Below are 52,184 nucleotides of genomic sequence, written 5' to 3'. Positions count from 1 at the left end.
GCTCGACCGGCGCTCGGCGGTCGGCGACCGCCTGCCCCACGATCCGCACGCGCTCGTCGGTGAACGTGTCGAGCGTCGCCCGCCAGCCGTCCGTGCCGAAGGAGATCTCGTCCATGCGGGCCAAGTCGGCGGCCGGGACAATAAGGCCCGGTGCCGGTCGCGAACCTTGCGGGGGCGTCGGGCGTCACTCGCCGCGCTTTTGCGCTCGGCCCGCGAAGCGGGACCGTGACACGAATCGTCGCGATCTCCGGCAGCCGGAGCGCGGACAGCACCACGCGGGCCGCGCTGTCGGTCGCGCTCGACGCCGCGAGCGACGTCGGCGCGGAGACGGACACGATCGATGTCGGCGCGGTCGACCTCCCGCTGTACCACCCCGACGAGGACGCGCAGGGCGACAGCGAGGCGCTGACGCGGCGGGTGCGCGAGGCCGACGGCGTGCTCGCCGGGACCCCCGTCTACCGCGGCTCCTACTCCTCGACGTTCAAGAACTTCCACGACTTCTGCGGCTCGACTGAGTACGAGGACACCGCCGTCGGCCTGCTGGCGACCGCCGGCGGGGGCTCCTACGGCGGGACGCTCGAACACCTCCGGTCGACGTTCCGGAACGTCCACGCCTGGACCGTCCCCCACGAGGTCGGGATCAGCGGCGCGTCGGGCGTCGTCGACGAGACCGGGATCGCGGACGACGACGTCCGGGAGCGGACCGAGCGGCTCGGCCGGGTCGTCGTCGAGCACGCGGAGCGGCTCCGGCGGTAGCGGCGGCGGCGCGGTGGATCGTGCGGGCCGCGCCGACCCGCCGCCCTTTTGACCGCCTCGCGCCTACGGCGTCCATGACCGAACCGGGTGACGACGACCGTGTCCGCTAACCGGAAGGGGGACCGCCGCGAGCGCGAGCTGGTGAACGCCCTCGACGAGGCCGGGTTCGCCGTGATGCGCGCGCCGGCCAGCGGCGCCGCGACAGAGCGGGAGCTCCCCGACGTGCTCGCCGGCGACGGCGAGACGTTCTACGCCATCGAGGCGAAGTCGAGCGCGGGCGACCCCATCTACCTCACCGGCGAGGAGGTGGAGGCGCTCCTGTTCTTCGCGCGGAACTTCGGCGCGAAGGCGCGGATCGCGGTGCGGTTCGACCGCGAGGACTGGTACTTCTTCCACCCGGGCGACCTGTACACCACCGACGCCGGGTCGTATCGCGTCAAGAAGGAGAAAGCGCTCGCCGACGGCACCGACTTCCCCGAGTTCGTCGGCGAGACGGAGAAGGTGACGCTCGGCGAGGTGGGCGGCGACGACGGCGACGAGGGGGTCGACCCCGAGCTCGAAGAGCGGCGCGAGATCCTGACGGCGGTCCGAGACGGTCACATGCCGGTCGAGGACGCGCTCGACGTGCTGTGACCGGTCGGCGGGCGGAGCGCTCGCGGCTCGGGACCCCCTCGCTTATCCCTCGCGGCGCCGAACTCCCACGCGAATGAGCGAGGAGTTCGTCCTGTTAGAGCCCGACGAGCAGCCCGGCGACGAGTGGGAGCAGCTGGACGTCTCCGACACGGAGGCGGACCGGATCGCCCTCCGACAGGACCGGGAGTTCGACGAGTTCCGCAAGCGGATCAAGGACACCGAGCAGTTCAAGCTCCAGGAGTCGGTGTTCGACGACGCGACGCTGGCGGCCATCTACAAGCTCGTGCAGGACGGCTACGTCGACGCCTTCGGCGGGCCGGTGTCGACCGGGAAGGAGGCGAGCGTCTTCGAGGCGCTCGGCGGGCAGGCGGGCGAGCGACCGGAGCCCGGCTCCGCGGCCGCGGGCGGCGGTCCGGAGGGCGTCACGCCGGAGCGCGAGGTCGCCGTGAAGGTGTACCGGATCAACTCCTCGAACTTCCGGCAGATGCGCGACTACCTCGAGGGCGACCCGCGGTTCGAGGGGATCGCGAGCGACAAGAAGGCGGTCGTGCTGGCGTGGACCCGCAAGGAGTTCGCGAACCTCGAGCGCGCGCGGAAGGCCGGCGTGCGCGTCCCCGAACCGATCGCGGTTCAGCGGAACGTCCTCGTGATGGAGCTGGTCGGCCACGCCGAGGACCGCGCCCGGCGGCTGAACGAGGTCGACGTGGAGAACCCCGAGACCGCCTACGAGGTCGTCCGCGAATACATGCGCCGGCTCTACCGGGCCGGACTGATCCACGGCGACCTCTCGGAGTACAACATGATCATCCACGACGGCGAGCTGGTGATCATCGACCTCGGGCAGGCGGTGACCGTCCACCACCCGAACGCGGGCGAGTTCCTCCAGCGGGACTGCGAGAACGTGGCGACGTTCTTCACCCGGCAGGGGATCGACGTCGACCCCGACGACCTCCGGTCGTACGTGACGGAACCGGAGGCCGACCCGAGCGGGGAGTCGGGCGAGTGAATCGCGACGGTATCGGTCTCAAGCGGCCGAAGACCCCGTCACGCGACCGCACACCCGGAGCCGGCGGACACGCTTAAAAGGCTTCGCCGGGTATTCCGACGTATGCAACACGTGACGGTTCCGCAGGACCGTATCGGCGTCGTCATCGGCGCCGGCGGCGAGACGATGCGGGAGATCGAAGAGCGGGCGAACGTGCGGCTGGACGTCGACTCGGAGTCGGGCAGCGTCGCCATCGAGGAGCGCGACGACCCCGTCGCCGCGATGGTCGCGCCGGACGTGATCAAGGCGATCGGACGGGGGTTCACGCCGGAGACGGCGCTGTCGATCCTCGACCACGACCTCCGGACGCTCGACCTGATCGACCTCTCCGAGCACACTCGCAACGATAACGACCTCCAGCGCAAGAAGGGCCGGATCATCGGCGAGAACGGTCGCACGCGCGAGTTGCTGGAGGAGCTATCGGGCGCGAACGTCGTCGTCTACGGCTCGACCGTGGGCGCCGTCGGCCAGCCCGAGGAGCTGGAAGTGGTTCGCCGGGCGGTCGGGATGCTGTTGGACGGGGCCCCGCACGGCGCGGTGTACTCGTACTTAGAGCGGATGTCGAACGAGCTCGACGACGACGTGAGCTTCAACGCGCCGCAATAACTGTGAGTTAGCCCCGGCGTTGTCGGCTCAGTCGTTCGCTTATCGGAGACTGTTTCTGCGTCAGCAGCGACCGCCGCCAAAGCCCCCGCCTCCCTCGCACCGACGGGTCGCGGCCCGACAGGCCGCTCACCGGAACGCGCCACCGCAGTCCGTGTATACACGATCGCGCCCCGACGCTCGATCTGTCGTTCTATATAAACACCCGTGATAACGAGCCACATGCCGGAGGAATACCGCCCACCGTGTTGCGGTTTCGCACGACCTGAACGAAGGGTTTATATAGAATCACAAACAATCAAAGGTTGTAATGTCACAGCGCCAGCGGATGGGCAATCAGCCCATGATCGTACTTTCTGAGGAGTCGCAGCGAACTTCCGGAAAGGACGCGCAGAACATGAATATCACGGCCGGCAAGGCGGTCGCGGAGTCCGTCCGCACCACGCTCGGCCCGAAAGGGATGGACAAGATGCTCGTCGACTCCGGCGGGTCCGTCGTCGTCACGAACGACGGCGTCACCATCCTGAAGGAGATGGACATCGACCACCCGGCGGCCAACATGATCGTCGAGGTCTCCGAGACGCAGGAGGAGGAGGTCGGCGACGGCACCACCTCCGCGGTCGTGGTCGCCGGTGAGCTCCTCGATCAGGCCGAGGAGCTGCTCGACCAGGACATCCACGCGACGACCCTCGCGCAGGGGTACCGTCAGGCCGCCGAGAAGGCCAAGGAGATCCTCGAGGAGGACGCCATCGAAGTCTCCGAGGACGACTACGACACGCTCGTCGAGATCGCCGAGACGGCGATGACGGGCAAGGGCGCGGAGAACTCCAAGGACCTCCTCGCCGAGCTCGTCGTCGACTCCGTCCTCGCGGTCAAGGACGACGACGGCATCGACACGGAGAACGTCTCCGTCGAGAAGGTCGTCGGCAGCTCGATCGACCAGTCCGAGCTCGTCGAGGGCGTCATCGTCGACAAGGAGCGCGTCGACGAGAACATGCCCTTCGCCGTCGAGGACGCGGACGTGGCGCTGTTCGACGGCGCCATCGAAGTGAAGGAGACGGAGATCGACGCCGAGGTCAACGTCACCGACCCCGACCAGCTCCAGCAGTTCCTCGACCAGGAGGAAGAGCAGCTCCGCGAGATGGTCGACCACTTCGTCGACATCGGCGCCGACGTCGTCTTCGTCGGTGACGGCATCGACGACATGGCCCAACACTACCTCGCGCAGGAGGGCATCCTCGCCGTCCGCCGCGCGAAGTCCGGCGACCTGAATCGCCTCGCCCGCGCGACCGGCGGCCGCGTCGTCTCCAACCTCGAGGACATCGAGTCGGACGACCTCGGCTTCGCCGGCTCCGTCGCCCAGAAGGACATCGGCGGCGACGAGCGCATCTTCGTCGAGGACGTCGAAGAGGCGAAGTCCGTCACGCTCATCCTCCGCGGCGGCACCGAACACGTCGTCGACGAGGTCGAGCGCGCCATCGAGGACTCGCTCGGCGTCGTCCGCACGACGCTGCTCGACGGGCAGGTCCTGCCCGGCGGCGGCGCCCCCGAGGCCGAGCTCGCGCTGCAGCTCCGCGACTTCGCCGACTCCGTCGGCGGCCGCGAGCAGCTCGCCGTCGAGGCGTTCGCCGACGCGCTGGAAGTCGTCCCGCGCACGCTCGCCGAGAACGCTGGTCTCGACCCCATCGACTCGCTCGTCGACCTCCGCTCCCGGCACGACGCCGGCGAGTTCGGCGCCGGTCTCGACGCCTACACGGGCGACGTGATCGACATGGAGGCCGAGGGCGTCGTGGAGCCGCTCCGCGTCAAGACCCAGGCCATCGAGTCCGCCACCGAGGCGGCCGTCATGATCCTGCGCATCGACGACGTCATCGCGGCCGGCGACCTCAAGGGCGGCGGCACCGACGACGGCGGCGACGAGGGCGGCCCCGGCGGCGCGCCCGGCGGCATGGGGGGCGGCATGGGCGGCATGGGCGGCATGGGCGGCGCGATGTAAGCGAGGTTCTGAAAGAACCTCGATACCGAGCGGGGAGCGAGCGAGGTCGACCGCAGGGAGACCTCGAAGCGAACGGGGCGCGTCGCCCCGTAAGCGCACGCGACCCGCGAGGTGTGAAGTTCGGCGAGAACTCACGCGCCCCATCCGTTCCGACCTGACGCCGACGCCGTATCGCCCCCCGACCGACCGTCGCGCGCCCTCGCGGGCCTCGACGACGCGCGTTTTTTATCGAGACGACCGAGCGCCGAGCCGGTAGCTCGCCGTTCGCGGCGTCGGCCGGTCGCACCGCCGAGCGCTCCGCGCAGTCGCTCTGCCGAGCGCCCCGAGCGGTCACCCCACCGACACGACGATAACACCGGTGTCACCCCCCGACACGAGGGTTCGCGAGCCGTTAAGTGTCGGCCGCGCCTCGGGTGGAATACGAGACGGACCCGGCCGCTCTCGACGTGGACTCGGCCACGGAGCGGCGCACCGCGGTCCCGATTCGCGTTCACTTCACCATGCCACAACAGAAAGCCGACTACGCAGACGACACGGCGATCGACGACGCGCTCGACCGACTCCCCGACGACGAGACCGTCGAAGCGGCGGTGGCGAACCTCGAGGCCAACGGGTTCGAGGTCGTCGTCGTCGACTCGGCGGACGAGGCGCTGGAGGCGGTCGAAGCGCGGATCCCCGCGGGCGCGTCGGTGATGAACGGTCACTCGACGACGCTGGAGGAGATCGGCTTCGACGAGCTCCTGAGCGACGGCGATCACGACTGGGAGAGCCTCCCGGACGAAATCCGGGGCATCGACGACGACGCCGAACGACAGGCCGCGCGCCGGACGGCCCAGACCGCGGACTACTTCCTCGGCGGGATCAACGCGATCGCGGAGACGGGCGAACTCGTCGCCGCCGACCTCTCCGGCAGCCGGATCGGCGCGTACCCGTTCGCCGCCGGCAACGTCGTCATCGTCAGCGGCGCGAACAAGATCGTCCCCGCGCTCGACGACGCCCTCGACCGGCTGGAGTCGGTCGCGTACCCGCTGGAGAACGAGCGCGCGCAGGAGGCGTACGGCGTCGAGTCGTCGATCGCGAAACAGCTCATCTACCGGCAGGAGCCCGAGGAGGACCGGACGACGGTCGTCCTCGTGCGCGAGCGGCTCGGGTACTGAACCGGGTAACGCCGACGATACCGACACACGCTCTGTTTTCCCTTTCGACGCCAGCGAGCGGCGCCGTCGCTCGCCATATTGCTCGCGGCGGTACAGCGGGCCGGGAGGGATTCGAACCCCACTCGCACGGTCGTCTCGCTCTGCTCGGCGCTGCGTGCTCCCTGGTTCGAACCCTCCCTCGTCGACGGCCTCGCGGCTCGCGAAGTGCTCGCCGCGAGAAGCACGGGCCGGGAGGGATTCGAACCCCCGACCGTCCGGTTAAAAGCCGGACGCTCTCCCTAACTGAGCTACCGGCCCAGACACGGATCGGTAGGGACAGACCACGGATAAACGTTTAGAAACCACCCGCGGCGGGCCCGCCGAAACGCCGTCGTCCGCCGGATCCGAAACGGTTTCACGGGCGCCGCCGTCGCCGCGAACATGGACTTCGACATGCGCGGGTTCGCCGCCGACCTCTGTGGGTTCGCCTCCACCGCCGGCGAGGAGGCGGCCGCGGCCGACTTCGTCGAGGAGCGGCTCGGCGACCTCGGCTTCGAGACGTACGCGTGGGACGCCGACGCCGACCTCCTCGCGGGGCACCCCTCCTTCCCGGACGACCTCGACGAGGCGGACGTGACGGGACGCCGGAGCGTCGGGGGCGTGCTCGAACTCGGCGGGGCGAGCGAGAATGGCGTCGACGGCGATCCCACCCCCACGGTCGTGCTGAACGGCCACATCGACGTGGTCCCGGCCGAGCCCGCGGAGTGGTCGAGCGACCCCTTCGAACCGGAGTGGGGCGGTGGCGGTGATGGAGGTGGTGCCGACGGCGGCGACGGCGGCGACGAGACCCTCACCGCTCGCGGCGCGGCGGACATGAAATCGGGGGTCGCGGCCTGTGTGGGCGCGGCGCTCGACGTCCGGGAGTCGGTCGCGGCCGGAGAAGTCGACCTCCCGGAGAGCGGGCTCCGCGTCGTCGTCGAGGCGGTCGCGGGCGAGGAGGACGGCGGGTACGGCGCGGCGACCGCGGCGCTCGCGAACCCGTACCCCTTCGAGCGCGACGCGGCGATCGTCGCGGAGCCGACCGAGCTGCGCCCCGTGATCGCCACCGAGGGGTCGCTGATGGCGCGGCTGGAGCTGAGCGGCCGGAGCGCGCACGCGGCCACGCGCTGGCGCGGCGAGGACGTCCTCCCGCGGTTCGAGGCGATCCGGGAGGCGTTCATGGACCTCGAAACGGAGCGCGGCGAGTCGGTGACCCACCCCCTGTACGCGGAGTTCCCGGTGCCGTGGCCGGTGGTCTGCGGGCGGGTCGAGGCCGGGTCGTGGGCGTCGACGGTGCCGGCGACGCTCGCCGCCGAGTTCCGGATCGGGGTCGCGCCGGGCGAGACGGTCGACGAGGTGGAGGCGGCGTTCCGCGCGCGGTTGGACGAGGTCGTCGCCGAGGACCCGTGGCTGCGCGAGCGTCCGCCGACGTTCGAGCGGTTCTCGGTGCAGTTCGAGGCGAGCGAGGTCGCCGTCGACGAGCCGGTCGTCGAGGCCGCACGGGCGGGGTTCGTCGACGCCGGCCTCCCGGACCCCGAGCCGACCGGCGCGACGTACGGCGCCGACTCCAGACACTACGTCGCGGCGGGGATCCCGACCGTGTTGCTGGGGCCGGGGACGGTCGCGGAGGCGCACTACCCGGACGAGACGATCGCGTGGGAGGAGGTCGAGCGCGGGCGGGAAGCGATCGCGGCCGCCGTCGGCCGGTTCGCGGAAGGCTACTCGGACGCGCCGGCGAAGTAGCCGTCGAGCGCTTCGGCGACGAGCGCCCCGGGTTCGAGGTTGCGGTTCGAGGCGCGGCGCCGGAGATCCACGTACGTGTCGAGGGGCAAGCGGACGCCGAGAGAGCCGAGTTCGAACCCGGCCTCGCGGACCGCGGCCTCGACGTCGGACCCGTCGTTGACGGCGGAGGCGATCGAGCGCACCTCGCGGACCGTGAGCCCGCCGTCGATGGTCGCCCACGCGAGGAGGTAGCGGTCGGTGCCGCCCAGGCGCGCGACGTGTTTGGCCGCGCTCGGGGCTATCCGACCGCCGGCGACCTGGCGGCGGATCGCCTGCGGGAGGTCGTGGACGCGGGCCCACTTCCGGATGAACGCCACGGAGACGCCGTCGCCCCCGCGCGCTCGGCCGCCGCTTGTACGAGCCGACGCCGCGGAGAGCGCCCGCGCAACGCGGCCGCCCCCACGCAGCATCCAGGACTTGTCCTCGTCGCCGACCGTCCGCCGGCCGCCGAAGCGGGCCACCGTCTCGGCCGCCTCGGCCACGCGTCCGGGGTCGCGGTCGAAGCCGACCGCCTCCGCGGCCCGCTCGCCCCTCACTCGGGTGGCCCGGACGACGGGCTCGCCGACGGGAGAGCGGCCGGTCTGCGCGAGAGTCTCGTTCATTACCACATTCTTCGACGTACGCAACATAAGCGACCGGCACCGGGGCAGGATTCGCTCCGCGACGGGAGGGCCGCGAGGAACCGTGGGACGGTCCGGCGACGACCCGGACGAGTGAAAGCCGAAGACGGCGCGACGCAATATATAAGTGGGCGAAGGCGTCACCGTAATTTATAAACGAGCGGGTGGCGCGTGCCGACGAGCGCCCACCGGGCCGAGTGCACCGCGAGGGAGTCTGGTCGCCCGGAGCGAAGCGATGGGCGACCGACGAGCTGGGGAGGGTGAGGTCCGGTGGGACCCAAAGGGGCACCGGGAGGTCGGGCGCAGGCGACGAAAAGCATCCCCAGCGAGGGAGCGACAGCGACCGAGTGAGGAGCGCACCGAGGTGCGCCCGCCTCCCGGCTGGGGCTTTGGAGTTGTTCGCCGCCTCAGAGACGATATACAGCCGAGCGGCTGAGGCTTTGAAATTGTTCGCCGCGGACTGGTCACTTATTTATAAATAACCGACTGCGGCATCTAGAGGGCCCACCGCGTCGTCGACGCCGACTACGTAGCCGTTCGGTCGGCGACGCAACCCTTACGCGTCGTGACCGTCAAACTGCGGCATATGACCGACGAACGCGACGACGACCGCCACGAGTTCTCCGCGGGGCAGGGCGTCGACGCCGACTACGAGGAGTTCACCCTCGACCCCGAGGAGATCGACGCCGACCCGAACACGGTCGACCCCGTCGACTCCCGCGTCCTCACCGACATCCTCGACAGGCGAAACGTCGAGAGCGACGCCATCGACGTCGAGCGACTCATGGACGTCGGCCTCTCGTACATGGGGATCAACCGCTTCGAGGAGGCGACGGAGACGTTCGAGCGCGCCGCCCACTTCGCCGAGGAGGACTCGCTGGAGGCCCAGGAGGCGTGGGTGAACAAGGGCGCGGCCCACGCCGAACTGGAGGAGTACGACGAGGCGATCGGCGCCTACGAGGAGGCGCTGCGGATCGACGACTCGTCGGAGCACGCCGCGACCGCCGAGACCAACCTCGCGTACGCGCTCTGGGAGTTCGGCCGCAGCGAGCAGGCGCTCGAACACGCCGAGCGCGCCGTCGAGACCGACCCGCGCTTCGCCGAGGCGTGGTACAACCGCGGCTTCATGCTGGTCGAGCGCGGGCTCGCCGAGGACGCCGTCACCTGTTTCGACAACGCGATCCGCCTCGGCTACCGGAGCGCGGGCGTCCTCGAGGAGAAGGCGCGCGCCCTCGAAGAGGCCGGCGAACACGAACAGGCCGAGGAGGTCGCCGAGCGCGCCGACGAGATCCGCCGCGAGGCGGAAGGGCAGATGGTCGAGGAACAGACCGGACAGGCCGCCCGACGGACGGTCGCGCGGGCGGGGCGGCGGGGCGGTCGGCGGCAGGCGGCGGCGAGCGGCCGCGGCGTCAAACGGGAGCGCGGCGAGACCGACCGAGGCCCCGCACGGAGCTCCAAGGGCGAGGGGCCCGAGGGCTTCTGAGATGGGCGACGCGGGCTCCGAGATGCTCCTCCGCGAGCGCGAGACCGCGGAGGGGACGCTCGTCTCCGTCTGCGACGCGGACTGCCTCGGCGAGACGTACGCGGACGGCGACGTGACCCTCGCCGTCACCGAGGAGTTCTACGGGGGCGACGACGCCGTCGAGGCGAGCGCCGAGGAGGTCGTCGCCGGGCTCGGCCGCGCGCAGGTCGCGAACATCGTCGGGAGCGAGGCCGTCGGCGTCGCGGTCGAGGCCGGACTCGTCGACGAGGAGACGGTGCTGGAGGTCGGAGAGACCCGACACGCACAACTGCTCTGGCTGTGAGTCGGGTCGTATGAAGCGACTCGGACGGGAGGAGCTCGCGGCGCTGCTGGAACCGCAGCCGCCGTCGGACGCGCTCTGGAACCGCGCTATCGACGCCGAGCGCGCCGTTATCGGCGTCTCGCCGGAGGCCGTGGACGGCGAGAGCGAGGGCGAGGCGGGCGAGCGGGAGCGCCGGAACCGTCGGCGGCGCGGCGAGTCAGGACCGGACGGCCCACTCTCGACGGGCGACATCGTCGACGTCGGCGACGACTCGGTCGTCGTCGTCGCGGTCGAGGAGACGGCGGCCGGCGGGCGGCGCTACCGGATCGACTTGATCGAGCCGCGGGCGGACGGGTGACCCCCGTAACGCAGAGACCGAGGCGACCGCCTACAGGTCCGCGACGTCTTCGATGGCGTCGGTGAGTTCTGTCACGCTCTCGACGGTGTGCTCGCCCATGTGACCGATGCGGAACGTCTCCTCGGCGATGTCGCCGTACCCGTTCGAGAAGGCCATGTCGTACTCCTCGCTCACCGCCTCGATCGTCGCGGCGACGTCGATTCCTTGCGTGTTCTCGATGCAGGCGACCGTCTGCGACTCGTACCCCGCCTCGGGGAACATCGCGAAGTGCTCGTCGGCCCAGTCGTGGACGTACGCCATCATCTCGCGGTGGCGCTCGTCGCGGGCGCGGTGGCCCTCGCCGAGCATGCGCTTCATCTGCTTGCGGTACGCTAACATGATCGGGATGGCGGGCGTCGAGTGGGTCTGGCCCTTGCGGTCGTAGTAGTCGATGGCGCGCCGGAAGCCGCCGTACCACGAGGAGTCCCCCTTCTCGACCTCGCGGTCGTAGGCGTCGTCGCTGACGACGCAGACCGCGAGCCCCGGCGGCATCGCGAACGCCTTCTGGGTGGACGCGAAGATGACGTCGATGTCGTGCTCCTCGATGTCGACGTAGTCGCCGCCGAGCGACGAGACGGCGTCGACGGCGAAGTAGGTGTCCGGGTACTCGCCGATGACGTCGCCCATCTCCTCGATGGGGTTGCGGACGCCGGTCGACGACTCGTTCATCACGCCCGCGACCATGTCGTACCCCTCGTCGCTGGCTTCGAGGGCGTCGCGAACGTCCTCGGGCTTGACCGCGTCGCCCCACTCGTACTCCAGCCGGGTGACGTCCTTGCCGAGCCGCTCGGCGACGTTGGCGTAGCGCTCGCTGAAGCTCCCGCAGGTCGGCACCAGGACGCGCTCGTCGACGAGGTCCAGCGTCGACGCCTCCCAGAACTCCGTCCCGGAGGCGGTGAGGATGATCACGTCGTTGTCGGTGCCGAGGAACTCCTTCGTGTCCTCGACGATGGTCGTGTACAGGTCGGTCATCCGGCCCATCCGGTGCCCGAACGTCGACTCCGTCATCGCCTCGATGACGTCGTCGCGGACCTCCGTCGGCCCGGGGATGTACAGCGTCTTGTCGTCGTAGTCGTCTCGGTATTCGCGTTTCTTCGTCACGGGATCCACCTGTCGAATGGTACCGGGTCGCGAGACGGTATGGTCCTTATGATCCGCTCAAAACGAGGGCGTCGATCGGAGGTCAGACGCGTCACGTGCCGGCGATCGGATGCCTCTGATGCCGGCGATCGGACGCGTCTCGTGCCGGCGATCGGACGCGTCTCGTGCCGGCGATCGGACGCGTCTCGTACTGAGTGCCGAAAGGCGATCCGAGCCCGAGTCGACGGACCGGCACCGGTGAGGGTGCGGGCCGGCGAACTCGTCGTCGTGCGAAATTCTTTGTGCCGTCTGGCAGTAGTTCGAGTATGGGACACCGCCTCGATGAGATAGACAAGCGCGTCCTCTACTACTTCGCGGTGAACGCGCGGAACACGGCGACGTCGGACATCGCCGAGGAGATGGGGGTGACGCCGGCGACGATCCGGAACCGGATCGACCAACTCGAGGACCGGGGAATTCTCCGAAGCTACCTGGCCGACATCGACTACAAGTCGATCGACGGGTACATCACCTACCTGTTCAGGTGCACGGCGCCGATTCCGGACCGGACGCAGGTCGCCCAGTCGGCGTTGGACGTCTCGGGAGTCGTCACCGTCCAAGAGCTGATGTCCGGTTCGGGCAACCTCCTCGTGACCGTCGTCGGCGCCGACACGGACGACATCAACCACGTCGCCGGGGAGCTCTCCGACCTCGGGCTACGGATCGAAGACGAGAGCGTGATGCAGGGGGAGTACCACAGACCGTACGATCCGTTCGGTCCCGAGACCGTCTCGAAAGGGCCGTCGCTGACCGACTTCATGAGCCTCGCGGGCGACGCCGAAGTCGCCGAGTTCTCCGTCTCGGAGGACGCCGAAATCGCGGGCAAAACCATCGAGCAAGCGGTCGACGAGGGACATCTCTCCCCCGACACGCACGTCGTCGGCATCGAACGCGAGGGCGACATGCTCACGCCGAAGGGGCAGACTACCTTCCGAGCCGGCGACATCGTCTCCCTGCTCTCGAAGGCCCCGTTCGAGCAGGGCTCGCTGGGGGCGTTCGGCACGCCGCGGAAGTGAGTTCGGACCGGTCGCCGGCGGCGGAGCCTCCGCGCCAGTGCCAGAAGTCGTTCCCGTCCTCCTCGACGGGGTCGGTCCGCTCGCGGAGGTCGACGACGTCCCCCTCGGTGGGTTCGTGGTCGTCCGGGAGCGACTCCATGCAGTCGAAACAGAGGAAGAACTCGGCGCCGTCCGTCAGTTCGAGGGTCATCCCCTGCGTCGACTCGAACGCGAAGTTCCACAGGTCGCCGATCCCGCCGGCGATCCTGACGGACCGCTCGCAGACGTCGCACGACTCCGAGGCCATACGCCGGGTAGGGGTCCGGGGCGCTAATGCGTGTCGCCGCGATGCGCGGTCGACGTGAGCCGCGGCGGCGAGGGGGCCCGCCCGCAGGGACGCGTTATCGCGGTTCCGGTGTCCGGCTCGTCGAAACCGCCTCCGAGCTCATCGAGGGCCGTCTGTAAGTCATCAAGGGCTGTCCGCGGGCCATCGAAGGCCGTCCGCGGGAGACGAGTACGGAGCGTCGTATGACGGAGCCCGGGGTCGGATAATAACAGTCCTTATCTAAAGGCCCGACAGAGTAGTATTGTGAAAGATATGCAAAATAGCTCGGTAGGGAGGAGCGGATCGCTCACTCGGCTCCAGTGGGTTGCAATCGCGTTGGCCGCCATCACTGGCGTTCTTCACGTGTACGCTGGCGTCGTCGAAGGGCGGGCACCGGTGGCGCTTGTGGGGGTCGGCTACGCCGGTTCGATTGCGCTGTTTTCGCTCGACTATCGGCGTCGCCTGCTCTATCTCATCGGGATTCCGTACACCGCCGTGCAGTTCCCCCTCTGGATCGTGGCCAAGTCGGAATATGGGGCGATCGACTACGTCGACAAGGCGGTCCAAGTCGTCCTGATCCTCACGTTGATCTATCTCTATCTGAACGCACCGTCCGAGTCGGCCGGGAACGCGGCGACGGCGGCGGATTGAGCGGGCGATTTCACGGGCGTATCCCGGGCTCAGTCGTCTCGAATCACCATCACTTTCACTCGGTTCACGCCGTCGAAGTCACGGAGCCGATACGTTAATTCCCGGACGCGTTCGCCGGTCCCCTGACAGAACAGGGACTCGAGACACCACTCCCCCTGGTGCGTGTGACTCGTGTTGCGGATCACGTCCTGATAGTCGTGTTGGACGCCGTGGAGCTCGCCGATCACCTCGTGGTGGCGGTAGTCGAAGGCGACGAGCGCGATGACGTCCTCGCTGAGGTCCTCGAGTCGGGAGTGCGACTCGATGTACTCCTGTATGGCCTCGCGAACCGCTCGTGACCGATTGTCCAGTCCCTCGTCGCGCCAGACCTGATCGAACTCGTCGACGACCGCGTCCGGGATGTTCAAACTCGTTCGCATCGGGCGTCGTTCGGGGCGCTCGTACAAGAGTTCCGAGTACGCGGTCTCCGTGCGGCGAACGCGGCGGCGGCTACCCCTCGATCGGCGCTTCCCAGAGCAGGATACCGGTCGAGCTGACGATGAGGACGACGCCGGCCGCGGCGAGCGCGAACAGCGGGGAGACGGCGTCGGAGATGACGCCGCTCCCGAGCTGGAAGGGCACGACCGCGAGTCCGCTGACCATCGCCATCGCGCTGAGCACGGTCGCACGGCCCGCCGTCTCGGTGCGGTCGTTGATGTACTGGCCGGCGAACGACCGCGTCACGTCGGAGAGCCCGCGGATCAGCAGGAACGTCGGGAGCGCGAGCACCGGAACGAAGTACATGCCCACCAGCGCGCCGCCCACGACGAAGGGCAGCCACAGGAACCACGTCCGGAGCCCCAGACGGGCGCGGATCGCTCCGGTGTAGTAGCTCAGTCCGGCGCCGACGAGACTGTACGCCGAGTAGAACCACCCGAGCAGCGACCGCACCGCCGACTGCGAGACGCCGAAGTCGAGAACGATCGTCTCGAAGATCGGCTGGAGGAAGACGAACACGAGGTACGTCACCGCCGCGTAGACGACGTAGTAATACAGCACGAACGCCCGGACGTTCCGCTCCGAGACCGTTCGCCGGATGATCGACAGCGTGCGGCGAAAGCTCAGTGTCGCGGTGTCGGCCCGTTCGTAGGTCTCGGGCTCGTCTATCGTCAGGAGAACGACCACGCCGAGCGCCGTCACTCCCGCGGCGACGAACCACGGATACGACAGGTCGATGCTGCCGAGATACCCCCCGACGACGGCCGCACCGGCGCCGATCGCCAGCGCGACCGACTCCCCGCGTCCGCGGACGTGCGCGAACCCGTCTTCGGAGAGGTCGTCGGTGAGCGTGTCGTACAGCCAGGCGTCTTCGCTTCCCGAGCGGAAGTTGTAGCCCATCGACCAACAGACGTACAGCGCCACGAGCGCCCGGAACGAACCGGAGAGTCCGATTCCGAGCAGCGTGAGCGAGATGAGAGCGGTTCCGGTCAGGAGACTGTTGCGCCGACCGAGGCGGTCGCCGACGTAGCCCGTCGGAATTTCACCCAGCAGCGTCGTCAGGTTGTATACCGCTTCGAGGACCGCGATCTGCGTGAAATCGAGTCCCTGTGCGAGGAAGAAGAGATACATAATCGGGCGGTAGAATTCGACGGCCTTGGTCGACTTGTAGAGGTAATACTTCAGGACGCTCCGCGGAGGGAGAGCGGCGGAACGCCGGAACGGAACGGCCATACTTCGGATGGCGATTCCGCCGAGATGGTTGTTGTGTTATGATCGGACCGCGAATTCGTAATACGAGCGCATCGGGCGAGTAGAGCCGGGGTCGGGTGTCGGCCGTTCGGCGGCTCGAAGTACCGAACGGCCGGTGTGCCGACGAGCGGTCTGCGCGGTTCACGGCGGCGTGAGGCCGGTAGACTGCGTATCGGTCGCGACGGTCGGACGCTCGCCGCAGCCGCTGTCCCGAGAGAGTTACTTGCGAAAGCGGGTGGGAGTTCCTCGCAGGATGCGGCCCCGTATGTAGTATCGCCCCGTCGAACGGCGCGGCGGCCGTCGGTAGGGGGGTGACCGATGCGGGGGATGGAGTCGGCACGAGGGTTCCGTCGGGTTCCTCGGATACATCCCGAATTGGCCGATAGCAGACGCCTGGGAGTTGCGTATGAGAGGTTCCGCCAGTTCGGAGGGGAACGCCGAGACTCGTGCGGGGCGACTCGCAGAGACGAGAAGTCGGTCGGTTTCCCGGACCGGGGTCGTCGCTCGTTTGACGACGCGGAGACCGGTCTCAGGGGTGACACGCCGCGACCGTTTCAGTTGACGGCCTTCGAGAGTTCGGCACCCGTCTTGAACTCGACCACGTTCTTCGCCGCGATCTGGATCTCTTTCCCGGTCTGAGGGTTTCGCCCGGTCCGGGCGGACCGCTTCGAGATGCTGAACGTGCCGAACACCTCGCTCTCGTCCGCTCCCCCGTCCACCGACAGCCGATCGCCTTTCTTCAGGGCCTCCGTCGCCACGCTGACGAACGCCTCGATCGCCCGCTCCGCGTCGCTCGCCGATACCCCCTCGCGCGATTCGCGTCCCGTTTCGATCGCGATGTACTCCGCGTCGATCACCACGTCGGCGTCGCGGCACCTGGCGCTGGCCTCGTCGCCCTTACCGGGGTTGAGATCGAGGGCGGCCGCGAACTCCGGGCAGGCGGCGAACGTCACCGGCGACTCGTCCGCGGGCCCGTTTCGGGACCTCGGATTTCGCCCCGTCCGGGCGGAGCGCTTCGAGATACTGAACGATCCGAATCCGATCAGTACGGCGCTGTCACCCTTCTGCAAGGCGTTCGTCGTCGCACTGGTGAACGCGTCGAGCGCCCGCTTCGCGTCCGACTTGCTCAGTCCGGCGTGGCTCGCCATCGCCTCGATCAGTTCCGCTTTGTTCATCGCCGCGGCCTGACCGGTCGTCGCTACCGCGCCCAGTCCGAGGGACGCCGAGAGGATAGCGCTCCTCCGCAGTACGGTTCGCCGCGAGAGCTCGTCTTGGGACATGATACCTTTACTCACAACCCTCTCACGCTCTGAGACTATATAAAATATCTGAAAATTCATCTGAGCGTTACTGTGTCGTGTCCAACGCTGGTCTGACTGCGGTTTGAGGGCCCGGACCTGACTACGTCCCGCCCGTTGCGCCCCAGCTCGCACTGGCCTCGACGGCGTTCTCGAACGTGAGTTCGGCGACCTCAGGCGGGTTGTCGTCACTCCCTTCGGGGAGGAACTGAAAGCGGAGGCGCTCTCCGGTCTCGCCGAGGAGCGCTTCGAGGGTGACGATATCGCCCTCTCGGGCGCTGACGAACTCCCGACGGACGATCGTCTCTCCACCGGCGACGGCGGTGTCGAGCGAGGCGTCGTACGTGTCGAGTTTCGTACGTACCGCGACCGGCACGGCGTCATCGCCGGTGTTCGTTACGATTAGCGTCCCGCCCGGGTATTCGGGGTCCCGGTCGCCGCTCGAGAGGGCGCCCGCACAGCCGGCGAGCGAGACAGCGGCGAGACACCCGCCGGCCCCGCGTAGGAGTTGTCTTCTCTGCATGGCAACGCTTCCCGGGCCGGCAGTGAAATGTCTTCGTATTGAATGAAACGGCGTATCGAACGTCCTCTCGTCCCGATCGCTCCGAATCTCTCGGGGCGGGCACCGAACCGACGACCGATACGCGCGTCGTCCGCGGCGTGACCGCGATGAGTTATCGGCCGCGAGCGATTCCGACGGGGCCGGTTCCCCGCGATCGATCGGCCGGCGGGGGACGGGCGCCCGCCGCGTCGTCGACGATTTATGTTCGAGCGCGACCGATCCCACTCCGATCATGCGAGCCTTCTTCGCCGTCGACCTTCCCGACGACCTCGCGGAGCCACTCGCCGACGCGCAGGCCGCGTTCGAAGGCGCCGACGGGCTGCGGTTCGTCGACCCCGACCGGGCGCACGTGACGCTGAAGTTCCTCGGCGAGATCGGCGAGGCGGACGCCGCCGACCGGAGCGCCGAGGACGAAGAGGTGCCGCCGCTCGACGACGTGATCGCGGCCGGCGAGCGCGCGGTCGCCGACGCCGGCGTCGGTCCCTTCGAGTGCGCGATCGAGGGGTTCGGCGTCTTCCCGAGCCTCGACTACGTCTCGGTCGTCTGGGCGGGGGTCGGCGCGGGGAGCGCGGCGCTGACCGCGCTCCACGAGTCGCTGGAGGCGGAGACGACCGCGATCGGCGTCGACCCGGAGGAGCACGCGTTCACCCCGCACGTCACGCTCGCCCGGATGAACGACGCCCGCGGGAAGGAACTGGTTCGGGAGGTCGTCCGCGAGCGCGACCCCGAGATCGGACGGTTCGAGGCCGACGCGGTCCGCCTCGTGAAGTCGACGCTGACGAGCGACGGACCCGTGTACGACACCGTCGCGTCGTTCGAACTCTGACGAGGGCCTCCCGACGCCCCCGTCACTCCGCGTTCCTCGGGTCGTCGGCGTCGCCCTCGGAGCCGCCGTCGCCCTCATCATTGAGCTCCCCCTCCCCGTTCGCCGCCGCCCTCGCTCCCGGGTGCTCGACTCGGACCCGCGTCACCCGCGTCGGGGTCGCCCCGGTGACGGTGAGCGACACGTCCCCGAGGACGACGCGGTCGCCCTCGGCCGCGACCCGGCCCATTCGCTGGGTGATCAGCCCCGCGACCGTGTCGACGCCGCCGCCGACCGGGAGGTCTACCCCGAGCGTCTCGTTGAGGTGCGCGACGGTGGTCCACCCGCGGACGACCGCGGGGTCGGGCGCGACCACGTCGACGTGATCGACCTCCCATCGGCCCACGAGCTCGCCGACGATCTCTTCGACGACGTCCGCCAGCGTGACGATCCCGACGACCGCGCCGAACTCGTCGACGACGATCGCCATCCGCCGGCCGGTCGACCGCAGCTCGTCGAACAGCTCGTCGACGGGCTGGGTCTCGGGGACGAACGTCGGCTCGCGGAGCGCGCTCGCGAGGGGCTCGCCCCGCTCGTGGGCGCCGATGGCGTCGCGCACGTCGACGGTCCCGACCACGTCGTCGCGGTTCTCGCCGTAGACGGGCATCCGGGTGACGCCCTCGCGCCCGGCGGTCGAGAGCGCGTCGGCCGGGGTCGCGGTGTCCGGGATCGCCACCATGTCCGTGCGCGGGACCATCACCGCGGAGACGCGCGTCGACTCCAGGTCGAGGACGCCGCGTATCATCGCGCCCTCCTCGGGGTCGATCGCGCCCGCCGCCTGCCCCGAGAGCACGAGCGTCTCGATCTCCTCGCGGGTGAGGTACGACTCGATGTCGGGCTCGCCGCCGGTGAACCGGTTGACGACGCCGGAGAGCGCCTCGAAGACGTAGAGCACGGGCCGGATGACCCGTTGGATCGCGACGACGGGGCGGGAGACGCGGAGCGCGTGCTTCTCGGCGTTCGCGACCGCGTACGACTTCGGCGCGATCTCGCCGAAGACGATGACGAAGACGCTCGTGACGAGCGTCGACCCGGTCGCGGCCTGCCCCCCGGAGAAGCCGAACCGGACGAACACCGCGGTCGCGACCGAGGCGGCCGCGATGTTGGCGACGTTGTTGCTCACGAGGGCCGTGACGAGGAAGCGGTGCGAGTCCTCGCGAAGCGCCGAGAGCGCCCGCGCGCCGGGCACGTCGGCGGCCAGCAGCGAGTCGACCCGGTGGGTCGGCACCGAGAAGACGGCCAGCTCCGAGCTGGAGAAGAAGGCGCTGACCCCCGTCAGCACGAGGATCGCGGCCACCCCGGCGAACGCGATCGTGATGTCCATGTGTGCCCGTGCGGCCGGATATAAAAGGCAGTACCGCCGCGCCCGCGGTCCGACCGGGGACCGCGGCGGTTCACTCGACCGCGATCGGGTAGGCACGAACGAGGATTTTCCACCGGAAACGAGGGGGTTAGATGCGCACGATCGCGGATCATATCGGACGGCAAAACGGCGCGATGAGGAAAGCGTTAACCTCGCGCCGCCGGTGGATACGGACATGAAGGTACTCGTGACCGACCCCATCGCGGACGCGGGGTTGGACCGACTCCGAGACGCCGGCCACGAGGTCGAAACGGACTACGACGTCGAGGGGGAAGCCCTCCTCGACGCCGTGAGCGACGCCAACGCGCTCATCGTCCGCTCGGGAACCGAAGTCACCGAGACCGTCTTCGAGGCCGCCCCCGAGCTCGTCATCGTCGGTCGCGCCGGGATCGGGGTCGACAACATCGACATCGAGGCCGCCACGGACCACGGGGTTATCGTCGCCAACGCGCCCGACGGGAACGTCCGGGCCGCGGCCGAGCACACCGTCGCGATGACGTTCGCCGTCGCGCGCTCGATCCCGCAGGCGCACGGCCGCCTCCTCGGCGGCGAGTGGGCCAAAGGCGAGTTCCTCGGCACCGAGGTGAACAACAAGACGCTCACCATCGTCGGGCTCGGTCGCGTCGGCCAAGAGGTCGCCAAGCGGCTCGACTCGCTTGGGATGGACCTGGTCGTCTACGACCCGTACATCTCCGAGGAGCGCGCCGACCGGCTCGGCGCCGAGCTCGTCGAGGACCTCCACGAGGCGCTCGCGCGCGGCGACTTCGCGACGGTTCACACCCCGCTCCTCCCCGAGACCGAGGGGATGATCGGCGAGGACGAGCTGGCGCAGCTGGAGGGCGGCTACCTCATCAACTGCGCCCGCGGCGGGATCGTCGACGAGGACGCGCTCGCCGAGGCGGTCGACGACGGCGTCCTCGCGGGCGCCGCGCTCGACTCATTCGCCGAGGAGCCGCTGTCGCAGGACTCGCCGCTGCTCGACGTCGAGGAGATCGTCGTCACGCCGCACCTCGGCGCCTCGACCGAGGCGGCCCAGGAGAACGTCGCCGTCGACACCGCGGAGGCCGTCCTCGCGGCGTTCGACGACGAGCCGGTACTCACCGCGCTCAACGCGCCCTCCGTCGACGAGACGGCCTTCCCGCGGATCAAGCCGTACATCGACGTCGCCGAGACCGCCGGCAAGGTCGCCGCCCAACTGCTCGACGGTCGCATCACGAGCGTTGAGGCGACCTACGAGGGCGACATCGCCGAGGAGGACGTCGAGCTCGTCACCGCGAGCGCGCTGAAGGGCGTGTTCGAGCCGCTGGAGTGGCAGGTGAACGCGGTGAACGCGCCGCGCCTCGCCGAGGAGCGCGGCATCGACGTGACCGAGTCGAAGACCCGCCAGACGGAGGACTTCCAGAGCCTCGTGCGCGTCACCGTCTACAACGGGGACGACTCCATCGCGGTCGAGGGCACCCTGTTCGCCGGCGATGACCCGCGGATCGTCCGGATCGACGGCTTCCGCGTCGACGCGGTCCCGTACGGCCACATGCTGGTCGCGCGCAACACTGACGAGCCCGGCGTCATCGGCCTCATCGGCACCGTCCTCGGCGACCACGACGTCAACATCGCCGGGATGTACAACGCCCGCGAGACGCTGGGCGGCGAGGCGCTCACCGTCTACAACCTCGACCACGACGTTCCCGGACCCGTGATCGAGACGCTGCTCGACGACGACCGGATCGTCGAAGTCACCGAGATCACGCTGGACGACGCCGACGAGCGACAGGCCGAGTGACGGCCCGGTAGCGGCTCGGTAGGGCGGCGCCGTCGCAGTTACCGAAGAGTCGCGCGGCGCGACCGCGACCCCCGAGAAGTCACGCCCCGCAACGAGCGCGCGAAGCGGATCCGGACCGCTGTTCGCCGACTGCAGACGGCTGAAGTACCGAATTCCGGCCTCGCGATGGGTCGATGTGTCCCCGAGCGTACCAGTCGCGATACCAAAACTACCGAATCAGCGACAAGCTTATTTCAATCAGTTGGTGACAGGAGGGCAGTGACAGAGTCGTATCAATCGCTCAATGAACACCTCACCGAATCGTCGTCGATCCTCCTCCTCGCTCCGTCAGACGACTCTCCGGACGATCGCGCCTGTGTCGATCTGTTGACTCGGGAGCCACCCGACGAGACCAACGTACTGAGCGTGACGCTCTCGGCGTCCCCCTCCGACCGGCTCTCGATCTGGCGGCGCGAGTCGGGCGAGGAGTTCCCGGCCCGGACGACGATCTTCGACGGGAGGCGGGGGGAGACTGACGGCGAGTCGGGGGCGGCGCCCGAATCGGAGTCGATGTCCGTACGGCGCTTTCCCGAACACGCGGACCTACACGATATCGGTCTCGCTATCGCCGAGCAGATCGGCGCCTGGCGGGACACCGACGAGGCGACGGTCATGTGTTTCCACTCGCTGACAACGTTGTTCGCCGCCTACGACGCCGATCGGGTGGTCAGTCTGATCACCTCGCTTAACGACCTCTGTGATAGCCGCGACGTGATCGCTCACCACCACGTCGACCCGAAAGAGTTCGACGCCGAGACGGTGACGACCCTTCGCCCGCTGTACGACGCGGTGCTCGAGTACACGCCGGAAGTCGGCTGGATCCCGACGGAGCGCGAGGAAGCGGCTCCCGCGCCGTCGTTCGATTCGACGACGCCGCCGCCGGGCGGGCGAGCGAAGACGGATCCCGACCGCCCCGAGACGGTGCCGATGCGGCACTCCTTCGACACCCTCTTGGACCTGCTGTCGTCCCCGCGCCGGCGGACGCTGCTGTACTACCTGAAGAACCGGTCGGAAGACCAGATCCCGCTCGACGAGCTCGTCGAGGACGTCCGCGACATCGAGCGGGCGCTGCCGGTCCGGGACTCGGCTCCGCGCGAGAAGGTCCGGACCGAGCTCCGACACACCCACCTGCCGAAGCTACGAGAGGTCGGGATCGTCCGGTACGACGCCGGCTCCCAGACGGTCCACTACACGGAGAATCAAGGGCTCGAGTCCTATCTCGACTACGTCGAGACGGTCGAGTTGGGCTGATCGGCGGCCGCGACGCGGCCCGTTCCGCGGCCGATCGTCACCGTGGGGGAGCGCGGCGGTTCAGGCGTGCAGGTGATCGAGCACCGCGTCCACGTCGTTCGGGACGGGCTCGGGGTCGCCGCCGGCCTCGTACGCGGCCTCGGGGTCCTTCAGGAGGTGCCCGGTCGTCAGGCAGACCACGCGCTCGTCGTCGTCGACGACGCCGGAGCGCCGGAGCTTCTTCAGCCCGGCGAGGCTCGCCGCGGAGGCGGGCTCGACCCCGACGCCCTCGGCGGCGAGGTGGCGCTGCGCGGCGGTGATCTCGTTGTCGCTCACCGCGACGGCGGTGCCGCCGGTGTTGCGGATCCCCGGGATCGCCTTCGGCGCGTTGACCGGGTTGCCGATGCGGATGGCGGTCGCGCGCGTCTCGACCTCCTCCCACCGGCGGATCTCGTCGTTCCCCTCCTCGATCGCCTCGACCATCGGCGCGGCGCCCTCGGCCTGCACGCCGGTGAGCTTCGGGACCTCGTCGACGTCGAGCGCGCCGGCCTGAACGAGCTCGCGGAATCCCTTGTACAGCGCGGAGGTGTTTCCCGCGTTGCCGACGGGGAGGACGATCCGGTCCGGGAACGACCCGTAATCGGCGTAGAACTCCTCTAAGATCTCGAAGCCGATCGTCTTCTGGCCCTCCAGGCGGAACGGGTTCAGGGAGTTGAGCAGGTACGCCTCGCCGCGCGCGGCCAGCTCCTGCACGATGTCGAGACAGGCGTCGAAGTTGCCGTCGACCTCCAGGATGCGGGCGCCGTGGAGGCTCGCCTGCGCGACCTTCCCCGCGGCGACCTTCCCAGCTGGGAGGAGCACGAGCGTCTGCATGTCGCCGCGCCCGCCGTAGGCGGCGAGCGCGGCCGAAGTGTTGCCGGTGGAGGCGCACGCGAGCGCGCCGACGCCGAGCTCCTTCGCGACGCGGACGCCGACGGTCATCCCGCGGTCCTTGAACGAGCCGGTGGGGTTCATCCCCTCGTGTTTGATCCGGAGCGCGTCGACCCCCACCGCCTCCTCGATCCGCGGGACGCGGTGGAGCGGGGTGCCGCCCTCGGGAAGCGTGACGCCCAGGTCGAAGGGGAGCGCCTCGCGGTAGCGCCAGACGCCGCGGTCGGGGCCGTCGGTCGACGCGCCCGAGCCGAACTCGTCGAACGTCGGCGGGTCGGCGTAGCGGACCTCCAGCAGGCCGTCGCACTCGTCGCAAGTGTACCGGACGTCCTCGAAGGGGGCGAACGTCTCGTCGCACTCGATGCAGGCGAGCCACGTCCCGTCGGCGGCGCAGTCGGGCGCCGCCGGGGTCGGGGCGTCGATGGCGAGATCCATTACGTCGTGGTGCGTGCCGCCGCGGCTTAAGACGGGCGGTCGGGACGGACGTTGCCGTCCGCTCTCTCCGAGGCGAACCGGTTCGGCGACGGCCCGTTCCCGTCGCGCGGCCCCACGGCGACGGCCCGCTCGCGGGCGGTCGCGCGGCTCAGTCGACGATGATCTCGGAGCTCTCGTCCGACTCGTCGGGACCGGACCCGAGCCGGTCCTGATAGCGCTGGATCCAGTCGGCGAAGCAGTCGGGGCAGAGCCGCTGCGTGTCGATGTTCGCCCGGTCGACGCTCAGCCGGACGGTCCGCGCGAGCGCGTCGGTCGTCGGCTCGCCGCAGGCGTCGCACGGCTCGGTCGTCGGCGCGTCGCTCATACCGATCGGTCGCGGGGACGGCTCTTAAAAGTACGTCGGCGGCGCCTGAGCGGACGGCCGCGAGGGCGCCGGCCGTCGTCGCTCGGGTCAGACCGTCCGGAACGCGCGGTCGCCCGCGTCGCCGAGCCCGGGGACGATGAACCCGTCGTCGTCGAGGTAGTCGTCGATGGCGACGGTCAGCAGCTTCGCCTCGGGCACCTGCTCGCTCACGCGGACGAGCCCGTCCGGCGCGGAGACCGCCGAGAGGACGAACAGGTCCTCGAACTCGTCGGCGTCCCCGAGGACGTGATCGAGCACCGCGCACATCGTCGAGCCGGTCGCGAGCATCGGGTCGGCGACGATAACGGTGTCGTCGGGACCGATCTCGGGCAGCTTCACGTAGTCGATGGTGATCGGGAACTCCCCGTCCGTCATCCCCGCCTCCTCGTCGCGGCCGGCGGAGATGACGCCCTGTTTCGCGCGGGGGAACGCCTTCAGGAGCCCCTCGACGAACGGGGTCGCGGCCCGGAGGACGTTGATGATCACCACGTCGTCGAGCCCCTTCACGCGCTCGCCGGTGGTCTCTTGTAGCGGCGTCGTCACCGGGACGTACTCCGTCGCCATCGCCCCGTCGATGATCTCGTAGCCGCAGATGCGGCCGAGCTTCACGAGCCCCTTCCGGAACGCGACCTGCTCCGTCTCGGCGTCTCGGAGCCGCGAGAGGGTGTCCTTCGCCAGCGCGTGCGTGATGAGGTACGCGTCGTCGCGGTCTTCGATCGTCATTGTCGGGAGAGGGGTCGCGTTCGGCTTAAAACGTGGCGACCCGCCGCGAGCGCGCCGTCCGGGGCCGCCGGCGCCTCGGACTCACCGCATCACCACGAGGTACGTCGCGGCGAAGATGACCAGCGCGAGAAGCCCGACGTTCGCCGCGGTGAGCGTCGCCATCCCGGCCCTGTCGAGTCCCCAGAGGACGGTCCACGCGAACCCACCGGACAGGACCGCGTTCAACAGGAGGATCAGCCGCGGGTCGCCCTCCGACTCCTCTATCCCCTCGCGGATTCCCTTCTCCTCCTCGCTCATGGCAAACATCCCGGGAGACCGGCACTTAGCTCTTTGTCCGTGGGACCCGTACGCATCCCATGGACACGGAGGTACACGTTCACAATCGCCACGGTGACCGGGTGGACCCCGTCCCGTTCCTCGTCACCGCCGGGCTCGCGTTCGCGTTCGCGCTCTCGTTCGGTCCGATCTACGGCCTCTCGTACGGCCTCACGCTGGCGACGTCGCTGGCGGCCTCGACGCTCGCGTTCGCGGTCGCCGCCGCGGCCGCGTACCACCAACTCGTCCGCTGCGCCCCGCCGCTCGACGCCGGCCCGCTCCCGCCCGGCCCGCGGGTCGAACGGCTCCTGTACGGCGGGGCCGCGTTCGGCGTCCTGCTCGTCGCGCTCACCGTCCCGCTGCTCTGATCCGCTCCGAGGCCGGCATCGAGGCCTCGTCGAAGAATACCGTCTCCGTCAAGAACGGCGGGACGAATACGGAACGCGCGTGCAGCGTGTCTCGTTGGTCGGTTCCGAAATCGTCTCTGCCCCGGAGCGTCTCATCAATATATAGAGGATAAATATTTATGAACATCTCCGTAACATGTCGATATGGGAGACGTTCTCGCTTCGGAGATAGTCGAGGCTGTCGCTGACGCGGAAGGCGTCGAGCCCGCCGAGCTGGATTTCACCCTCTACGAATACGTGGAGCCCGATGCGATCGAGCTCTTGGCAGCAAACGAGGCGGCAACGTGGACGCTGACGTTCGAACTCCCGAAGCACGACGTAACCGTCACGAGCGACGGGCGGGTTCTCGTTGACGTGCTCGACGGGGACGCTCGAGAACCTGTTAGCACCGACGCGCCGGACCCGGAGACCCCGTGCAGCGAGGGTGACTGATTCACGGCCAGCCGGGTGGTAGTTCGTCGGCGTGATTCTCGATCAGTTCGAGAAGTGGCTCGATTTCGTCGAAGCGAGGGCCTTTCGATATCTCGCCGGTATTCCGGTCCCAGTCGATGTATCCCGCATCTTCCAACCGCGGCAGATGGTCGTGCGTGAGCCGAACTTCGGACGCGTCCGACTCGCTGGATCCCCGAAGCATCACGTCGTCCGTCGTCTCGATAGCTTCCCGTTTCAACAGCAGAAGGATCACGCGTCGACGGCGCTTGGACACGATATCGAGCAGTTGGTCTACCCGCGGACGCAAGAGGACGTTCTCGGATCCGGCCGTGTCTGACATACCACAACATATGTCGGGAATACGTATAGTCTCTCGTGAGACATCAGTAAGACAGCATGAACGTCATCTCCGAGACGGGGGCGGACTGTGGCCCTCTGCGGCGTCAGACAGGACAGTCACCAGCTCGCTTGCACCCTCTCCCGGTCGTCTCTGCCGTCGTTCGCGACGTGGCGGCCGAGGTGGGTCCCCGAACCGGACCGCCCGATAGCTGACGTAGTCGATTTTTCGATCATCGCATCCACCCAAATGAACGACACTGTCCGGCGAGTCGACGGCGTCGCAGCGATACTCTTCTCACGGCTCTCGGCGATCGACCTCGCGAGCCTCAGCGAGTCCCGTTTGGCGAACGTCGCGACGTCCGACGCGACGCTCCGGGTCACGACCACCCGACCTATCCGTGGCGACCCGAATCGGGTCCGACGGCTCTCGGAGAACCTGTATCGGGTCGCCGTCGGACACGCAGGCGAGGAGGTGTCCGATCGGCGTCTCGGCTGTGCGTCCGATTCGCACAGCACCGGGAGAGTAAGATGGGAGAACTCGTACAAACGATTATGGGGATTTTTAGCACGGTGACGGAGATGCTGGAGGGATCGACGCAGCGCGCGCCAGAGACCGCCGGCGACGACGGCTCCAAGGGCTCGTTCTGGTGCGACGACTGCGGCGTGCGGGTCCGGGACGTCGAGGTCCACGCGGAGGGGCTCGACCGCGACGCCGACGGCACCCCGGCGTGTCCCGACTGCGGCGACTCGATGCGGTTCGAGCGCGCGAGCGGGAGCGGCTGCGCCTGCTGAGTTCGCCGATGTCGACCCGGCGTCTCGACCCCGTCTCAGGGCTCCCGGAGCGCTAGCTCCTCGCCCTGTTCCGTCGGGAACGGGTCGTCCCCCGCGAGTTCGCCCTCCCCCTCCTCGGCGGCCGCCCACTCCTCGTCGGTGACGAGCGCGTCGTCGAGGCGCTCGCGGATCGCCGCCTCGTCGATGCCCGTGCCGATGACGACGTACTCCGTCAGGCGGTCGCCGTGCTCGTCGTCCCAGTCCAGTTCGGGCCGGTTCGAGCGCAGCATGTCGCGCTCGACGGCCGGGAGGCTCGCGATCCACGGGCCGAGCGCCGTGACCCGCACCGACGCGCCGGCCTGACCGACCTGCTGGCGCTGGTCCGTGCCCGCGACCCACAGCGTCCCCTTCGAGCGGACGACGTCTGGAGGGAGACCGCGGAGGACGGCGGCGATCCGGTCGGGGTGGAACGGTCGCCGGCGGCGATAGGTGAACGAAGTGACGCCGTACACCTCGTCCGGGTGGCGGTGGGCGCGGCCCCCCTCGCGGCCCTCGCCGTCGTGACCGGCGTGGTCGTGACCGCCGTGGTCGTCGTGCCCGTCGCCCTCCGCCAGCGCTCGCTTCCACCCGGGCAGGTCGCCGAGTTCGCCCGCGTCGAACAGCCCGACGTCGAGGATCCGATCGGGGTCGACCGCGGAGAACTCCGCGACGACCGTCTCCGCGCCCGGCTGCAGCGCGCCCACGAGCTCGATCGCCTCGTCCATCTCCGCGTCCGTACAGAGGTCGGCCTTGTTACACACGACGAGGTTCGACACCTCGACCTGCTCGACGAGGAGGTCAGAGAGCGGTCTGTCCGCCTCGTCGTCGTCCGCCGCGACGCGCCGCTCGGGCACGTCGTCGCCGGCGAAGGCGTCGAGGAACCGCCGCGTGTCGATCACGGTCACCAGCGCGTCGACCCGGTAGCGGGCGGCCGCGCGCGACTCGGTCGTGAACAGGCGCGCGACCGGCGCGGGCTCGGAGATACCCGACGACTCGACGACCAGGTTGTCGAAGGAGCGCTCGTTCGCGAGCCGCACGACGGCGGTCTCCAGGTCGTCTTGGAGCTCGCAGCAGATGCAGCCGTTCGACAGCTCCGTGACGCCCTCCACGTCGACTTCGGACTCCTCGGCGATCAGCTCGGCGTCGACGTTGACGTCGCCCATGTCGTTGACCAGCACCGCGATGTCGCGCTCGCCGGCGTTCCGCAACAGGTGGTTCAACAGCGTCGTCTTCCCCGCTCCGAGGCTCCCCGAGAGCACGGTCACCGGGATCCGGTCGTCGTCCATGGGCGTCGGTCGGCGTGCGTCCCCTTCAACGTCGCGGCGGCGGAACCGGGGGCGCTCGCCGGGGCGGGAGGACGCCCCGCGCTCGCCGAAAGCCGATACGTTGATACGTCGCGCCCGCACACCGCCGACCATGTTCCAGTACGTGTCGGCGGCGGGGATCGCGGCGATCGCGGTGACCGTCCTGATGGTCGCCGCGGTGCTGTACCTCGTCTGGGGCGCGCTCGGTGGGGAAGCGCACTCGCCGTCTCCGGACGTGGACGAACAGCCGGAGCTCGACGACGGGGAGGAGACGGCCGAGTCCGACGAGCCGCAGGCCGAACTGACCGCCGACGGCAACTCGGCCTGATCGGCCGCCGTCGACGAGCGATCGACCGCGACCCGCTCCCGATCGGCCGGCGCGTGACCGCGACAGCTTTTAACATACCCCGACCGTCACGACCGATAATGACAGTCGCAGACCGGATCGAGACCTTCCGAGCCGCGCTCGAGGAGTGGCTCCGCGGCCTCTACCACGGGATGGTCACTCACGCGGCCTACGAGAAGATCGAGAAGGAGGCCGAGGACACGGAAGACGAGTTCATGCTCGCGTGCTTCCCGGACGCGTTCGGCATCCCCTCGCCGGTCTCGTACTACACCGCCGAGCTGCTCCCGTACCTCGAAGACGAGTTCGAGGCGTGGGAGCGCAGGCTGTGGGACCGCGAGAGCCTGATGGAACGGAAGGGCCAGCAGTACCACTTCTGATGGAGCAGTTCGTCTTCTTCGGCGGCAAGGGCGGCGTCGGTAAGACCACCGTCTCCTGCGCGTACGCGTACCGCTGTGCGAACGCGGAGCTGCGGACGCTCGTCGTCTCGACCGACCCCGCGCACTCGGTGTCCGACGTGTTCGGCCAGCGGTTCAGCGACGACCCCGAGCCGGTCGACGGCGTCGACGGGCTCGACGCGATGGAGATCGACCCCGAAGACGAGATGCAGCGACACCTCCAAGAGATCCGCGAGGGGCTCTCCGAGCAGGTGTCGGCGGCGATGGTCTCCGAGATCAACCGCCAGCTGGAGATGTCACACGGGACGCCGGGGGCGTACGAGGCCGCCCTCTTCGACGCGTTCGTGGGCGTGATGCGCGAGGAGAGCGAGCCGTACGACCGCGTCGTCTTCGACACCGCGCCGACCGGGTCGACGCTGCGGCTGCTCGGGCTCCCGGAGTTCCTCGGCGACTGGATCGACCGCCTGCTGTACAAGCGCAAGCAGTCGATCGACCTGTTCGAGAAGGCCGCGATCGGCGACGCCGAGCCGCGGCGCCTGATGGACGGCGACCCGGTCTTAGAGCGGCTCCAGCGCCGCAAGGAGTTCTTCGAGTTCGCGGGCGACACGATGCGGAACGACGCCGCCTTCTTCCTCGTGTTGAACCCCGACCAGCTGTCGGTCAACGAGACGGACCGTGCCATAGAGGGGTTCACCGAGCGTGACCTGCGCGTCCGCGGCCTCGTCGCGAACAAGCTCACCCCGTCGCCGGACGAGGACGAGGAGGGGCGCGGAGCCACCTACCTGCGCGACAAAGTCGCGACCGAGCGCGAGGGGCTCAATCAGGTCCGCGAGGAGTTCGACCCGCCGCTGGTCGCCGAGATCGAGTCGCGAACCAGCGAGGTCCGCGGCGACGTGCTCTCGGAGGTCGCGGCGGCGCTCGACGTCGAGACGGGGGATCCCGTGAGCGCGCGCGAGTAAGAACCGGTGTCGACGGCGTGGAATAAACTATAGATGAGGTGAAAGGAACCGGTTTGACCCGCCTGTGTTCCTGCTTTCTTCAATCGAATCGGGTAACTATCACGGTTGAAGCTAATACTTATTACGCTGTTTCCAAACCGCGCTCATGAGGCAGGGGAACTTATGACAAGTGTAATTTGGATCACGGTCGCTGTGCTGAGCACATTCACCATCGGATACATGGGGTATTCGCGGTACCTCTCCCAGTTCGTCGAACTCGACGCCGAAACGGAGACGCCGGCGCACAAATACGAGGACGGACAGGAGTACGTACCGTCGAAGAAGCCGGTGTTACTGGGGCATCACTTCTCGAGCATCGCCGGCGGCGCGCCGATCGTCGGCCCGATCACGGCCGGCGCCGTGTGGGGATGGGTCCCCGCGCTGCTGTGGATCGCCGTCGGCAACCCGCTGATGGGGTCGGTCCACGACTTCGTCGCGCTGTCGAGTTCGCTGCGACACGAGGGGAAGTCGATCGGCTACATCATCGGCCAGTACGTGGGCGAGCGCGGGAAGGACATGCTACTGTGGTTCGCGTTCCTGACGATCATCCTCGTCGTGGCGGTGTTCGCCCTCGTGGTGGCCATCGTCTTCGACGCGTTCCCGCAGGTGACGACCGCGAGCTTCGTGTACATCGCGCTCGCGCTGGTGTTCGGGGTCTACCTGTACCAGCTGAACGGCCCGTTCGTGCCGGGGACCGTCCTGTTCGTCGCCGCCGTCTTCGGCGGCGTCTGGCTCGGCATCGAGTTCCCGTTCGCGCTGTTCCCGGCGGTCGGCGACGCGTCGCTACCCCGCCGGAACGCTCGTTCCTCGCGGACGCGCTCAGGAACTCCGGAGCGGGCAGTGGATCCCCGGGTCGTCGGCCTGCTCGCGATGAACCCGAACGGGCGGCCGTGGGTCCCGTCATCATGCTGTACGCCGCGATTCGCCGGAGGCGCGCTCCCGGGTTTGGACGCCTGACTCCAGCCGCGGTGATACTCTCGTCGTCCTCCTGCTACACCGCGGTCGGGGGGCGCTGCTGCGATCATCGGTCGGCCACGCTGCTCGGCACGTCCGGGCGCAGCCGCTCGTCATCGCCTACTCGATGGCGCGGTCAACGGCTTCTGGGCGTCGAGGGAGCCGGCTCGCGCCGCTGTTCCCTGCTCCTGTTCATTCACAATCGCTTGCGGACGATCAGCGGATTGTCACTACGCCTTGGTCTCCTCGTGGACGACGGCAAACAAACTCGACAAGAGACGACGCTCGGCTGATCGGTTACGGCGGCATGCTCGGGTGAGGGACTGCTCGCCGGGGCGCGTCGCGCTGTCGACGCTCTCGGCGGCCGGGTCGGCCGACCCCGCGGGCGGGATCGCGCGGCGCTGGCCGAACTTCGCGACCGGCGGCGCATCATCCTCACCAGCCTTCGGGCCTGCCCCAGTCGTTCGGGGCGCCGTTCATGGCGCTGCGTGCTCGTGAGGCCCTCCTGTCACGTCGCCGACCAGCCGCCGTCCGCCTCGGCCGCCTACAGATGCGAGCGAAATCGTCGGGTTCCCCACGGGCGACACCGCGTCCGGCTTCGAGAACCTACGCGCCCGTGGGCGGCCCTCGGAAGCCTCGCTCGCGGGTCGCTGACACCAATCGCCTGGTCCAGGCGTCCCGTTAACCTGATGCGTCATCATCCGGCGGAGTGGCTGACGCTGTGGGCGCTGCTTCGGCGGGCGCGAACCAGCTGCTCGCCGGCGCTCGCGCTGTTGACCGCCACCGGTCTGGCTGGCCAACGTGGGACGACTCCACACAAGCTCGTCTCGAACGGGGGCGTCCCGGGGCTGATCATGACGGACGATCACCGGTCATTGGGGCTCGCCCTGCTGGGCGATTTCTAACAACTGTACCAGAACCTCATCCAGGGCGCGAGCCGGAGGCCTTCAGCTCCATCGCCGTCGTCGGTCGTCCAGATGTGCTGCGCTCTGGTTCCTCATCTACCTCGCCCTCTCACTGGGTGAAGATCGGCTACGAGAACATCAGTCGGCCAGCGGGACGGACCTCGCGCCGCCGTCGAACCCGGGGAGCGACGACTGCAGCCGTCTCCCGCGGCTTCGAACTTCCATTCTTTTTTCCACATCCGGTCAGCGGCGCGGTTCTTCCCAACCGACTCAGGCGTCGCGCAGTGACCTCGCCGGAACGGCCGGTGTCGCTCCGACGCCGGCGGCGCGACCGCGATCGCCCGTGACGGCGTCCGCCGTCGGCCCGACCCGAGGCCGCGCTCCAGGTCGACGGTCCCGTCGTCGCGAGGTCGCGGTCGCTGGTCTCGCCTCTCCGCCTGGTCCGAGGACCGTCCGCGTCGAGGCGCTCCGCCAGTCGGCAGACCGACGAGACCTCGCGCCCGGCTCGCCAGCTCCACCGCCCGCGCGGCCGACACGCGGCGACCGGGTCTCGACGACTTCGGGGTGCTCGATCACCGCCACGGCCGCGCGGGTGACACCCCGAAGCGTCACGGGCCGTCTTCGCGGCTAGCCCCCGCGGAACACCTGGCGATCACCTCGGCGGGTGTTTCGATATCTGTACGTCGCCGGACAGATCGACCGCTGATCGAGACGGTCACCGTCGTCTCGCGAGAGGGTCTCTCGTATCCCCCCTCGGAGACCGCGGGTCGGGAGCGACGCGGCCGCCGGCGCCGCCTTCGATCGGCTCCTGTTCCTCGGCCAGCAGCGCGCACCCGGCTCGTCGGCGGCTCGCGCGGTCCCGCGTGAAACGCGCGCCGAGGGCGCGGGGGTGCGACTCGGCGCATCGCCGGTCACCGCCAGAATCGCTTCGCGAAGCGGGAGAAACCCCTCGTCCGGCTCCTCGACGGTCACAGGCGAACCGCCGGACGTCCCGCGGCCTCGCTGTCGACGTCGCTCTTCGTCCGGCGCGACCCACATCAGGTTCACCTCGTGTGCCGTAGTAGCCGAACTTCAGCAGGGTGGTTGCGTCCCGGAAGTCGCGGACAACGCGGCGACCTCGTCGGGATCCGACTCGGCGCGACGAGGACGAAGGTGACGTCGGCTGCCGTAATGCCCCCTCGTTCGCGTGATCGCCTCGTCGGGACGGTGCCACCGACGAGCCGCTCCAGTTCCCCGACCTTCGGGCTCGTCACCGGCGCGAAACAGGTGTCAATGATGGTCGTGGGCCCCGTAGCTCAAGCGCCGGTTGAAGAACTGTTCTGTTGCGCATCCGCATCTCCCCGACTCGAAGCGCTCGCCGTGGACGACCACGTCCGATCGAGGTCGTACTGTACATAGTCGGTTTGAGACGCGGTCCGAGGTACTCGTCGCGTAGGTCCGGAACCTTGCCTCGCGGATTCGCGCCGCAGGCTCCTCGGAGTCCGGCGCTCGCCGCGTCGGCGCGTCACTCATCGGCGGATCGTACGCGACCGCGTCGCCGTCGGCGGGCGGCGCGCCGATCGCGAGCACGGTCACAGGGCCGTCGGCGTCGGCCGGGTTGTACGCGCGCTGCGGGCTCTCCGGGTCGACGACGAACAGGTCGTCCGCGGACACCTCGTAGATCCGCTCCGGGGTCTCGACCGAGAGCGTCCCGTCGAGGACGTAGAACGCCTCCTGTTGGGTCTCGTGGTAGTGGTACGCGAGCGGGAGCTGTTCGCCCGGCTCGGCTCGGAAGCGGTTGATCGCCGCGGCGTCGAGCCCGCCCGGCTCGGAGAGCTTCCGGCACTCGCAGGGGCGGTCTGGCTTCGGCTCCACGGTCTCCGTGTCGACGACGCGGTATCCCATGTGATCTCATTCCACGGACCGATTGAAAAGCTCGTCGGGCCGGCGTCGGTCGGTTCGAGAGTCCGACCGTGCGGCGTGAAAACGCGACAGCGGCGCCGACAACGGGTTTTAACACCGTCGAACACGATCATGCGGTAGATAGTACCATGTCCGACGAGGAGATCAACGCAGAAGCGTGCGGCCGGTGCTCGATGTCGACCGTCGTGGGCGCGGTGAACGGCGACAAGGACCCGGAGGACCGCGTCGAGCACGACCCGTTCGCCGGCGAGCGAATCGAGGTCGACGAGTCCTCGATCCGCCGGGTGTCGCCCGCGGGGGTCCTCAGCGACCTCAAAGACCGCGTCGACGCGCTCGGCCGTCGGTTCTCGTACGGCAAATAGGCCGAGAGAGCGCCGACCGCGGAGCCGCGGCTGACCTGCGCGGGCTCGCGTCAGGTCGGAGAGACTTATACGCGTTCGTTTCGTAGGGGGGTCCACGCGATGGAAGAGAGCATCTCCGGCTTCAAGATGCGCGGGGACTGGGGCGACGTGGTCGAACACGGCGAGCGAATCGCATTGGCGCTCCGCGAGACGGGCGCCGACGGCGACGCGTTCTACGAGTTCGACGACTGGCGCCCGAAGTCCCACGAGCGCATCGACGAGGACGTGTCGGCGAAGACCGCCGAGCAGGCGTCCGTCGCCGAGGGCGAGGGCGAACAGGCCGGCCAGACGCCGGGTGAAGACCTCCAGACGGCCGGCGAGAAGCTCACCGAGTCCTACGAGAAGGTCGAGGAGAACGACACCGAGAGCGCGATGGAGAGCTGGGGCGAATCGATCGGCCACGTCGCCCGCGCGGCCGACTCGGCGAGCCGCAAGGCGCTCCGGAAGGTGGAGGACACGGTGTACCGGAAAGTGATGACGCAGATGGCACCGTACTACTTCGACAACGAGCTCGTCAGCGCCAACATCCAGGAGGTCGGCCGCGGCGAGGACGGCGAGACGTTCGAGTTCGAGGTGAACGTCAACGACGACGAGCTGAAGGCCGAAGTGAGCGAGATCCTCGACGAGTACGAGTCCGAGATCGACCGCTGGCACGTCGAGACGGAAAAGCGCACGGACGACGTCGCCGCCGCCGAGGGCGTCGAGCCCCCGGAGACGGAGGGCGGTCCGGACTCGACGATGACGTGACTCGCGAGCGCGGCACGGACGGTTTTAATTCGACGACGCGCGAAGAGCGCGTATGAGCGAGGTACTCCGGATCGAGGCCGGCGAGCTGTCGGCCGACGAGATCATCGACGCCCTCAACGACGGCCGTCGGATCCTCGTCGATGTCGAGGTCGCCGGCGGGCGCCACGAGGTCGTGCTCCGGTACGACGGGGAGACGTATCACTGCGACACGCCGACCAACCTTCACCGCCACGCGGAGGAGGACGAGATGCGCGGCTGTATCGACCGGATGGGGTACGCCAGCGCCGACGCCGGCGTCGACGGCGACTGAGTCGGGCGCCGACCCTCGGCCGCGGTCCGCCGATGACGACTTTTAACCCGACCGCAGCCGAACGACGCCCATGAGCGACCCCGAGATCGAGGACCTCGTCGGCGACGTCTCCCCCTCGTTCGAGCACGTGCTCTCCTGCGTGTTCGGCATTCGAGACCACGAGAGCCGCACGTACCTGACCCTGCTCGATCACCCGGGGAGCACCGTCGCCGAGCTCGCCGAGGCCCTCGACCGGGACCGGTCGAACGTGAACCGTTCGCTGTCGACGCTGCGGGACAAGGGGCTCGTCGAGCGCCGCCGCCGGCTGCTCGACTCCGGCGGCTACGTCTACCAGTACACCGCGGTCCCGGTCCCGGAGGCGAAAGAGCGGCTGCACGAGGCGCTCGACGAGTGGGTCGAAGGCGTCCACGCGGCGATCGAGTCGTTCGATCCCGACGGCTCGTCGTGAGGCGCTACGCTTCGCCGGCCTCGCCGCCCGTCTCGTCGGCCTCGTCTCCGTCGCCCTCCGCCTCGCCGTTGTCCGCCGCGCTCAGCCCCGCCTCGTCGGGACGGTCGAGCGCCCGCGGCGCGTCGTGGTGCTCGGAGTAGCCGTCGAACCAGCGAGCGATCCGCTCGATGCGGTCGACGACGTGCCCGGGTTCCCCGGAGCGGGAGAGCTCGTGTCCCTCGCGCGGGTACCGCACGAACCGCGTGTCGACGCCGTTCTTCCGGAGGATCCGGTGGTAGAGCTCCGCCGTGCAGATCGGCGTCCGCGTGTCGTCCTCGCTGTGGATCAACAGCGTGGGCGTGTCGACCGCGTCGGCGTGGCCGGTCGGCGACTGCTCCCACAGCCAGCCGGGCTCCTCGGACGGGACCGTGTCGAAGTCGCCCTCGAGCAGCTTGTACGCGCCGTCGGTCGAGCCGTAGAAGCCGGTGAGGTCGTACACGCCGCGCTGCGAGACGGCCGCGCGGAAGTAGTCGGTCTGCCCCACCGTCCACGCGGTCATGAACCCGCCGAAGGAGCCGCCGGTGACGAAGGCGTTCGTCTCGTCGACGGACGGGCGCTCCGCGACCGTCTCCACGCCGGCCATCACGTCGGAGAGGGTCGCGTCGCCCCAGTCGCGCTCGATCGCCTGCATGAACGCCTCGCCGTAGCCGGTCGACCCGCGCGGGTTCGACCAGAAGACGACGTAGCCGCGGGCCGCGAGCGTCTGGAACTCGTGCCACATCGTCCCCGCGGTCGACCACATCGCGTGGGGGCCGCCGTGGATCTCGACCGCGAGGGGGTACTCCTCGTCCGTCTCGCCGTCCGCCCCGTCGACCGCCTCGCCGTCCGAGTCGAACTCCGGCGGCGTCATCACCCACCCCTGGATCTCCGTCCCCTCCGACTCGAACCGTATCTCCTCGGGCTCGCCGATCGCGCGATCGGCGAGGTAGTCGGCGTTCAGCTCCGTGAGCCGCGTCGTCTCGCCGCCCCACGCGTCGTGCGCGAAGACGTCGCCCGGGTGGTCCCACTCGCTGGCGGCGACCGCGACGGTCACCTCGCCGGGGCCGGCGCCGTCGTCGCCGCCGACGGTCGCGCCGGAGACGGTCCCCGGCCGGAGGAGGCGCTCGGGGGCCGCGCTCCCGTCGGCCGGGACGTGCCACAGCGCCGTCTTCCCCTCGTCGGGGGTCGCGAAGTACAGCGTCGCGTCGTCGGGACCCCACTGCGGCGCGGCCTCGTAGCCGAGCCCGCGGTCGATCCCGTCCGTGAGCTCGGTCACGTCGCCCGTCTCGCGGTCGACGACGCGGAGGTCGACCGGCTGCATCGACACCTGCTCCGGCTCGGCGTGGGTGAAGGCCACTCGCCCGTCCGCGGTCGCCGCGATCGCGGCGCCCCAGCCGGTGGTCGTGTGGACGCGCTCGGTGTCGCCCGTCTCGAAGTCGTGCGCGCGGATCGCGATCTCCGCGGAGTCGTCCGGGTCGTCGCCGACCTCCTCGGCGAAGTAGAGCGTGTCGGCGTCCCCCCAGTCGGGCGCGGCGAAGTCGGCGTCGCGGTCGGTCACCCGCTCGACGCCCTCGGCGGGGTCCGCCGCGGTCGCGCCGTCGACGTCCGCGTCCGCGTCGACGACGTACACGCCCGACCGCCGCCCGTCGAAGAAGCGCTGTCCGGAGCGGTAGACGGTGCGGTCGATCACGCGCGGGTCGGGGTGGTCGTCCGGCTCGTACTCCTCCGGCACCGACAGGTCCCGGCCTTCCTCGCGGTCCTCGGCGGTCACCGACTGGACGAAGGCGATCCGGTCCCCGTCCGGCGACCACGCGATCTCCGAGACGCCGCCGACGACGTCGGTGACCCGGCGGGCCTCGCCGCCGTCGACCGGGAGGACCCACAGCTGCTGGGTGTCGTCGTCCGCCCCCCGCGTCGACGTGAACGCGATCCGGTCGCCGGACGGGCTCCAGCGCGGCTCCGCGTCGGAGCCCTCGGCCAGGGTGAGCCTGCGGAGGTCGCCGCCCGCGACGTCGACGAGGAACACCGTCGACTCGACGGTCTCGTCGTCGGTCGGCTGGCGTCGCAGGAAGGCGACCCGGTCCCCGTCGGGCGAGATCCGCGGGTCGGCGGGCGTGGCGATGTCGTGATAATCGGCCGCGGTGACGCGCTCCATGGAGGCGGTCGGCCGCCGCGGTCAAAAGGCGTCGGGAGCCGGAAAAGGGGTCGGCCGGGACGTCGCCGACGCCCCGCCTCGGGCGGCCCGCTACGCGTCGCCGTTGTCGAGCGCGAGCGTCACGCCGTCGTCGTCGACGGTCGCGCCCGCGGCGCACACCGGGTGCTCGAAGTCGGCGCCGAGGACCTCGCTCGCGGCCGCGCCCGCGTCCGGACGCTCGTCGTTCGCCGCCGCGAGGGCGTACGGCTCCGGGCTGTCGGTCTCGTAGGTGGCGACGATCGTCGGCTCGTCGACGGCCTCGACGAGCAGCGCGTCGCGGCGGACGACGCCGACCGTCGCCGTCTCGCTCCCGACGACGCCGGCGATCCGCGGCGTGTCGTAGTCGTCCTTCTCGAAGTCGAGCGCGAGCAGCGGCGTCGCCAGCGCGTCGCGCGCCGGGTACCCCAGTTCGAGCTTCTCCGCGATCGGGTCGACGTGCGAGCCGTTCCCGACGACCGCGAGCGGCTCGTCGGCCGGGGTCCGGACCGCCCGCGCGCAGTTGTACGAGACGTACGGATTGTCGGTCTCGGAGGCGTCCGGCGTCGGTCCGACCGTGAGGGTCCCGCCGCGGTCGAGCACGCGCCGGTTCGGGAACGAGCGCGAGGAGACGCGGTAGGCGCCGATTCCGGGGGCGACGACGACGAATCGTCCGACGTACATACAGCTTCGTGGCCATTCGGACGAGTAAAACGCATCGATATGCGCACGTTCTTCGATCAGATCCCGGTCGCGGAGGAGGCACCCGGCTCTCCCACCGCCTGTGAACGCGTGACAGAGGGCCGGCGACGCGCAACGCTTACAAACACGCACAGGCTATCGATGGTTGCGCACAGTCCATTGGGGTAGTGGCCAATCCTGTTGCCTTCTGGGGGCAACGACCCTGGTTCGAATCCAGGATGGACTATTCTCGCGGTTCGCCCGTCCTCGATCCAAACGCGGCGTCCCCCTCCGCTTCGTCTGCGGGGGTCCGTTTCGCGTGGATCGCCTCGTTCCGCTCGACCGCTCGCTTCGTCTGGACTCGAACACTTCCTACGTACCGCGGTTTCCAGTGGAAGCGAAGGGGTATGGGAATCGGTCACCCGCGTTCCCGGTCACTTCTCGACGTCGAGCAGCGCCACCCGTTCGCGGACGACGTCGGCCAGGTCGCCGGCGGTCGCCGCGAGTTCGCGGTCGGAGACGCCGTAAAACTCCGTCACTCGTTCCCGATCGAACTCGGCGGCGGCGGGGGGAGCCGTCAGCCGCTCGACCGCTCGGTCGGCCGCGTCGAGGTCCGCGGCGGGTCGGTCCGCGCCGTCGACGCCGCCGAAGTCGGCGACCAGCACGACCGCGCGCTGTTCGCCCTCTGAGACGCCCAGCGCCAGCGCGCGGTCGATCTGTCGACGGCCGGCCGCGTACAGCATGATCTCGACGCCCGGGTCGCGAGCGACGGCCTCGCCGCGGGCGATCGCACGGGCGGCGAGGCGGACCGCGGCGCGGAGGTGAGCGTCGGAGACGACGAGGTCGGCGTCGAACGCCTGCACGACCGCGCCGGTCTCGTCGGCGATTCCGTCGAGGCGCGCGAGGAAGGCGTGGAGGTCGTCGATGGCGACCGTTCCACGGACGAGGCGGTGCGGCGGGGTCGACGGGTCGGGGCGGCCGTCGTCGGACCCGGTATCAGGGGTCGTTTCCGTCCCGTCGCTCACTCGAAATCACCCAGGCTCGCCTGCCCGTCGCCGTCCCCGTCGCTCGCGGAGCCCGCGGTCGCCGCCGCCGAGGCCGACTTGTCCGGACGCACGTCGTCCATCGACGGGTCCTCGCGCCCCGCGTGTTCGAGGATGCGCTCGGCGGTGCGCTCGCGGCCGCGGAGCGCGCCGAGCACGACCGCCTTGTCGGCCTCGCGGAGGTCGGCGCGCGTCTCGACGCCGGCCTCGTACAGCCGGCGGGCGCGCTTCCGGCCGACGTTCCGGACCCCAGCTAAGTCGAGCAGCTCCTCGCGGACGCCGTACTCGATCCGCTTGCGGGCCTCGCGGACCGCGACGACGACATCGCCGTCGACGTCCTCTACGTCCGGCGCGAGGGTCTCGGCCGCGCGCAGCAGCCACTCGGCGGTGTCGACCTTCCCGCGGATGTCTCCCGGGCCGACGCCGTACCGCTCCGTGATGCGGTCCTCGTCGACCTCGTTCGCCCAGTCCTCGAGGAGGCGGGCCGTCTTCAGCGACGCGAGCCAGTCCTCGAAGCGCACGTCCTCGTACTCGGAGGGCACGTCGCCGAGGAACTCGCCCTCGCGCTCGTAGCAGAGCTCGGTGTACGTCTCTCTGTCCCCCGACTTCAGGTAGAGCTCGTACATGTCGGGCGTGCGGCTGACGAGGTGGTAGAGGCCGAGCGGGGTGACCTGGGGAGCGGCGGGGTCGGCGTCGCCGTCGGCCGGGTCGCCCGCGGCGTCCGCCGTCTCGCTCTCGTCGCCGTCCTCCCCGGCTCGCGCGTACGTCCCGAACCCGGGCTCGTCGGCGTCTCCGTCGCCGTCGGCCGTCATGACGAACTCCCCGTCGTCGCCGCCCGCGCCGGCGACGCCGCCGGTCCCCGCGTCCCCGACCGACCGCAGCCCGTCGATCATCTCCGCGGCGCTCATCGGGTCGAGGTAGAGCCGCGAGACGGTGTGGCCGATGCCGGTCGCGGTCAGGCTCTCCGTCCCGCCGTCGCGGTCGCGGTCGATGAAGCCGTTGACGGCGAGGTAGTCGAGGACGGTGTCGGTGACGGCCCCGAGCCGCCCCTCGTCGTCGGTCTGCGTGGCGTAGAGGGTGTTGTCGAGGAAGGAGAGGAGCCCGTCGCGGGTGGAGGCGAAGCCGGAGGCGACGGTGGCGAGCACGTGGGTCCGGAGCGCGGGCTCGGCGGCGAGCTTCGAGCGGACCGGCTCGGGGTCGGCCCAGAGGTACCGCTCGAACAGCTCCTCCTTCGTGTCCGCGTCGTTCGCGAGCAGCACCGCCTCGCCGTAGGGGTCGAGTCCGGGCCGACCCGCGCGCCCGCACATCTGGTGGACCTCCAGCACGTCGAGCGGCTTCATCCCGCCGAACTCCCCGTCGTAGCGGCGCCAGTCGCGGACGATCACCCGGCGGGCGGGGGTGTTGACGCCGGCGGCGAGCGTCGGCGTCGCGGAGATGCACTTGATGAGGCGGTCGCGGAACGCGTCCTCGACGAGCGACCGGTGCTCGCTCGCGAGCCCCGCGTGGTGGAACGCCGACCCCTGCGCGACCGCGTCGGCGAGGTCCTCCGACGTGTCCGTGTCGGAGACGCCGCGGATCTCCTCGGCGAGCTCGCGGAGGCGGTCGCGCTCGTCGTCGGTGAGCCGCGACCCGGTGACGTCGGTGAGCTTCCGGGCCGACGACTCGGCGTTGCGGCGGGAGTTGACGAAGACGAGCGAGGAGCCGCCCTGCCCGTCCTCCTCGGTGTCGAGCGCGTCGGCGACGAGCCGGGCGGTCTGGTCCTCGCCGCGCTCGACGGGGACCTCCCGCTTGCTCCCGTCGGCGAAGTCGACGGCGTTACCGAAGTGGACGCCCATCCGGAGGTCGATCGGGCGCCAGTCCGACTCGACCAGCCCGGCGTCGAGCCAGTCGGCGATGACGTCGGCGTTGCCGACGGTCGCCGAGAGCGCGACCGTCTGGAGCCCGGGGTTCACCTTCCGGAGCTTCGCGAGGGTCACTTCGAGGGTGGGGCCGCGGTTCGGGTCGTCGACGAGGTGGACCTCGTCGCTCACGACGCAGGTGAGGTCGTCGATCCACGGGGCGCCGTTGCGGATCAGCGAGTCGACCTTCTCCGAGGTGGCGACGATGACGTCCCGCGTGGCGAGCCACTCGCCGTCGGACTCGTAGTTGCCGGTGGAGACGCCGACCGTGACGCCGTGGTCCTCCCAGCGCTCGAACTCGGTCTTCTTCTCGCTGGCGAGCGCGCGCAGCGGGACGATGTACAGCGCCTTGCCGCCGCGCTCGATCGCCGACAGCATGGCGAGCTCGGCGATCAGTGTCTTCCCGGAGGCCGTCGGGACCGCGGCGACGAGGCTCTCGCCGTCGACGACGCCGGCCTCGACGGCGGCCGCCTGCGGCGGGTACAGCTCGCGGATCCCCCGCTCGGCGAAGTGGTCGACGTACGGCTCGGCGAGCGGGAGGTCGCTGACGCGCATTCGGTCGTCGGTTCGGCCGGACCGTATTTAAACAGTCGGCGGGGCGGAAGCGGAGCCGCGTTTCGGTTCCGGACGCCGGTCGCGTCGCGTTCCGAGCCGCCTCGGGCCGTCAGTTCCCGTCGTCGAAGTCCTGAAACAGCTTCTCGAAGTCGTCTTCGTCCTCGGTGACCGCCTCCAGCGACTCGTCGGCCCGCGACCGGAGCTCGTTGATGCGGTCGGTGAGTCGCTGATACTCGTCGTTGTCGGCGAGTTCCGTGGCGCTCTTCTCGGTCTCCAACATCGCCTTCTTGGAGGTCAGCGAGAACAGCTCCTGCATCTCCGTGTCGTACTCTCCCCGTCGCAACAGCCCCGCGACCGTCTCCCTGAGGGTGTCGCTGGTGACGGGTTTCACGAGGTAGTCGTCGAACCCCATCTTCAGGATGTCGAAGTCGGGCTCGACCGCGGTGACCATCGCGACCCGGCAGTCGATGCCGCGCTCGCGGACGGCAGACAGCACCTCGTCGCCCGAGAGCCCCGGCATCCGCCTGTCCAACAGGATCGTATCGACATCGTCGTCGACTTCGTCGAGGTTCTCCAGCGCTTCCTGGCCGCCGTACGCGGTTCGAACGCGATACTCGTCGCCGAGCCACGCGGCGTACAGGTCGGCCAGATCTGGTTCGTCCTCGACCACGAGGACCAGCGGCGGTTGCTCACTCATGGATTCTCGGAGCGACGACGTGTTCGCTCACACGTTTCGTCTCTTCGCGGACTATATTAAAATACCTCTTCGGGACCACGCCGCCGCTATCGAACGCCGTCGGACCGTGGGCCGACCGTCGGCCGATCCGGCGAGCGATCACTCGTTCGGGCTGTAGTTCGGCGCCTCGTCGGTGATCATCACGTCGTGCGGGTGGCCCTCGGTCTGCCCGGCGCTGGAGACGCGGACGAACTCGGCTCGCTCGTGCAGCTCGGGGACGGTCGCGGCGCCGACGTACCCCATGCCGGAGCAGATCCCCCCGGTGAGCTGGTGGAGCTCCGAGGCGAGGCTCCCCTTGTACGGCGTCGCGGCCTCGACGCCCTCGGGCACGAACTCCTCGTCTTCGTCCTCCTCCTTGAGATAGCGGTCGCCGCCGCCGGACTTCATCGCGCCGACGGAGCCCATCCCGCGGTACTGCTTGTACTTCTTCCCCTGCATCGTGATGACGCGCCCGGGCGCCTCGTCGGTGCCGGCGAAGTACGAGCCGAGCATCACGGCGTTCGCGCCCGCGGCCAGCGCCTTGATCGCGTCGCCGGAGTAGCGGATCCCGCCGTCAGCGATCACCGGGACGCCTTGCTGGGACGCCACGTCCGCGACCTCCGAGACCGCGGTCATCTGCGGCATCCCGGCGCCGCTCACGACGCGCGTGGTGCAGATCGACCCCGGCCCGATCCCCACCTTCAGCCCGTCGGCGAAGTCGACGGCGGCCTCGGCGGCCTCGCGAGTCCCGACGTTGCCGACGACGACGTCGGCGTCGACGGTCTCTTTGATCGCGCGGGCGGAGTCGAGCACGTTGAGGTTGTGGGCGTGCGCGCAGTCGATGAAGATCACGTCGACGTCGGCCTCGTCGGCCGCGATCGCGCGTTCCTCCTCGAAGGGGCCGACGGCGACGCCGGCCAACAGGCGGCCCCTGTCGTCGCGGGCGGCCTCCTCGTGCTCGCGGCGCTGGAGGATGCCCTGCATGGTGATGAGCCCGACGAGGCGGTCTTCGCCGTCGACGATCGGGACGCGCTCGATCTTGTGGTCGTACATCAGTTCGAGCGCCTCGCGCGCGTCGACGTCCTCCGACGCGGTGATGACCTCGTCCGTCATCGCCTCGCTGACGGCGTCGTCCTCGCCGACCTCCAGGTAGGGGCGGATGTCCGTCCCGGAGATGATGCCGAGGACGGCGTCCTCCGCGTCGACGACCGGGGCGCCGGAGACGCCCTGTCGCTCCATCACGGCGTCGGCCTCGCGGACGGTGTCGTCGGGCGAGACCGTCACGACGTTCTCGCGGCGGATGACGAGCTCGTGGGCGCGCTTGACGCGCTCGACCTCGGCGGCCGTCTCCTCGACGGTCATGTTGCGGTGCAGGACGCCGAGGCCGCCCTCCCGGGCCATCGCGATCGCTAGGTCGCTCTCGGTGACGGTGTCCATCGCCGCCGAGAGGACCGGCACGGTGAGTTCGACGTTCTTCGAGACGCGCGCGGAGAGGTCGGCGTCGTCGGGCTCCACCCGGCTCTCCTTGGGGCGGAGGAGCACGTCGTCGAACGTCAGCGCTTCCGGCACGTCGAGCTTCGCAGAGAATCGACCGGAGTTGGTCTCCATATAAACCGTCGTGAGTGCCGCATCAAAAACGTTGCGAGTCCGCACGGACGTGCACCTCATTCTCATTCGAGTTCGATATATATGCACGGGCGTGGATCATATCGCGCGCGGCGGAGCCGATATCGAACCTGACCGGCACGGGTGCTCGTCAGGCGTTCGGCGCGAGTGCCAGCCTCGCGCTCTCCACGGACGAGGCGCCTGCGACCTCCCTTCGATCACCCGCACTCGGCTCTCGCCTTCGATCACCCGCCCTCGGCTCTCGCGTGTCACAGTTCGACAGGCACGTCCGCGAGCCGTCTCCCACGGATCGGCGCTCTAACGCCGGCGCCGTCGACGGATCGCCGGCGAAATCCGGGATTCGTCACCGGTTCGTACCCGCCTTTTTAAATGAGATACAGCGATCGTCCGTGTCGTGCGGACAGGTCTCACACAACCTTTAACGCAACCGAAACGCGTATATAGAGTATGGACTCCGACAGTCCCGTGAACGCGCGCACCGCCGGCCAGCCGATCCGCACCCTCGGCGCCTCCTTTACAGCCGGCAATCCGCGCAAACTCTTTACATGGGCTGGTCGGGCCGCTCGCGGCTTCGACTCCGCACGCCGGGCCCTCGGCTATCGCGGGTCGTCTGCTTCCCACCGTGTACCCGTCGGTCAGGGACATCGCCCCTGAATGAGCGTTTCACGCCACCCGATAGCGCTCCGCTTAGAGCGGCAGGTGGGCAGCGCGACGAAGCTGCTCGCGACCGTCATGGTGCTGCCGCTGATCGACGGCATCTTCCCGGCGTTAGTCATCGCCGGCGTGTTGGGCACCGCCACCGGCGTCGTCGAGACCGGGATCCTCATCTTCGGCGGGTCGGCCACCGCGGCCGTGATCCTCGCCGAAATGGACGGGAGCCGCCGGGAGATGGCGACCTCCGTGCTGTTGATCGGCGCGGTGGTCGTTCCCATCGCGGCGATCGAGGCGGCCTTCGCGCCGACGTTCAAGGCGTTCCTCGACCTCCACGTCTTCGAGCGGTTCGCGGGGCTGGTGATCCTCACGATCGCCGCCAAGACCGCGAGCTCGGAGATCGGCGAGTACCTCCCGAGCCCGGGCGTCATCATCGCGCTCGGGTTCGTCGCGAGCTTCGACCCTGCCGGCTTCGCCGTGCGCCCGGGCGAGATGACCTCGCCGGAGTACGTCGTTAACGGCGCCGCCGCGGCGGGCGTCGGCGTCTCGTTCGCCCTCGCGGTCGCGCTGCTGTCGCCGCACCTCCGGGGCCGCGTCGACATCGACCGCTTCCGGTTCGGTTCGGCGGTCGCGCTCGGCGTGCTCGCGCTCCCGATCCTGCTCGGTCCGTTCGACCTGATGCAGACCGAGGCGCCCATCGCGCTGGCCGTCCTCGCCGTCACCACGCTCTTCGCGTACGACCCGAACGCCGGTCCCGTCGCGGACTCCGGCGGCGACTCGCCGGGCGACGAGGACGGGCCGGGCGACGGTCCCCGCGACGGCGACGACGAAGACGCCGACGAGGAGGGAGGCTCCGACGAGGCGCCCGCGGACGGAGATCCCGCGCCGACCGACCCGCCGCTCGACGCCCCGCCGGACGCGCCCGGGCCGATCGTGGACGACGACGTGGCGGTGCTGGCCAACGGCGGCGACCGCGACGCGGGCGACGACGAGTCGGACCCGTTCACCGACGACGACTCCCGGGCGCCCTGGCTGTAGGCGTCGCGTCGCGATCGGCGGCTCCCCACACCGGCGTGTCGCCGGGGTTTAGGTGCTCCGCCGTCTACGCGACGTATGTCCAATCGCGTCGTGCAGGGCCGAATGGTGACGCCCGAGAAGCTCGCGGAGCTGGTCGAAGGCGAGTCGGTGCTCGAAGCCGAGTCCATCGCGGACGCCGAGCGGGACTGCCCCGAGTGCGGCGGCGACGTCATCACCGTCGGCTACATGCCGAGCGTCACCGAGTTCGTCACCGGGTTCAAATGCCAGGAGTGCGACTGGAGCGACGACGACCGCTGAGGCTATCGCCGGGAACAGCGGTCGGACCTCGCTCGGTAACGGCGCCGCTCGCGTCGCCCTGTCGTCACCCGATCGCTCGCGATCGAAACCCCTTTATCCGCGTTTCGGCAACCACCTAATGCGATACCGCGTGGGGCTGTGGCCAAGCCAGGCATGGCGACTGACTCCAGAGGTTCGTGCCCGGGACGACACTCCAGACTGATATACCGAGCGGGCGACTGATCATCGCTCGCGTTGACGACCCTCTGGAGTTCCGAGGCGCACCGGAGATATCAGTCGATCGGGGGTTCAAATCCCTCCGGCCCCATAACGGTCTTCACGCTACCGTATCACCTCTAGTAGCAACTATTGCACCTCCTCCAAGATCGGTACTCCGGCCCGGTCGCTCACGGGCGCCCGTACCCACTCTGATCGACCTCGAAGTCGATGACCCGATAGAGACGGAGGGAATCCACCGCACCAACGCCTACCGCGTCACCGTCGCGGCCGCGAGCTACGTTCACGAAGTAGAGACAGTCTCCATGATGCACACGAAAGAAAGGGGTTCATTCGGTGGCATCGACTTGGCTCACAGGCCGGTCTGAATCCCGGAATCGAAGGGCTCGCACGCCTTGACGTGTCCCTCCTCGCGGACCTCCCGGCGTACCACGTCTCGACGACGGTTGCGAGCGAACAGCGGGACCGGAGATCGGTCGGCTGTTCGCCGTGATCCTCGCCCCGTCGGGGGAACGTTTAACCACGGGCTCTGTCGAAGTGGGTGGTATGGTCCGAATCCCCGTCAGCGGAGGCCGTTGACCGTGGCGGGAACCGTCTTCTGGGCGCTCGTTGTGCTGGCGACGCTCACCAGCCTCGCCACGGCGTGGGCGCTCGGCGCCAACAGCAACTCGCCGCCGTTCGCCCCGGCGATCGGCGCCAACGCCATCTCAACGATGCGGGCGGCCTTCCTCATCGGCATCCTCGCCGCGCTCGGCGCGCTCACGCAGGGCGGAGCGATCTCCGAGACGGTCGGGGCGGGGCTCATCAACGGCGTCCAGATAACGTCGCTGGCGGCGACGGCGGGACTGCTGACCGCGACCGGCTTCATGGCCTTCGGCGTCTACACCGGCTACCCGGTGCCGGCGGCGTTCGCGACGACGGGAGCGATGGTCGGCGTCGGCCTCTCGCTCGGCGGCGACCCCGCCATAGACACCTACCGCCGCATCGGGCTCTTCTGGTTGCTCGTCCCCCCCGTTTCGGGCGGGCTCGCCTATCTCACCGCCACCATTCTCCGGCGCGACGACATCCCGGAGACGGTCGGCGTCCCGCTACTCGCGGCGGTCGTCGGCGGCATCGTCGCCAACGTGCAGTTGGGCGTCATCCCGTCGCCGCCCGACGCGAGCCAGAGCTCCGTCGCGGGATTCATCGCGCGGCAGGTCGAGACGCCGATGGTCGCCGATGTCGACCCCGTGGTGGTGCTCGTCACGCTGACGGCCGCCGCGGCGTGGTTCCTGCTCATTCGGCGCCGGACCCAGGCGTCGGTCGAGGGCGGCATTCGGACGTTCCTCATCGTCCTCGGGAGCGTCGTCGCCTTCTCCAGCGGCGGCAGTCAGGTCGGGCTGGCGACCGGCCCGCTCGAGAACCTCTACGGGGTCGAACTCGGGCTTCCCGGCGTCGTCCTGCTCGCGCTCGGCGCGACCGGCATCCTCGCCGGCGCCTGGATGGGGGCGCCGAAGCTCCTCCAAGCGACCTCCCGCGAGTACGCGCAGCTGGGGGTCAGGCGCTCGATCGCCGCGCTGGTTCCCGGGTTCATCATCGCGCAGCTGGCCATCGCTTTGGGGATCCCGATATCGTTCAACAACATCATCATCTCCGGGGTCATCCGCGGGGGGCTCGCCGGCGGCTCGGCGGGCGTCTCCCGTCGGAAGATCGGCGTGACCCTCGCGTTTTGGCTCATCACGCTCGTCGCCTCCATCGCGATCGGGTTCGGGCTCTACAAGGCCTTCGCCGCGGTGCTCGGCGGGTGAGGGCCCGGATCAGCGAACGACGGTCACGGTGACGGGGGCCTCGGCGACGACGCTGGTGGCCACGGTGCCGAGCACCCGGCGGGCGATACTTCCCCGCTCGTCGGCGTGCCCGCCCATCACCACGTGATCGACGTCGTGAGCGTCGACGTAGTCGAGAATGACCTCGGCCGGGTCGCCGCTCTCCACCGCCGTGTCGATCTCTCGATCGACCTCCGCGGCCCGCGCTCTCGCCCGCTCGACGATGCGGTCGGCCCCTTCACGCGCGGTCTCCTGACGCTCCTCGCCGGGTTCGAGAATGCCGCCCTCGCTCATCCCCGCGTCGATCGGGGTCACCACGTTCAGGACGGTCACCCGGCAGTCGAAGAGGTCGAGCGCCCGCGTGAGCGCCTCGTCGGCCAGCGGCGACCCGTCGAGCGGGACGAGGACGTGAGATGGCGCCATACGACGTTTCGGACCCGCCTGCACATAGTAACGATGGTCGTTCTACGCGCGTCCCCGGCCGACCGCCGCGAGTCGGCGACACGATCCGACGAGCGGTCGGCGATCTCGTTCGGACCGGGGCCGTGATTCTGGCCGCCGCGGCGGTAACGGTGCCCGGCGCGACCGGCGTCGTTTCCGGGTCGCGCACCGATACTGTCCGCATACCTATCAGTTAGAAATATAAGACAGTCTGAATATACTTCTCCGTCTCCCGAGCCCGAAGCGCGATTCGCGATCGGAGTCGAACGGCTGATCTGCGACCGACAATCTCTGCAGGCGGAGAGCGAGTTGGAGCGCGTGAAACTCCGTTTTAGACTGTTTCGGACGGGAACCGATCCTTCGTAGACTCTGACGACTCCGCTACAGTCGATCGCCTCGGGATGAGACGCTTCAGCCCTTTTCAGCTGGTTTGACCCTCTCGATTCGATGTTTCTCTCTGCGGCTTCGCTCCGATCTCAGATCGCTCTCCGTAGGGTCCTGAACGCTCTTACATACCTATACAATTTGAGAATACACCTTATATAACGGTATTTAAATACTATTGATGGCTCGGAGCAGACGACCCGAAACCGTCACGCGCCGCCGTCGTCTCCCGGGACCGACGCGTGAGTCACCGCGACCGCCGGGACGGCTCTTCGATCGCGGGCGATCAGACGGATCGACCGGCGATTGCGCCCGGAACGGACCGGTATCCGGTGGCGCTCGGCGGTGCGTAACCGTCCGCGTTCACTCGCCGTGGTCCGCGAGGACGTCGCGGACCGATTCGGTGATGATGTCCATGCCGACCTCCGCCTGGCGTTGCGTCAACACGAGCGGCGGGAGCAGGCGAAGGACGCTCTTGTGGCGTCCGGCGTACCACACGAGCACGCCCCTGTGGTAGCACTCGCGCTGGATCGATTCGACGAGCGACTTCGAGGGTCCGCCGTCCACCTCGAACTCGACGCCCGTGAACTGCCCCTTTCCGCGGATATCGACGATCTCGGGGACGTCCTCGGCGAGCTCGCGGAACCGCGACCGGATGTACCCCCCGACCTCCGTCGCGTGGTCGAGCAGGTCGTGCTCTTCGACGTACTCGATCGCGCGCGTCCCGCCGACGAACGCGGGGACGTTCCCGCGGAACGTGCCGACGTGACCGCCCGGCCCCCACGTGTCGTACTCCTCGTGATACATCATCGCGCCGATGGGGAGCCCCGAGCCGCCGATCCCCTTCGCCATCGTCATCGCGTCCGGCGTCACGTCCCAGTGCTCGGCCGCGAACCACTCGCCGGTACGCCCGAACCCGGTCTGGATCTCGTCGAAGATCAGCATCGCGTCGTTGTCGTCCGCGATGTCGCGGAGCCCCTCGAGGAACCCCTCCGGCGGGACGACGACGCCGCCCTCGCCCTGGATCGGCTCGACCCAGATCCCCGCGGGCGACTCGTGGCCCCCGTACGGGCCCTCGAACTTCCGTTGAACCGCGTCCAGCGCACGGGCACAGGTACCCGCCTGACAGCAGTTCTCGGCGGGACAGAACGACTCGACGTCACCGCTCGGCCCCGGCTCGCTGGGGTTGGGGAACGGGACGTGGACGGCGTCGGCCAACAGCGGGCCGTATCCCTCCTTGTACGCCTTGCCGGCGGTGAGGCTGAGCGCCCCGGCGGTCGTCCCGTGGTACGACCCCTCGAAGGCGAGGGTTCCGTGGCGGCCGGTGTTGTGTTTGGCGAGCTTGATCGACCCCTCGATCGCGTCGCTGCCGCTCGGTCCGCCGAAGATGACCTTGCTGTTTCCGGAGAGACCGTCGGGCGCGATGTCGTTGAGCCGTTCGATGAACTCGATCCGCGCCTCGGTGGGGAAGTCCACCGTATGGGTGAGCTTATCGAGCTGCTCGTGGACCCCCTCCAGCACGTACGGGTTGGAATGGCCGACGTTCAACACGCCGATGCCGGCGAAGAAGTCGAGGAACGTGTTTCCGTCGACGTCCCTGATGGTCGCGCCCTTGGCCTCCTCGAGCGCCACCGGTATGCGGCGCGGGTACGCGACCGCGTTGCTGTCGACCTCCCGTTGCCGTTCCAGCAGCCGCTCCGTTTGCGGCCCGGGTACCGGCTCCACGTCAGGCTCCATCGCGAAGTGGAGCTCGTCGATCGGTGGGCTTGCTACCATGTGACAGGAATTTGCGCGAGGATGTATATAATTAGTGATTGTGCAATAATATCTATTTCAGGGAGTCTGTGTACTAGCTAAAAAGTCTTATTTGAACATTGTTCAATAAATGTAATTCTCTCAGGACCCACCACTTATCATTTGAATCAGAATCTAGCCGAAGTGGTTCTGACACTCAAACACAATGATCGGCGGATACTCATGAAGAGCGTCGGCGACACGGCGACCGCGTCGACCGCGGTCACCGGTCGTCGACGCCCGGGTCCGCGGCCATCTCGGCGGTCCGCACCGCCGCGACGTTCTCCGCCACGTCGTGGACCCGGACGATGTCGGCGCCGCGGTCGGCCGCCAGCGACGTCGCCGCGAGGGTCGCGGGAAGGCGGTCTCCGGACGCCTCGCGTCCGACGAGCCCGAACATCGACTTCCGCGAGTGGCCGACGAGCACCGGGCAGCCGAGCGCCCGGAACTCGTCGAGGCGGCCCAAGAGCTCGAAGCTCTCGACGGCCGACTTGCCGAATCCGAGTCCCGGATCGACGATGATCTGCGACCGGTCAAGCCCGGCCTTCTCCGCCAAGAGCACCCGCTCGGAGAGCGCAGCCAGC

52 protein-coding genes, 3 tRNA genes and 3 pseudogenes (1 of these 58 only partly in view) are annotated in these 52,184 nt (G+C 69.2%); 32 read left to right on the top strand and 26 right to left on the bottom strand.

All coding sequences use genetic code 11. From position 1 onward, the window contains the following. The first annotated feature begins 225 nt into the window (after positions 1-225). The 6 genes from DJ82_RS01330 (at position 226) to DJ82_RS01305 (ending at position 6,190) form a co-directional block, all read left to right on the top strand. Positions 226-756, top strand: a complete 531-nt coding sequence (locus DJ82_RS01330; protein ID WP_094580872.1) for an NADPH-dependent FMN reductase — start codon at positions 226-228, stop codon at positions 754-756. Positions 757-843: 87 nt separating this feature from the next. Continuing rightward, positions 844-1,389, top strand: coding sequence for a Holliday junction resolvase Hjc (hjc, locus tag DJ82_RS01325; protein WP_094522048.1), 546 nt, complete (start codon positions 844-846; stop codon positions 1,387-1,389). 73 nt (positions 1,390-1,462) lie between these two features. Then, on the top strand, positions 1,463-2,395 hold the full coding sequence (rio1, locus tag DJ82_RS01320) for a serine/threonine-protein kinase Rio1 (RefSeq protein WP_094522047.1): 933 nt from the start codon (positions 1,463-1,465) through the stop codon (positions 2,393-2,395). A 102-nt stretch (positions 2,396-2,497) separates the two neighbouring features. Then, the gene (locus DJ82_RS01315) at positions 2,498-3,040 is read left to right on the top strand and encodes a KH domain-containing protein (protein ID WP_049983967.1); all 543 of its coding nucleotides are present in this window, start codon (positions 2,498-2,500) and stop codon (positions 3,038-3,040) included. A 340-nt stretch (positions 3,041-3,380) separates the two neighbouring features. Then, a complete protein-coding gene (gene thsA, locus DJ82_RS01310) occupies positions 3,381-5,033 on the top strand; it encodes a thermosome subunit alpha (protein WP_094522046.1) in 1,653 nt (550 codons plus the stop codon). A gap of 500 nt (positions 5,034-5,533) precedes the next feature. Then, entirely contained in the window at positions 5,534-6,190 is a 657-nt protein-coding gene (locus DJ82_RS01305; RefSeq protein ID WP_094580878.1) for a lactate utilization protein, read from the top strand. Positions 6,191-6,413: 223 nt separating this feature from the next. Here the strand turns inward: DJ82_RS01305 and DJ82_RS01300 are convergent. Further along, positions 6,414-6,487 (bottom strand) — tRNA-Lys (locus DJ82_RS01300). 123 nt (positions 6,488-6,610) lie between these two features. Here DJ82_RS01300 and DJ82_RS01295 point away from each other — a divergent pair. Then, entirely contained in the window at positions 6,611-7,951 is a 1,341-nt protein-coding gene (locus tag DJ82_RS01295; protein ID WP_094580871.1) for a M20/M25/M40 family metallo-hydrolase, read from the top strand. On the opposite strand, the pseudogene DJ82_RS01290 reads toward DJ82_RS01295, so the two are convergent. Then, positions 7,927-8,632: pseudogene (locus DJ82_RS01290) on the bottom strand (hypothetical protein). The gene DJ82_RS01295 and the pseudogene DJ82_RS01290 sit on opposite strands and share 25 nt — an antisense overlap. A gap of 564 nt (positions 8,633-9,196) precedes the next feature. On the opposite strand from DJ82_RS01290, the gene DJ82_RS01285 reads away from it, so the two are divergent. Genes DJ82_RS01285 through DJ82_RS01275 form a run of 3 tightly spaced genes read left to right on the top strand, consistent with a single transcriptional unit; the run spans position 9,197 to position 10,752 of the window. Further along, complete coding sequence (locus tag DJ82_RS01285) at positions 9,197-10,093, top strand: tetratricopeptide repeat protein (RefSeq protein WP_094580869.1); 897 nt, start codon at positions 9,197-9,199, stop codon at positions 10,091-10,093. 22 nt (positions 10,094-10,115) lie between these two features. Next, on the top strand, positions 10,116-10,415 hold the full coding sequence (locus DJ82_RS01280; protein WP_094527584.1) for a DUF424 domain-containing protein: 300 nt from the start codon (positions 10,116-10,118) through the stop codon (positions 10,413-10,415). Between the two features lie 10 nt (positions 10,416-10,425). Then, the gene (locus tag DJ82_RS01275) at positions 10,426-10,752 is read left to right on the top strand and encodes a hypothetical protein (RefSeq protein ID WP_094580868.1); all 327 of its coding nucleotides are present in this window, start codon (positions 10,426-10,428) and stop codon (positions 10,750-10,752) included. A gap of 30 nt (positions 10,753-10,782) precedes the next feature. On the opposite strand, the gene DJ82_RS01270 is transcribed toward DJ82_RS01275, so the two are convergent. Then, positions 10,783-11,892: an alanine--glyoxylate aminotransferase family protein gene (locus DJ82_RS01270; protein ID WP_094580877.1), complete on the bottom strand. Its 1,110-nt coding sequence runs from the start codon at positions 11,890-11,892 to the stop codon at positions 10,783-10,785. A gap of 305 nt (positions 11,893-12,197) precedes the next feature. Between DJ82_RS01270 and DJ82_RS01265 the strand changes: the two genes are divergently transcribed. After that, a complete protein-coding gene (locus tag DJ82_RS01265) occupies positions 12,198-12,947 on the top strand; it encodes a TrkA C-terminal domain-containing protein (RefSeq protein ID WP_094525242.1) in 750 nt (249 codons plus the stop codon). A gap of 34 nt (positions 12,948-12,981) precedes the next feature. Here the strand turns inward: DJ82_RS01265 and DJ82_RS01260 are convergent. Further along, positions 12,982-13,233 (bottom strand): annotated as a pseudogene (locus tag DJ82_RS01260) (hypothetical protein); the annotation flags it as partial. A gap of 354 nt (positions 13,234-13,587) precedes the next feature. On the opposite strand from DJ82_RS01260, the gene DJ82_RS01255 reads away from it, so the two are divergent. Next, positions 13,588-13,902, top strand: a complete 315-nt coding sequence (locus DJ82_RS01255; protein WP_241881359.1) for a hypothetical protein — start codon at positions 13,588-13,590, stop codon at positions 13,900-13,902. 29 nt (positions 13,903-13,931) lie between these two features. On the opposite strand, the gene DJ82_RS01250 is transcribed toward DJ82_RS01255, so the two are convergent. The 4 genes from DJ82_RS01250 to DJ82_RS01235 all read right to left on the bottom strand — a co-directional run bounded on the left by DJ82_RS01250 (position 13,932) and on the right by DJ82_RS01235 (position 17,451). Then, positions 13,932-14,321 (bottom strand): CopG family ribbon-helix-helix protein, encoded by a 390-nt coding sequence (locus tag DJ82_RS01250; RefSeq protein WP_094525245.1) that lies wholly within the window; start codon positions 14,319-14,321, stop codon positions 13,932-13,934. Positions 14,322-14,391: 70 nt separating this feature from the next. Next, a complete protein-coding gene (locus DJ82_RS01245; RefSeq protein WP_198947993.1) occupies positions 14,392-15,612 on the bottom strand; it encodes an MFS transporter in 1,221 nt (406 codons plus the stop codon). 572 nt (positions 15,613-16,184) lie between these two features. Next, positions 16,185-16,925 (bottom strand): HU family DNA-binding protein, encoded by a 741-nt coding sequence (locus DJ82_RS15420; protein ID WP_275093916.1) that lies wholly within the window; start codon positions 16,923-16,925, stop codon positions 16,185-16,187. Positions 16,926-17,031: 106 nt separating this feature from the next. Beyond that, a complete protein-coding gene (locus DJ82_RS01235; protein WP_094557459.1) occupies positions 17,032-17,451 on the bottom strand; it encodes a hypothetical protein in 420 nt (139 codons plus the stop codon). Positions 17,452-17,722: 271 nt separating this feature from the next. Here DJ82_RS01235 and thpR point away from each other — a divergent pair, with 271 nt between their 5' ends. Then, a complete protein-coding gene (gene thpR, locus DJ82_RS01230) occupies positions 17,723-18,316 on the top strand; it encodes an RNA 2',3'-cyclic phosphodiesterase (protein ID WP_094557458.1) in 594 nt (197 codons plus the stop codon). A gap of 22 nt (positions 18,317-18,338) precedes the next feature. On the opposite strand, the gene DJ82_RS01225 is transcribed toward thpR, so the two are convergent. Beyond that, the gene (locus DJ82_RS01225; protein WP_094580867.1) at positions 18,339-19,676 is read right to left on the bottom strand and encodes a hemolysin family protein; all 1,338 of its coding nucleotides are present in this window, start codon (positions 19,674-19,676) and stop codon (positions 18,339-18,341) included. Between the two features lie 214 nt (positions 19,677-19,890). On the opposite strand from DJ82_RS01225, the gene serA reads away from it, so the two are divergent. Both serA and DJ82_RS01215 read left to right on the top strand, forming a co-directional pair. Further along, positions 19,891-21,495, top strand: a complete 1,605-nt coding sequence (gene serA, locus DJ82_RS01220) for a phosphoglycerate dehydrogenase (RefSeq protein WP_094580866.1) — start codon at positions 19,891-19,893, stop codon at positions 21,493-21,495. Positions 21,496-21,753: 258 nt separating this feature from the next. After that, a complete protein-coding gene (locus DJ82_RS01215) occupies positions 21,754-22,785 on the top strand; it encodes a hypothetical protein (RefSeq protein ID WP_094580865.1) in 1,032 nt (343 codons plus the stop codon). Between the two features lie 60 nt (positions 22,786-22,845). On the opposite strand, the gene thrC is transcribed toward DJ82_RS01215, so the two are convergent. The 4 genes from thrC to DJ82_RS01195 all read right to left on the bottom strand — a co-directional run bounded on the left by thrC (position 22,846) and on the right by DJ82_RS01195 (position 25,552). Next, positions 22,846-24,129: a threonine synthase gene (thrC, locus tag DJ82_RS01210; protein WP_094527559.1), complete on the bottom strand. Its 1,284-nt coding sequence runs from the start codon at positions 24,127-24,129 to the stop codon at positions 22,846-22,848. 148 nt (positions 24,130-24,277) lie between these two features. Continuing rightward, positions 24,278-24,493 (bottom strand): hypothetical protein, encoded by a 216-nt coding sequence (locus tag DJ82_RS01205; RefSeq protein WP_094527560.1) that lies wholly within the window; start codon positions 24,491-24,493, stop codon positions 24,278-24,280. 87 nt (positions 24,494-24,580) lie between these two features. Further along, positions 24,581-25,255 carry a uracil phosphoribosyltransferase gene (gene upp / locus DJ82_RS01200; RefSeq protein ID WP_094557454.1) on the bottom strand — a complete coding sequence of 225 codons (675 nt, stop codon included), beginning with the start codon at positions 25,253-25,255 and terminating at the stop codon, positions 24,581-24,583. A gap of 81 nt (positions 25,256-25,336) precedes the next feature. Next, entirely contained in the window at positions 25,337-25,552 is a 216-nt protein-coding gene (locus tag DJ82_RS01195; RefSeq protein WP_094527562.1) for a hypothetical protein, read from the bottom strand. 59 nt (positions 25,553-25,611) lie between these two features. On the opposite strand from DJ82_RS01195, the gene DJ82_RS01190 reads away from it, so the two are divergent. Both DJ82_RS01190 and DJ82_RS01180 read left to right on the top strand, forming a co-directional pair. Continuing rightward, a complete protein-coding gene (locus DJ82_RS01190) occupies positions 25,612-25,938 on the top strand; it encodes a hypothetical protein (RefSeq protein ID WP_094527563.1) in 327 nt (108 codons plus the stop codon). A gap of 183 nt (positions 25,939-26,121) precedes the next feature. Beyond that, the gene (locus tag DJ82_RS01180) at positions 26,122-26,409 is read left to right on the top strand and encodes a HalOD1 output domain-containing protein (RefSeq protein ID WP_158217269.1); all 288 of its coding nucleotides are present in this window, start codon (positions 26,122-26,124) and stop codon (positions 26,407-26,409) included. A gap of 1 nt (position 26,410) precedes the next feature. Here DJ82_RS01180 and DJ82_RS01175 read toward each other — a convergent pair whose 3' ends face one another. Then, positions 26,411-26,749: a hypothetical protein gene (locus tag DJ82_RS01175; protein ID WP_094522878.1), complete on the bottom strand. Its 339-nt coding sequence runs from the start codon at positions 26,747-26,749 to the stop codon at positions 26,411-26,413. 116 nt (positions 26,750-26,865) lie between these two features. Next, complete coding sequence (locus tag DJ82_RS01170) at positions 26,866-27,129, bottom strand: hypothetical protein (RefSeq protein WP_143420492.1); 264 nt, start codon at positions 27,127-27,129, stop codon at positions 26,866-26,868. A 171-nt stretch (positions 27,130-27,300) separates the two neighbouring features. Here DJ82_RS01170 and DJ82_RS01165 point away from each other — a divergent pair, with 171 nt between their 5' ends. Beyond that, on the top strand, positions 27,301-27,540 hold the full coding sequence (locus DJ82_RS01165; RefSeq protein ID WP_094580862.1) for a hypothetical protein: 240 nt from the start codon (positions 27,301-27,303) through the stop codon (positions 27,538-27,540). Positions 27,541-27,575: 35 nt separating this feature from the next. On the opposite strand, the gene DJ82_RS01160 is transcribed toward DJ82_RS01165, so the two are convergent. Beyond that, positions 27,576-28,844: a GTP-binding protein gene (locus tag DJ82_RS01160; RefSeq protein WP_094580861.1), complete on the bottom strand. Its 1,269-nt coding sequence runs from the start codon at positions 28,842-28,844 to the stop codon at positions 27,576-27,578. A 130-nt stretch (positions 28,845-28,974) separates the two neighbouring features. On the opposite strand from DJ82_RS01160, the gene DJ82_RS01155 reads away from it, so the two are divergent. From DJ82_RS01155 to DJ82_RS14870, 5 genes are all read left to right on the top strand, one after another. Next, complete coding sequence (locus DJ82_RS01155; protein WP_094527568.1) at positions 28,975-29,190, top strand: hypothetical protein; 216 nt, start codon at positions 28,975-28,977, stop codon at positions 29,188-29,190. 98 nt (positions 29,191-29,288) lie between these two features. Continuing rightward, a complete protein-coding gene (locus DJ82_RS01150) occupies positions 29,289-29,585 on the top strand; it encodes a hypothetical protein (RefSeq protein WP_094523231.1) in 297 nt (98 codons plus the stop codon). Further along, a complete protein-coding gene (locus DJ82_RS01145; protein WP_094580860.1) occupies positions 29,585-30,562 on the top strand; it encodes a TRC40/GET3/ArsA family transport-energizing ATPase in 978 nt (325 codons plus the stop codon). The genes DJ82_RS01150 and DJ82_RS01145 overlap by 1 nt, the downstream gene beginning before the upstream one ends. 162 nt (positions 30,563-30,724) lie before the next feature. Next, positions 30,725-31,558 carry a carbon starvation CstA family protein gene (locus DJ82_RS15105; RefSeq protein WP_241881358.1) on the top strand — a complete coding sequence of 278 codons (834 nt, stop codon included), beginning with the start codon at positions 30,725-30,727 and terminating at the stop codon, positions 31,556-31,558. A 686-nt stretch (positions 31,559-32,244) separates the two neighbouring features. Continuing rightward, entirely contained in the window at positions 32,245-32,460 is a 216-nt protein-coding gene (locus DJ82_RS14870; RefSeq protein ID WP_198947992.1) for a hypothetical protein, read from the top strand. Positions 32,461-33,975: 1,515 nt separating this feature from the next. On the opposite strand, the pseudogene DJ82_RS01135 reads toward DJ82_RS14870, so the two are convergent. After that, positions 33,976-34,344: pseudogene (locus tag DJ82_RS01135) on the bottom strand (cupin domain-containing protein); the annotation flags it as partial. 146 nt (positions 34,345-34,490) lie between these two features. Here DJ82_RS01135 and DJ82_RS01130 point away from each other — a divergent pair. The 4 genes from DJ82_RS01130 (at position 34,491) to DJ82_RS01115 (ending at position 36,268) form a co-directional block, all read left to right on the top strand. Next, the gene (locus tag DJ82_RS01130) at positions 34,491-34,724 is read left to right on the top strand and encodes a hypothetical protein (protein ID WP_094523243.1); all 234 of its coding nucleotides are present in this window, start codon (positions 34,491-34,493) and stop codon (positions 34,722-34,724) included. Between the two features lie 99 nt (positions 34,725-34,823). Beyond that, entirely contained in the window at positions 34,824-35,510 is a 687-nt protein-coding gene (locus DJ82_RS01125) for a DUF5828 family protein (protein WP_094523245.1), read from the top strand. Between the two features lie 52 nt (positions 35,511-35,562). Further along, positions 35,563-35,820 (top strand): hypothetical protein, encoded by a 258-nt coding sequence (locus DJ82_RS01120; RefSeq protein WP_094523247.1) that lies wholly within the window; start codon positions 35,563-35,565, stop codon positions 35,818-35,820. A 70-nt stretch (positions 35,821-35,890) separates the two neighbouring features. Continuing rightward, positions 35,891-36,268, top strand: a complete 378-nt coding sequence (locus DJ82_RS01115; RefSeq protein WP_094523249.1) for a helix-turn-helix domain-containing protein — start codon at positions 35,891-35,893, stop codon at positions 36,266-36,268. A gap of 4 nt (positions 36,269-36,272) precedes the next feature. Here the strand turns inward: DJ82_RS01115 and DJ82_RS01110 are convergent, their stop codons facing one another. Together DJ82_RS01110 and DJ82_RS01105 are read right to left on the bottom strand one after the other, a co-directional pair. Next, on the bottom strand, positions 36,273-38,441 hold the full coding sequence (locus DJ82_RS01110; RefSeq protein WP_094580859.1) for a S9 family peptidase: 2,169 nt from the start codon (positions 38,439-38,441) through the stop codon (positions 36,273-36,275). Between the two features lie 90 nt (positions 38,442-38,531). After that, a complete protein-coding gene (locus DJ82_RS01105) occupies positions 38,532-39,140 on the bottom strand; it encodes an IMP cyclohydrolase (RefSeq protein WP_094580858.1) in 609 nt (202 codons plus the stop codon). 171 nt (positions 39,141-39,311) lie between these two features. Here DJ82_RS01105 and DJ82_RS01100 point away from each other — a divergent pair. After that, positions 39,312-39,384: transfer RNA gene (locus tag DJ82_RS01100), tRNA-Gln, on the top strand. A gap of 187 nt (positions 39,385-39,571) precedes the next feature. Here DJ82_RS01100 and cgi121 read toward each other — a convergent pair. The 4 genes from cgi121 to guaB all read right to left on the bottom strand — a co-directional run bounded on the left by cgi121 (position 39,572) and on the right by guaB (position 44,956). Next, positions 39,572-40,162, bottom strand: coding sequence for a KEOPS complex subunit Cgi121 (cgi121, locus tag DJ82_RS01095; RefSeq protein ID WP_094580857.1), 591 nt, complete (start codon positions 40,160-40,162; stop codon positions 39,572-39,574). Next, positions 40,159-42,633, bottom strand: a complete 2,475-nt coding sequence (locus DJ82_RS01090; protein ID WP_094580856.1) for an ATP-dependent DNA helicase — start codon at positions 42,631-42,633, stop codon at positions 40,159-40,161. Before DJ82_RS01090 ends, cgi121 begins: the two co-directional genes overlap by 4 nt. A gap of 109 nt (positions 42,634-42,742) precedes the next feature. Further along, positions 42,743-43,330, bottom strand: coding sequence for a HalX domain-containing protein (locus tag DJ82_RS01085; protein ID WP_094523085.1), 588 nt, complete (start codon positions 43,328-43,330; stop codon positions 42,743-42,745). A gap of 138 nt (positions 43,331-43,468) precedes the next feature. Beyond that, positions 43,469-44,956: an IMP dehydrogenase gene (gene guaB / locus DJ82_RS01080; RefSeq protein ID WP_094523087.1), complete on the bottom strand. Its 1,488-nt coding sequence runs from the start codon at positions 44,954-44,956 to the stop codon at positions 43,469-43,471. 672 nt (positions 44,957-45,628) lie between these two features. Here guaB and DJ82_RS01070 point away from each other — a divergent pair. The 4 genes from DJ82_RS01070 (at position 45,629) to DJ82_RS01060 (ending at position 48,963) form a co-directional block, all read left to right on the top strand. Then, positions 45,629-46,663 carry a DUF5794 domain-containing protein gene (locus DJ82_RS01070; protein WP_094523091.1) on the top strand — a complete coding sequence of 345 codons (1,035 nt, stop codon included), beginning with the start codon at positions 45,629-45,631 and terminating at the stop codon, positions 46,661-46,663. Between the two features lie 75 nt (positions 46,664-46,738). Next, entirely contained in the window at positions 46,739-46,960 is a 222-nt protein-coding gene (locus DJ82_RS01065) for a DUF5795 family protein (RefSeq protein WP_094523093.1), read from the top strand. 132 nt (positions 46,961-47,092) lie between these two features. Next, positions 47,093-47,267, top strand: a tRNA-Trp gene (locus DJ82_RS14740). 490 nt (positions 47,268-47,757) lie between these two features. Beyond that, entirely contained in the window at positions 47,758-48,963 is a 1,206-nt protein-coding gene (locus DJ82_RS01060) for an inorganic phosphate transporter (RefSeq protein ID WP_094580855.1), read from the top strand. Positions 48,964-48,972: 9 nt separating this feature from the next. Here the strand turns inward: DJ82_RS01060 and DJ82_RS01055 are convergent, their stop codons facing one another. From DJ82_RS01055 to folP, 3 genes are all read right to left on the bottom strand, one after another. After that, positions 48,973-49,404 carry a universal stress protein gene (locus tag DJ82_RS01055; protein WP_094523097.1) on the bottom strand — a complete coding sequence of 144 codons (432 nt, stop codon included), beginning with the start codon at positions 49,402-49,404 and terminating at the stop codon, positions 48,973-48,975. Between the two features lie 765 nt (positions 49,405-50,169). Continuing rightward, positions 50,170-51,582 carry an aspartate aminotransferase family protein gene (locus DJ82_RS01050; RefSeq protein WP_094580854.1) on the bottom strand — a complete coding sequence of 471 codons (1,413 nt, stop codon included), beginning with the start codon at positions 51,580-51,582 and terminating at the stop codon, positions 50,170-50,172. A 241-nt stretch (positions 51,583-51,823) separates the two neighbouring features. Continuing rightward, positions 51,824-52,184, bottom strand: partial view of a dihydropteroate synthase gene (folP, locus tag DJ82_RS01045; protein WP_094580853.1) — the 3' portion only. Its footprint extends 2,084 nt past the window's final position; only the last 361 of its 2,445 coding nucleotides appear in the window; its start codon lies off the right edge, out of view; the stop codon is at positions 51,824-51,826.

The sequence above is a fragment of the Halorubrum sp. Ib24 genome (assembly GCF_002252745.1).
In the GTDB taxonomy this organism is placed as follows: domain Archaea; phylum Halobacteriota; class Halobacteria; order Halobacteriales; family Haloferacaceae; genus Halorubrum.
This window is presented reverse-complemented; position numbering and strand designations above follow the sequence as displayed.

Coding starts and splice junctions, on each gene's coding strand:
- DJ82_RS01150 (WP_094523231.1), top strand. CDS start 29,289: ATGACAGTCGCAGACCGGATCGAGACCTTCCGAGCCGCGCTCGAGGAG.
- DJ82_RS01085 (WP_094523085.1), bottom strand. CDS start 43,330: ATGAGTGAGCAACCGCCGCTGGTCCTCGTGGTCGAGGACGAACCAGAT.
- DJ82_RS01130 (WP_094523243.1), top strand. CDS start 34,491: ATGTCCGACGAGGAGATCAACGCAGAAGCGTGCGGCCGGTGCTCGATG.
- DJ82_RS01055 (WP_094523097.1), bottom strand. CDS start 49,404: ATGGCGCCATCTCACGTCCTCGTCCCGCTCGACGGGTCGCCGCTGGCC.
- DJ82_RS01050 (WP_094580854.1), bottom strand. CDS start 51,582: ATGGTAGCAAGCCCACCGATCGACGAGCTCCACTTCGCGATGGAGCCT.
- thpR (WP_094557458.1), top strand. CDS start 17,723: ATGCGAGCCTTCTTCGCCGTCGACCTTCCCGACGACCTCGCGGAGCCA.
- guaB (WP_094523087.1), bottom strand. CDS start 44,956: ATGGAGACCAACTCCGGTCGATTCTCTGCGAAGCTCGACGTGCCGGAA.
- DJ82_RS01285 (WP_094580869.1), top strand. CDS start 9,197: ATGACCGACGAACGCGACGACGACCGCCACGAGTTCTCCGCGGGGCAG.
- DJ82_RS01225 (WP_094580867.1), bottom strand. CDS start 19,676: ATGGACATCACGATCGCGTTCGCCGGGGTGGCCGCGATCCTCGTGCTG.
- DJ82_RS01195 (WP_094527562.1), bottom strand. CDS start 25,552: ATGAGCGAGGAGGAGAAGGGAATCCGCGAGGGGATAGAGGAGTCGGAG.
- DJ82_RS01145 (WP_094580860.1), top strand. CDS start 29,585: ATGGAGCAGTTCGTCTTCTTCGGCGGCAAGGGCGGCGTCGGTAAGACC.
- DJ82_RS01175 (WP_094522878.1), bottom strand. CDS start 26,749: ATGTCAGACACGGCCGGATCCGAGAACGTCCTCTTGCGTCCGCGGGTA.
- DJ82_RS01305 (WP_094580878.1), top strand. CDS start 5,534: ATGCCACAACAGAAAGCCGACTACGCAGACGACACGGCGATCGACGAC.
- DJ82_RS01120 (WP_094523247.1), top strand. CDS start 35,563: ATGAGCGAGGTACTCCGGATCGAGGCCGGCGAGCTGTCGGCCGACGAG.
- DJ82_RS01125 (WP_094523245.1), top strand. CDS start 34,824: ATGGAAGAGAGCATCTCCGGCTTCAAGATGCGCGGGGACTGGGGCGAC.
- DJ82_RS01265 (WP_094525242.1), top strand. CDS start 12,198: ATGGGACACCGCCTCGATGAGATAGACAAGCGCGTCCTCTACTACTTC.
- DJ82_RS01165 (WP_094580862.1), top strand. CDS start 27,301: ATGGGGATTTTTAGCACGGTGACGGAGATGCTGGAGGGATCGACGCAG.
- DJ82_RS01275 (WP_094580868.1), top strand. CDS start 10,426: ATGAAGCGACTCGGACGGGAGGAGCTCGCGGCGCTGCTGGAACCGCAG.
- DJ82_RS01280 (WP_094527584.1), top strand. CDS start 10,116: ATGCTCCTCCGCGAGCGCGAGACCGCGGAGGGGACGCTCGTCTCCGTC.
- DJ82_RS01115 (WP_094523249.1), top strand. CDS start 35,891: ATGAGCGACCCCGAGATCGAGGACCTCGTCGGCGACGTCTCCCCCTCG.
- DJ82_RS01155 (WP_094527568.1), top strand. CDS start 28,975: ATGTTCCAGTACGTGTCGGCGGCGGGGATCGCGGCGATCGCGGTGACC.
- DJ82_RS01315 (WP_049983967.1), top strand. CDS start 2,498: ATGCAACACGTGACGGTTCCGCAGGACCGTATCGGCGTCGTCATCGGC.
- DJ82_RS01110 (WP_094580859.1), bottom strand. CDS start 38,441: ATGGAGCGCGTCACCGCGGCCGATTATCACGACATCGCCACGCCCGCC.
- DJ82_RS01105 (WP_094580858.1), bottom strand. CDS start 39,140: ATGTACGTCGGACGATTCGTCGTCGTCGCCCCCGGAATCGGCGCCTAC.
- rio1 (WP_094522047.1), top strand. CDS start 1,463: ATGAGCGAGGAGTTCGTCCTGTTAGAGCCCGACGAGCAGCCCGGCGAC.
- DJ82_RS01295 (WP_094580871.1), top strand. CDS start 6,611: ATGGACTTCGACATGCGCGGGTTCGCCGCCGACCTCTGTGGGTTCGCC.
- DJ82_RS01250 (WP_094525245.1), bottom strand. CDS start 14,321: ATGCGAACGAGTTTGAACATCCCGGACGCGGTCGTCGACGAGTTCGAT.
- DJ82_RS01180 (WP_158217269.1), top strand. CDS start 26,122: ATGGGAGACGTTCTCGCTTCGGAGATAGTCGAGGCTGTCGCTGACGCG.
- upp (WP_094557454.1), bottom strand. CDS start 25,255: ATGACGATCGAAGACCGCGACGACGCGTACCTCATCACGCACGCGCTG.
- DJ82_RS15105 (WP_241881358.1), top strand. CDS start 30,725: ATGACAAGTGTAATTTGGATCACGGTCGCTGTGCTGAGCACATTCACC.
- DJ82_RS01090 (WP_094580856.1), bottom strand. CDS start 42,633: ATGCGCGTCAGCGACCTCCCGCTCGCCGAGCCGTACGTCGACCACTTC.
- DJ82_RS01190 (WP_094527563.1), top strand. CDS start 25,612: ATGGACACGGAGGTACACGTTCACAATCGCCACGGTGACCGGGTGGAC.
- DJ82_RS01160 (WP_094580861.1), bottom strand. CDS start 28,844: ATGGACGACGACCGGATCCCGGTGACCGTGCTCTCGGGGAGCCTCGGA.
- DJ82_RS01245 (WP_198947993.1), bottom strand. CDS start 15,612: ATGGCCGTTCCGTTCCGGCGTTCCGCCGCTCTCCCTCCGCGGAGCGTC.
- serA (WP_094580866.1), top strand. CDS start 19,891: ATGAAGGTACTCGTGACCGACCCCATCGCGGACGCGGGGTTGGACCGA.
- DJ82_RS14870 (WP_198947992.1), top strand. CDS start 32,245: ATGCGTCATCATCCGGCGGAGTGGCTGACGCTGTGGGCGCTGCTTCGG.
- DJ82_RS01235 (WP_094557459.1), bottom strand. CDS start 17,451: ATGCAGAGAAGACAACTCCTACGCGGGGCCGGCGGGTGTCTCGCCGCT.
- DJ82_RS01065 (WP_094523093.1), top strand. CDS start 46,739: ATGTCCAATCGCGTCGTGCAGGGCCGAATGGTGACGCCCGAGAAGCTC.
- DJ82_RS01070 (WP_094523091.1), top strand. CDS start 45,629: ATGAGCGTTTCACGCCACCCGATAGCGCTCCGCTTAGAGCGGCAGGTG.
- thsA (WP_094522046.1), top strand. CDS start 3,381: ATGATCGTACTTTCTGAGGAGTCGCAGCGAACTTCCGGAAAGGACGCG.
- thrC (WP_094527559.1), bottom strand. CDS start 24,129: ATGGATCTCGCCATCGACGCCCCGACCCCGGCGGCGCCCGACTGCGCC.
- DJ82_RS01205 (WP_094527560.1), bottom strand. CDS start 24,493: ATGAGCGACGCGCCGACGACCGAGCCGTGCGACGCCTGCGGCGAGCCG.